At 41.0% G+C, this 57,219-nt stretch carries 69 protein-coding genes, 2 rRNA genes, 1 pseudogene and 2 other annotated features (1 of these 74 only partly in view); of the genes and pseudogenes, 68 read left to right on the top strand and 4 right to left on the bottom strand.

All coding sequences use genetic code 11. From position 1 onward, the window contains the following. From LZD48_RS11935 to LZD48_RS12260, 66 genes are all read left to right on the top strand, one after another. Window positions 1-107 (top strand): 23S ribosomal RNA (locus tag LZD48_RS11935); the annotation flags it as partial. 126 nt (window positions 108-233) lie between these two features. Beyond that, window positions 234-349 (top strand): 5S ribosomal RNA (gene rrf / locus LZD48_RS11940). A 136-nt stretch (window positions 350-485) separates the two neighbouring features. Beyond that, complete coding sequence (locus LZD48_RS11945) at window positions 486-1,187, top strand: MgtC/SapB family protein (RefSeq protein WP_235762974.1); 702 nt, start codon at window positions 486-488, stop codon at window positions 1,185-1,187. A gap of 255 nt (window positions 1,188-1,442) precedes the next feature. Next, window positions 1,443-1,907, top strand: a complete 465-nt coding sequence (locus LZD48_RS11950) for a CtsR family transcriptional regulator (protein ID WP_235762975.1) — start codon at window positions 1,443-1,445, stop codon at window positions 1,905-1,907. 31 nt (window positions 1,908-1,938) lie between these two features. Further along, a complete protein-coding gene (gene mcsA, locus LZD48_RS11955; protein WP_235762976.1) occupies window positions 1,939-2,484 on the top strand; it encodes a protein-arginine kinase activator protein McsA in 546 nt (181 codons plus the stop codon). Continuing rightward, a complete protein-coding gene (gene mcsB, locus LZD48_RS11960; RefSeq protein ID WP_235762977.1) occupies window positions 2,481-3,542 on the top strand; it encodes a protein-arginine kinase McsB in 1,062 nt (353 codons plus the stop codon). The genes mcsA and mcsB overlap by 4 nt, the downstream gene beginning before the upstream one ends. A gap of 12 nt (window positions 3,543-3,554) precedes the next feature. Next, entirely contained in the window at window positions 3,555-5,984 is a 2,430-nt protein-coding gene (gene clpC / locus LZD48_RS11965; RefSeq protein ID WP_235762978.1) for an ATP-dependent protease ATP-binding subunit ClpC, read from the top strand. 202 nt (window positions 5,985-6,186) lie between these two features. Continuing rightward, window positions 6,187-7,557 (top strand): DNA repair protein RadA, encoded by a 1,371-nt coding sequence (radA, locus tag LZD48_RS11970; protein ID WP_235763082.1) that lies wholly within the window; start codon window positions 6,187-6,189, stop codon window positions 7,555-7,557. A 96-nt stretch (window positions 7,558-7,653) separates the two neighbouring features. Then, the gene (locus LZD48_RS11975) at window positions 7,654-8,751 is read left to right on the top strand and encodes a PIN/TRAM domain-containing protein (protein WP_235762979.1); all 1,098 of its coding nucleotides are present in this window, start codon (window positions 7,654-7,656) and stop codon (window positions 8,749-8,751) included. Between the two features lie 110 nt (window positions 8,752-8,861). Beyond that, window positions 8,862-10,334, top strand: coding sequence for a glutamate--tRNA ligase (gene gltX / locus LZD48_RS11980; RefSeq protein WP_235762980.1), 1,473 nt, complete (start codon window positions 8,862-8,864; stop codon window positions 10,332-10,334). Between the two features lie 55 nt (window positions 10,335-10,389). Beyond that, window positions 10,390-10,606: a binding site (T-box leader), on the top strand. Window positions 10,607-10,700: 94 nt separating this feature from the next. After that, window positions 10,701-11,357, top strand: a complete 657-nt coding sequence (gene cysE, locus LZD48_RS11985) for a serine O-acetyltransferase (protein ID WP_235763083.1) — start codon at window positions 10,701-10,703, stop codon at window positions 11,355-11,357. Next, complete coding sequence (gene cysS / locus LZD48_RS11990; protein WP_235762981.1) at window positions 11,347-12,747, top strand: cysteine--tRNA ligase; 1,401 nt, start codon at window positions 11,347-11,349, stop codon at window positions 12,745-12,747. Before cysE ends, cysS begins: the two co-directional genes overlap by 11 nt. Window positions 12,748-12,749: 2 nt before the next feature. Then, window positions 12,750-13,172, top strand: a complete 423-nt coding sequence (locus LZD48_RS11995) for a Mini-ribonuclease 3 (RefSeq protein ID WP_235762982.1) — start codon at window positions 12,750-12,752, stop codon at window positions 13,170-13,172. Continuing rightward, a complete protein-coding gene (rlmB, locus tag LZD48_RS12000) occupies window positions 13,162-13,908 on the top strand; it encodes a 23S rRNA (guanosine(2251)-2'-O)-methyltransferase RlmB (protein WP_235762983.1) in 747 nt (248 codons plus the stop codon). The genes LZD48_RS11995 and rlmB overlap by 11 nt, the downstream gene beginning before the upstream one ends. Beyond that, complete coding sequence (locus LZD48_RS12005) at window positions 13,908-14,417, top strand: NYN domain-containing protein (protein WP_235762984.1); 510 nt, start codon at window positions 13,908-13,910, stop codon at window positions 14,415-14,417. The genes rlmB and LZD48_RS12005 overlap by 1 nt, the downstream gene beginning before the upstream one ends. A gap of 143 nt (window positions 14,418-14,560) precedes the next feature. Beyond that, window positions 14,561-15,190, top strand: coding sequence for an RNA polymerase sporulation sigma factor SigH (gene sigH, locus LZD48_RS12010; protein ID WP_235763084.1), 630 nt, complete (start codon window positions 14,561-14,563; stop codon window positions 15,188-15,190). Window positions 15,191-15,270: 80 nt separating this feature from the next. Further along, on the top strand, window positions 15,271-15,420 hold the full coding sequence (gene rpmG / locus LZD48_RS12015) for a 50S ribosomal protein L33 (protein ID WP_235762985.1): 150 nt from the start codon (window positions 15,271-15,273) through the stop codon (window positions 15,418-15,420). 31 nt (window positions 15,421-15,451) lie between these two features. Continuing rightward, window positions 15,452-15,619 (top strand): preprotein translocase subunit SecE, encoded by a 168-nt coding sequence (gene secE / locus LZD48_RS12020; protein ID WP_235762986.1) that lies wholly within the window; start codon window positions 15,452-15,454, stop codon window positions 15,617-15,619. A 147-nt stretch (window positions 15,620-15,766) separates the two neighbouring features. Then, a complete protein-coding gene (gene nusG / locus LZD48_RS12025) occupies window positions 15,767-16,300 on the top strand; it encodes a transcription termination/antitermination protein NusG (protein WP_235762987.1) in 534 nt (177 codons plus the stop codon). Window positions 16,301-16,483: 183 nt separating this feature from the next. Beyond that, window positions 16,484-16,909: a 50S ribosomal protein L11 gene (gene rplK / locus LZD48_RS12030; protein ID WP_235762988.1), complete on the top strand. Its 426-nt coding sequence runs from the start codon at window positions 16,484-16,486 to the stop codon at window positions 16,907-16,909. 395 nt (window positions 16,910-17,304) lie between these two features. After that, window positions 17,305-17,997 (top strand): 50S ribosomal protein L1, encoded by a 693-nt coding sequence (gene rplA, locus LZD48_RS12035; protein ID WP_235762989.1) that lies wholly within the window; start codon window positions 17,305-17,307, stop codon window positions 17,995-17,997. Between the two features lie 46 nt (window positions 17,998-18,043). After that, window positions 18,044-18,190: a sequence feature (ribosomal protein L10 leader region), on the top strand. Window positions 18,191-18,244: 54 nt separating this feature from the next. Next, on the top strand, window positions 18,245-18,748 hold the full coding sequence (gene rplJ, locus LZD48_RS12040; protein WP_235762990.1) for a 50S ribosomal protein L10: 504 nt from the start codon (window positions 18,245-18,247) through the stop codon (window positions 18,746-18,748). A gap of 45 nt (window positions 18,749-18,793) precedes the next feature. Beyond that, entirely contained in the window at window positions 18,794-19,159 is a 366-nt protein-coding gene (gene rplL, locus LZD48_RS12045) for a 50S ribosomal protein L7/L12 (protein WP_235762991.1), read from the top strand. 162 nt (window positions 19,160-19,321) lie between these two features. Further along, a complete protein-coding gene (locus tag LZD48_RS12050) occupies window positions 19,322-19,924 on the top strand; it encodes a class I SAM-dependent methyltransferase (protein ID WP_235762992.1) in 603 nt (200 codons plus the stop codon). 358 nt (window positions 19,925-20,282) lie between these two features. Beyond that, window positions 20,283-23,819 carry a DNA-directed RNA polymerase subunit beta gene (gene rpoB, locus LZD48_RS12055; protein WP_235762993.1) on the top strand — a complete coding sequence of 1,179 codons (3,537 nt, stop codon included), beginning with the start codon at window positions 20,283-20,285 and terminating at the stop codon, window positions 23,817-23,819. A 292-nt stretch (window positions 23,820-24,111) separates the two neighbouring features. Next, window positions 24,112-27,720 carry a DNA-directed RNA polymerase subunit beta' gene (rpoC, locus tag LZD48_RS12060; RefSeq protein WP_235762994.1) on the top strand — a complete coding sequence of 1,203 codons (3,609 nt, stop codon included), beginning with the start codon at window positions 24,112-24,114 and terminating at the stop codon, window positions 27,718-27,720. A gap of 319 nt (window positions 27,721-28,039) precedes the next feature. Then, window positions 28,040-28,456 carry a 30S ribosomal protein S12 gene (gene rpsL / locus LZD48_RS12065; RefSeq protein ID WP_156857276.1) on the top strand — a complete coding sequence of 139 codons (417 nt, stop codon included), beginning with the start codon at window positions 28,040-28,042 and terminating at the stop codon, window positions 28,454-28,456. 40 nt (window positions 28,457-28,496) lie between these two features. Beyond that, on the top strand, window positions 28,497-28,967 hold the full coding sequence (gene rpsG, locus LZD48_RS12070; RefSeq protein ID WP_235762995.1) for a 30S ribosomal protein S7: 471 nt from the start codon (window positions 28,497-28,499) through the stop codon (window positions 28,965-28,967). A 42-nt stretch (window positions 28,968-29,009) separates the two neighbouring features. Next, the gene (gene fusA / locus LZD48_RS12075) at window positions 29,010-31,088 is read left to right on the top strand and encodes an elongation factor G (RefSeq protein WP_235762996.1); all 2,079 of its coding nucleotides are present in this window, start codon (window positions 29,010-29,012) and stop codon (window positions 31,086-31,088) included. A gap of 120 nt (window positions 31,089-31,208) precedes the next feature. After that, complete coding sequence (gene tuf, locus LZD48_RS12080) at window positions 31,209-32,399, top strand: elongation factor Tu (protein ID WP_235762997.1); 1,191 nt, start codon at window positions 31,209-31,211, stop codon at window positions 32,397-32,399. A gap of 579 nt (window positions 32,400-32,978) precedes the next feature. Continuing rightward, window positions 32,979-33,287 carry a 30S ribosomal protein S10 gene (rpsJ, locus tag LZD48_RS12085; RefSeq protein ID WP_235762998.1) on the top strand — a complete coding sequence of 103 codons (309 nt, stop codon included), beginning with the start codon at window positions 32,979-32,981 and terminating at the stop codon, window positions 33,285-33,287. A gap of 28 nt (window positions 33,288-33,315) precedes the next feature. Further along, complete coding sequence (gene rplC, locus LZD48_RS12090; RefSeq protein WP_235762999.1) at window positions 33,316-33,948, top strand: 50S ribosomal protein L3; 633 nt, start codon at window positions 33,316-33,318, stop codon at window positions 33,946-33,948. Between the two features lie 25 nt (window positions 33,949-33,973). Continuing rightward, window positions 33,974-34,597, top strand: coding sequence for a 50S ribosomal protein L4 (rplD, locus tag LZD48_RS12095; protein WP_235763000.1), 624 nt, complete (start codon window positions 33,974-33,976; stop codon window positions 34,595-34,597). Then, complete coding sequence (gene rplW / locus LZD48_RS12100; RefSeq protein WP_235763001.1) at window positions 34,597-34,884, top strand: 50S ribosomal protein L23; 288 nt, start codon at window positions 34,597-34,599, stop codon at window positions 34,882-34,884. Before rplD ends, rplW begins: the two co-directional genes overlap by 1 nt. 29 nt (window positions 34,885-34,913) lie before the next feature. Continuing rightward, entirely contained in the window at window positions 34,914-35,744 is an 831-nt protein-coding gene (gene rplB / locus LZD48_RS12105) for a 50S ribosomal protein L2 (protein ID WP_235763002.1), read from the top strand. 56 nt (window positions 35,745-35,800) lie between these two features. Beyond that, entirely contained in the window at window positions 35,801-36,079 is a 279-nt protein-coding gene (rpsS, locus tag LZD48_RS12110) for a 30S ribosomal protein S19 (protein WP_156857267.1), read from the top strand. A gap of 21 nt (window positions 36,080-36,100) precedes the next feature. Continuing rightward, window positions 36,101-36,442 (top strand): 50S ribosomal protein L22, encoded by a 342-nt coding sequence (rplV, locus tag LZD48_RS12115; RefSeq protein ID WP_235763003.1) that lies wholly within the window; start codon window positions 36,101-36,103, stop codon window positions 36,440-36,442. Window positions 36,443-36,445: 3 nt separating this feature from the next. Beyond that, window positions 36,446-37,087 carry a 30S ribosomal protein S3 gene (gene rpsC / locus LZD48_RS12120; protein ID WP_235763004.1) on the top strand — a complete coding sequence of 214 codons (642 nt, stop codon included), beginning with the start codon at window positions 36,446-36,448 and terminating at the stop codon, window positions 37,085-37,087. A gap of 17 nt (window positions 37,088-37,104) precedes the next feature. Beyond that, window positions 37,105-37,539: a 50S ribosomal protein L16 gene (gene rplP / locus LZD48_RS12125; RefSeq protein ID WP_235763005.1), complete on the top strand. Its 435-nt coding sequence runs from the start codon at window positions 37,105-37,107 to the stop codon at window positions 37,537-37,539. Continuing rightward, a complete protein-coding gene (gene rpmC / locus LZD48_RS12130) occupies window positions 37,529-37,729 on the top strand; it encodes a 50S ribosomal protein L29 (RefSeq protein ID WP_156857263.1) in 201 nt (66 codons plus the stop codon). Before rplP ends, rpmC begins: the two co-directional genes overlap by 11 nt. A 25-nt stretch (window positions 37,730-37,754) precedes the next feature. After that, window positions 37,755-38,018, top strand: coding sequence for a 30S ribosomal protein S17 (rpsQ, locus tag LZD48_RS12135; protein WP_235763006.1), 264 nt, complete (start codon window positions 37,755-37,757; stop codon window positions 38,016-38,018). 43 nt (window positions 38,019-38,061) lie between these two features. After that, on the top strand, window positions 38,062-38,430 hold the full coding sequence (rplN, locus tag LZD48_RS12140; protein WP_156857261.1) for a 50S ribosomal protein L14: 369 nt from the start codon (window positions 38,062-38,064) through the stop codon (window positions 38,428-38,430). Window positions 38,431-38,464: 34 nt separating this feature from the next. Next, window positions 38,465-38,776, top strand: coding sequence for a 50S ribosomal protein L24 (rplX, locus tag LZD48_RS12145; protein ID WP_235763007.1), 312 nt, complete (start codon window positions 38,465-38,467; stop codon window positions 38,774-38,776). Window positions 38,777-38,803: 27 nt separating this feature from the next. Further along, window positions 38,804-39,343, top strand: a complete 540-nt coding sequence (gene rplE, locus LZD48_RS12150; RefSeq protein ID WP_235763008.1) for a 50S ribosomal protein L5 — start codon at window positions 38,804-38,806, stop codon at window positions 39,341-39,343. A 26-nt stretch (window positions 39,344-39,369) separates the two neighbouring features. Continuing rightward, window positions 39,370-39,555 carry a type Z 30S ribosomal protein S14 gene (locus tag LZD48_RS12155; RefSeq protein ID WP_156857258.1) on the top strand — a complete coding sequence of 62 codons (186 nt, stop codon included), beginning with the start codon at window positions 39,370-39,372 and terminating at the stop codon, window positions 39,553-39,555. A gap of 29 nt (window positions 39,556-39,584) precedes the next feature. Beyond that, window positions 39,585-39,983 carry a 30S ribosomal protein S8 gene (gene rpsH / locus LZD48_RS12160; protein WP_235763009.1) on the top strand — a complete coding sequence of 133 codons (399 nt, stop codon included), beginning with the start codon at window positions 39,585-39,587 and terminating at the stop codon, window positions 39,981-39,983. Between the two features lie 28 nt (window positions 39,984-40,011). After that, on the top strand, window positions 40,012-40,548 hold the full coding sequence (rplF, locus tag LZD48_RS12165) for a 50S ribosomal protein L6 (RefSeq protein ID WP_235763010.1): 537 nt from the start codon (window positions 40,012-40,014) through the stop codon (window positions 40,546-40,548). 30 nt (window positions 40,549-40,578) lie between these two features. After that, a complete protein-coding gene (gene rplR / locus LZD48_RS12170; protein ID WP_235763011.1) occupies window positions 40,579-40,941 on the top strand; it encodes a 50S ribosomal protein L18 in 363 nt (120 codons plus the stop codon). Between the two features lie 24 nt (window positions 40,942-40,965). Beyond that, window positions 40,966-41,469: a 30S ribosomal protein S5 gene (gene rpsE, locus LZD48_RS12175; RefSeq protein ID WP_235763012.1), complete on the top strand. Its 504-nt coding sequence runs from the start codon at window positions 40,966-40,968 to the stop codon at window positions 41,467-41,469. A gap of 13 nt (window positions 41,470-41,482) precedes the next feature. Next, entirely contained in the window at window positions 41,483-41,665 is a 183-nt protein-coding gene (gene rpmD / locus LZD48_RS12180; protein ID WP_156857253.1) for a 50S ribosomal protein L30, read from the top strand. Window positions 41,666-41,693: 28 nt separating this feature from the next. After that, window positions 41,694-42,134, top strand: a complete 441-nt coding sequence (gene rplO, locus LZD48_RS12185; protein WP_235763013.1) for a 50S ribosomal protein L15 — start codon at window positions 41,694-41,696, stop codon at window positions 42,132-42,134. After that, window positions 42,134-43,429 (top strand): preprotein translocase subunit SecY, encoded by a 1,296-nt coding sequence (gene secY / locus LZD48_RS12190; RefSeq protein WP_235763014.1) that lies wholly within the window; start codon window positions 42,134-42,136, stop codon window positions 43,427-43,429. The genes rplO and secY overlap by 1 nt, the downstream gene beginning before the upstream one ends. Before the next feature lie 36 nt (window positions 43,430-43,465). After that, entirely contained in the window at window positions 43,466-44,116 is a 651-nt protein-coding gene (locus tag LZD48_RS12195; RefSeq protein WP_235763015.1) for an adenylate kinase, read from the top strand. Window positions 44,117-44,451: 335 nt separating this feature from the next. Continuing rightward, on the top strand, window positions 44,452-44,670 hold the full coding sequence (gene infA / locus LZD48_RS12200) for a translation initiation factor IF-1 (protein ID WP_156857249.1): 219 nt from the start codon (window positions 44,452-44,454) through the stop codon (window positions 44,668-44,670). 28 nt (window positions 44,671-44,698) lie between these two features. Further along, a complete protein-coding gene (rpmJ, locus tag LZD48_RS12205) occupies window positions 44,699-44,812 on the top strand; it encodes a 50S ribosomal protein L36 (protein ID WP_010095733.1) in 114 nt (37 codons plus the stop codon). Window positions 44,813-44,830: 18 nt separating this feature from the next. Next, complete coding sequence (gene rpsM, locus LZD48_RS12210; protein ID WP_235763016.1) at window positions 44,831-45,196, top strand: 30S ribosomal protein S13; 366 nt, start codon at window positions 44,831-44,833, stop codon at window positions 45,194-45,196. Window positions 45,197-45,220: 24 nt separating this feature from the next. Next, the gene (rpsK, locus tag LZD48_RS12215; protein ID WP_235763017.1) at window positions 45,221-45,610 is read left to right on the top strand and encodes a 30S ribosomal protein S11; all 390 of its coding nucleotides are present in this window, start codon (window positions 45,221-45,223) and stop codon (window positions 45,608-45,610) included. 248 nt (window positions 45,611-45,858) lie between these two features. Then, window positions 45,859-46,803, top strand: coding sequence for a DNA-directed RNA polymerase subunit alpha (locus LZD48_RS12220; RefSeq protein WP_235763018.1), 945 nt, complete (start codon window positions 45,859-45,861; stop codon window positions 46,801-46,803). Window positions 46,804-46,843: 40 nt separating this feature from the next. Beyond that, window positions 46,844-47,197, top strand: coding sequence for a 50S ribosomal protein L17 (gene rplQ / locus LZD48_RS12225; protein WP_235763019.1), 354 nt, complete (start codon window positions 46,844-46,846; stop codon window positions 47,195-47,197). A 1,041-nt stretch (window positions 47,198-48,238) separates the two neighbouring features. Further along, window positions 48,239-49,078, top strand: a complete 840-nt coding sequence (locus LZD48_RS12230; RefSeq protein ID WP_235763020.1) for an energy-coupling factor ABC transporter ATP-binding protein — start codon at window positions 48,239-48,241, stop codon at window positions 49,076-49,078. Next, on the top strand, window positions 49,054-49,926 hold the full coding sequence (locus tag LZD48_RS12235) for an energy-coupling factor ABC transporter ATP-binding protein (RefSeq protein ID WP_235763021.1): 873 nt from the start codon (window positions 49,054-49,056) through the stop codon (window positions 49,924-49,926). Before LZD48_RS12230 ends, LZD48_RS12235 begins: the two co-directional genes overlap by 25 nt. Continuing rightward, entirely contained in the window at window positions 49,919-50,722 is an 804-nt protein-coding gene (locus tag LZD48_RS12240) for an energy-coupling factor transporter transmembrane component T family protein (RefSeq protein WP_235763022.1), read from the top strand. Before LZD48_RS12235 ends, LZD48_RS12240 begins: the two co-directional genes overlap by 8 nt. Window positions 50,723-50,732: 10 nt before the next feature. Then, complete coding sequence (gene truA, locus LZD48_RS12245; protein ID WP_235763023.1) at window positions 50,733-51,476, top strand: tRNA pseudouridine(38-40) synthase TruA; 744 nt, start codon at window positions 50,733-50,735, stop codon at window positions 51,474-51,476. A 192-nt stretch (window positions 51,477-51,668) separates the two neighbouring features. Then, entirely contained in the window at window positions 51,669-52,106 is a 438-nt protein-coding gene (gene rplM / locus LZD48_RS12250) for a 50S ribosomal protein L13 (RefSeq protein ID WP_235763024.1), read from the top strand. 18 nt (window positions 52,107-52,124) lie between these two features. Beyond that, the gene (gene rpsI, locus LZD48_RS12255) at window positions 52,125-52,517 is read left to right on the top strand and encodes a 30S ribosomal protein S9 (protein WP_235763025.1); all 393 of its coding nucleotides are present in this window, start codon (window positions 52,125-52,127) and stop codon (window positions 52,515-52,517) included. A gap of 261 nt (window positions 52,518-52,778) precedes the next feature. Continuing rightward, window positions 52,779-53,204 (top strand): YhfM domain-containing protein, encoded by a 426-nt coding sequence (locus tag LZD48_RS12260; protein ID WP_235763026.1) that lies wholly within the window; start codon window positions 52,779-52,781, stop codon window positions 53,202-53,204. 134 nt (window positions 53,205-53,338) lie between these two features. Here the strand turns inward: LZD48_RS12260 and LZD48_RS12265 are convergent, their stop codons facing one another. From LZD48_RS12265 to LZD48_RS12280, 4 genes and pseudogenes are all read right to left on the bottom strand, one after another. Further along, a complete protein-coding gene (locus LZD48_RS12265) occupies window positions 53,339-54,256 on the bottom strand; it encodes a class I SAM-dependent methyltransferase (protein ID WP_077706763.1) in 918 nt (305 codons plus the stop codon). A gap of 366 nt (window positions 54,257-54,622) precedes the next feature. After that, window positions 54,623-55,645, bottom strand: a complete 1,023-nt coding sequence (locus LZD48_RS12270) for a tyrosine-type recombinase/integrase (RefSeq protein ID WP_235763027.1) — start codon at window positions 55,643-55,645, stop codon at window positions 54,623-54,625. Between the two features lie 91 nt (window positions 55,646-55,736). After that, window positions 55,737-56,185, bottom strand: a pseudogene (locus LZD48_RS12275) (ImmA/IrrE family metallo-endopeptidase). A gap of 8 nt (window positions 56,186-56,193) precedes the next feature. Next, window positions 56,194-56,661: a helix-turn-helix domain-containing protein gene (locus LZD48_RS12280; RefSeq protein WP_235763028.1), complete on the bottom strand. Its 468-nt coding sequence runs from the start codon at window positions 56,659-56,661 to the stop codon at window positions 56,194-56,196. Between the two features lie 166 nt (window positions 56,662-56,827). On the opposite strand from LZD48_RS12280, the gene LZD48_RS12285 reads away from it, so the two are divergent. After that, window positions 56,828-57,064, top strand: a complete 237-nt coding sequence (locus LZD48_RS12285) for a helix-turn-helix transcriptional regulator (RefSeq protein WP_077356198.1) — start codon at window positions 56,828-56,830, stop codon at window positions 57,062-57,064. Between the two features lie 35 nt (window positions 57,065-57,099). Next, on the top strand, window positions 57,100-57,219 hold the 5' portion of the coding sequence (locus LZD48_RS12290; RefSeq protein WP_200411717.1) for a hypothetical protein. Its footprint extends 90 nt past the window's final position; the window shows 120 of its 210 coding nt (coding positions 1-120); it begins with the start codon at window positions 57,100-57,102; its stop codon lies beyond the right edge, outside the window.

A 57,219-nucleotide genomic window follows, 5' to 3' on the forward strand; every position in this document is an offset into this window, starting at 1 on the left:
CTTCGAGTGAGTAAGATCCCTCAGAGACGATGAGGTTGATAGGTTCGAGGTAGAAGCATGGTGACATGTGGAGCTGACGAATACTAATCGATCGAGGACTTAACTAACTTCTATATTTTGATGTCGTAACCTACTCTTATTTAGTTTTCAGGGTACAAGTTTAAAAAAGACTTGCATTTTCTGAAGAAAATGCATATAATATAACTTGTCTTTAAAAATTACATACTTTCATGTCTGGTAATGAAGGCGGAAAGGTCACACCTGTTCCCATACCGAACACAGCAGTTAAGCTTTCCAGCGCCGATGGTAGTTGAGACCTTGTCTCTGCGAGAGTAGGACGTTGCCAGGCATATTAAAAGACAGATTATCATAAAATGATAGTCTGTCTTTTTGTTTTGTTTATTTTTTAGTAACGTTTACGTATATTGTTTATTAGGGAACAGGGTTCCATATAAAGGATAATATATAGAAAAGAGGAAAAGAAAATGGAAGTACTTATAGAGGAAATTATGGGGGATCATTTCTATGTAATTGTAACGAGGCTGTTAGTTGCCTTATTATTATCTGGAATAATCGGATTTGAACGAGAGTGGAATAATCACTCCGCAGGTTTTCGGACACATATATTAGTAGGTGTCGGTGCTAGTCTGATGATGCTTTTATCGATATTTGGTTTTCTTGAGTTTCTCGAGCATTATGATAATGTACGGTTTGACCCGGCCCGCATTCCTTCTTATGTAATAAGCGGAATTGGATTTCTTGGCGCTGGAACAATTATTGTCTACGGGGGAACGATTCGCGGACTTACAACAGCTGCTTCTATATGGGCGGTAGCTGGTGTCGGGCTTGTGGTAGGTGCAGGAATGTATGGTCCTGCTATTGTTGCAACATTAATCATTTTAATTAGTTTAGTTGTATTGAATAATCTTGAAAAACTGCTCCCTTCGCAACGAAAATACACAAGGATTGAAATGGTTGTCGAGCAAAAAATAAAAGTACACAAGCTTGTTGAAATAGCAGAAATGTATGATGTGAATATTATTGCAGTGGAAGTGGAAAAAATGGAAAGAGATCTCAGAAAGATTTATTTCAAGATGAAAGGTATGGGAGGAAATCAGTTGCTTGTATTATTTGAAGAAATGTCTAAATTAGATGGTGTTAATAATATCAATCAACTGGAAAAGTGAGACATACAGTGCAAGGGGCAAGGTTAAAGGAGGAGTTATTCCACCTTTAACTTATGCTTATTATTTTAAATCTCTCTCTTTCCGTTTATTTCCTTGAAAAATGTCTAGAATAGAATATTGGATATTACTTTTCAACAGTTCTATTTTGGCGTATAATTAATTTATAGTCAAAGATAGTCAAAGTCAATGTCATTTCCTTTTGTTCCGGCATAGCAAGAAATGAGTGATATGTAAGGAGAGGGGGAATTCTTAACAATGAGCAATATTTCAGATATTATTGAAGCGTATCTAAAGAAAGTACTTCATTCCACAGGTAAAAATGCAATTGAAATTAAGCGGAGTGAAATTGCAGACCAGTTTGAATGTGTACCTTCACAGATTAATTATGTGATTAACACGAGATTTACGACAGAAAAAGGGTATATAGTGGAAAGTAAGCGTGGTGGTGGGGGATATATCCGGATCATTCGTGTAAAGCACGAAGATAAGGCAGAGTTGATTGATGGTATTATTAAAATGATTAATCCAAGTATTTCGCAGCAGGCAGCAGTTCATGTGCTGGAACGTTTACGGGATGAAGAAATCATTACGAATCGGGAAGAAAAACTGATTTATAGTGCGATTGAACGAACGACATTACCATTTCAGCTGCCAGAACGAGACGAGATTCGGGCACGTATTTTAACTGCGATGCTTCATACTTTGAAATACTATAATTAACCCTATTATGGGCAGGAGGAGGAAGATGCGTGTGGAATGTCAAGAGTGTCAAAAACGGCCAGCTACAGTTTATTTTAAACATGTAATAAATGGGGAGAAAAAAGAAGTTCGCGTGTGTGAAGTTTGTGCCCAAGAAAAAGGCTATATGCAATCTCAAGATCAGGGATCTTCTCTCCACGATTTACTTACAGGAATATTTAACTTTGATACGTATCCATTCGGAACTCAAGTGTCCGACAAAAAACAAATTAAAGAGCTTCAATGCCCGAATTGTAAATTGACTTTTTCGGCCTTTAAGGAAATCGGAAAATTTGGCTGCGCCACTTGTTATGAAACTTTTTCAGAACGTTTAAGTCCTATACTACGACGGGTTCATGCAGGGAATACAGCCCATGCTGGTAAAATACCAAAACGCACAGGTGGAAATATACAAAAAAAACGTCAATTAGAGGAATATCGTATCCAAATGAAGAAGTTAATAGAGGAAGAAGCTTTTGAAGAAGCCGCGATTCTCCGAGATAAAATAAAAGCATTGGAAACACAGGGATCAGCTAAGAGGGGGGAAAGCGAAGGATGACATTAGAGCATTTTCTAAACGAAGCGATAAGTCCTTGGATGCGAAAAGAGGGTACCGATAGCGATATTGTTTTAAGCAGCCGGATTCGTTTAGCTCGGAACTTCGCTAATGTTATGTATCCTATCCTAGGGAAAGAAGATGAATTAAAAAAGGTTCATGATTTCATGAAAGATACGTATAATAAAACGTCCTTTCAGGATTATACGGATTTCCACTTTATCTCGACAAAGAATTTATCAGAAATAGAGAATCAGATTTTAATTGAGAAGCATCTCGTCAGTCCTAGCCTAACCAGATATCCACAGTCAGCAGCACTTATTTCTAAAAATGAGCAGGTCTCCATTATGATCAATGAAGAAGATCATTTGAGGATCCAACTTTATTTCCCTGGATATCAACTTGCCGATGGTCTGAAACAAGCTTCACAGCTGGATGATTGGATAGAGGGGAAAGTTGACTATGCGTTCGATGAGAAGTTTGGATATCTCACGAGCTGTCCAACGAATGTGGGAACAGGAATGCGCGCGTCCGTGATGATGCACTTGCCGGCCCTGGTGATCACGAAGCAGATGAGCCGGATGATCCCTGCGATTAATCAGTTCGGGTTGGTCGTGCGTGGAATATACGGGGAAGGCAGTGAATCACTAGGTAATATTTTCCAGATTTCGAATCAGATCACCCTCGGGAAATCAGAGAAAGATATAGTCTTTGATTTAGCCAGTGTCGTGAAGCAGCTGATTGAGCAAGAACGGCTTGCCCGGAGCTATATTACCGAGCAACTAGGAATCAGTCTGGAGGATCGTATTTTCAGGTCTTATGGAACGATGAAGAATGCCCGAATCATTGAATCGAAGGAAGCCGCTAAATGCATTTCTAACGTGCGTTTAGGTATAGACTTAGGTATTATTGAAAATATATCTAAAAATATATTAAATGAATTAATGACTCTAACACAACCAGGATTCTTACAATATTATGCTAACAGACGCTTAACACCGCGAGAGCGCGATGTATTTCGTGCTTCGCTCATCAGAGAAAGACTTGAATTAGAGAAATAGGAGGGATGCCAGATGATGTTTGGAAGATTTACAGAAAGGGCGCAAAAGGTGCTTGCACTGTCACAAGAAGAGGCAGTACGTCTCGGACATAATAACATTGGAACAGAGCATATTTTGCTCGGGCTTGTTCGCGAAGGCGAGGGGATTGCGGCGAAGGCTCTGCAATCATTAGGAGTACAAGTTGAAAAAATTCAAGAAGAAGTGGAGAAATTAATTGGAGTAGGTAAACAGCCGATGCAATCGATTCACTACACTCCACGAGCAAAAAAAGTTGTGGAACTATCACAGGATGAAGCGCGCAAGCTTGGCCATTCCTATGTAGGGACGGAACATATTTTACTCGGCCTTATCCGGGAAGGAGAAGGCGTTGCAGCCCGGGTTCTTAATAACCTTGGAATAAGCCTAAATAAAGCCCGTCAGCAAGTTTTAAAACTATTAGGCAGTAATGAGTCTCAAGCAGGCAGAAGAGGGCGTGGCGGCCAGCAATCAAACGCGAGCACCCCGACGCTCGATTCCCTTGCAAGAGATTTAACGGTAAGTGCAAGGGAAGGTAAAATTGACCCGGTTATTGGTCGTTCCAAAGAAATTGAACGTGTCATACAAGTATTAAGTCGCCGGACGAAAAATAACCCTGTATTAATTGGGGAACCGGGTGTTGGTAAAACAGCAGTGGCAGAAGGACTTGCCCAGCAAATTATTGATAATGAAGTACCGGAAACCCTCCGTGATAAACGCGTGATGACGCTTGATATGGGGACGGTCGTTGCAGGGACGAAATATCGTGGAGAGTTTGAGGACCGTTTAAAAAAGGTCATGGAAGAAATTCGCCAAGCTGGGAATGTTATTCTATTTATTGATGAATTGCATACATTAATTGGTGCAGGGGGCGCAGAAGGTGCAATTGACGCATCGAATATTTTAAAGCCATCCCTTTCCCGCGGAGAAATCCAGTGTATTGGAGCGACGACGCTGGATGAGTACCGGAAATATATTGAAAAAGATGCAGCACTTGAACGTCGTTTCCAGCCGATTCAAGTGGATGAGCCATCTGTTGAAGAAACGATTCTTATTTTAAAAGGTTTGCGTGACCGCTATGAGGCCCATCATCGTGTAACCATTACCGATGAAGCGATTGAAGCGAGTGCGACACTATCGGATCGCTATATTACAGAACGATTCCTGCCGGATAAGGCAATCGACTTAATTGATGAGGCTGGTTCTAAAGTTCGTCTTCGTTCCTACACGATTCCGCCGAACTTAAAAGAACTGGAACAGAAATTAGCAGACGTCAGGAAAGAAAAGGACGCGGCTGTTCAAAGTCAGGAATTTGAAAAAGCAGCATCTTTACGTGATACAGAACAGCGATATCGTGAAGAACTCGAGAAAACGAAAAATGAATGGAAAGAGAAGCAAGGTCAAATGGACTCGGAAGTAACCATTGAAGATATTGCGAGTGTCGTATCGATTTGGACTGGTGTACCGGTAGCTAAGCTTACGAAAGATGAAACGCAGCGTCTTCTTAATATGGAAGAAATTCTCCATAATCGTGTAATCGGCCAAGAAGAAGCAGTGAAAGCTATATCGACTGCTATTCGTAGAGCCCGCTCAGGACTGAAAGATCCGAAGCGTCCAATTGGTTCGTTTATCTTCTTAGGCCCTACAGGGGTCGGTAAAACAGAGCTTGCAAGAGCCCTTGCTGAAGTGATGTTTGCAGATGAAGACGCGATGATTCGCGTTGATATGTCGGAGTACATGGAAAGACATTCTACAGCACGATTAGTCGGATCCCCTCCAGGGTACGTCGGCTATGAAGAAGGCGGCCAATTAACGGAAAAAGTCCGCAGAAAACCATATTCTGTTGTTCTTTTGGATGAAGTGGAAAAAGCCCACCCGGAAGTCTTTAACATCCTGCTTCAAGTGCTGGAAGATGGGCGTTTAACAGACTCCAAAGGTAGAACCGTTGATTTCCGTAATACAGTCATCATTATGACTTCAAACGTTGGTGCAAGTGAGTTGCGTCGTAATAAATTTGTCGGTTTCAATGTTGCAGACGAAAGCCAGCAACACGCCGATATGAAATCAAAAGTAATGGACGCACTTAAGAAAGCCTTCCGTCCAGAGTTCTTAAACCGGATTGATGAAACGATTGTTTTCCATTCTTTAGAGAAGAAGCATATGAAAGACATTGTTGTGCTTATGTTAGAAGAACTGAAAGAAAGATTGGAAGAACAAGAAATCGAACTATCACTGACAGATAAAGCAATCGAGAAAATTGCTAACGAAGGATTCGACCCGGAATATGGAGCAAGACCTCTAAGACGCTCCATTCAGCAAAATATCGAAAACATGTTATCTGAGGAATTACTGAAAGGAACGGTCGAAAAAGGCAAGTCCGTGAAAATCGGCCTAAACAACAAAGGTGAATTCATCATTTTAAAATAAAGCAGTAGCACCAGTCAGATAAAAGCTAGAAGAGTCACCTCTTCTAGCTTTTACTGCACTTAAGCTTAAAAGTAAAAGCTTGGAAAATATGCTTTCTATCCCAGTGTGTGGCATAATTTAGGAAAAAGTTGAGAAATTGAAACTACTATGTAACCTATGAAAAGTAATAATCGTATACAATAGAAGAAGGGATCGAATGAGTTTGGCTAAACGCAAGAATACATTTGTCTGCCAAGACTGTGGTTATGAATCTCCGAAATGGATGGGGAAATGCCCCGGCTGCGGAAACTGGAACACAATGGTCGAAGAAGTACAGGCTGGAGGCAGCGGCGGCAGGCATGTTACAACCGGTAAGCGGACGGTTAGTAAACCAGAACCGATTACCCAACTTGAATCACAAAAAGAACCACGAATTACAACTGAAATGCGAGAATTCAACCGTGTGCTCGGCGGTGGAATTGTTCCGGGCTCCCTCGTGTTAATCGGTGGGGACCCAGGGATAGGGAAATCGACGTTGTTATTGCAAATATCAGCCCAGATCGCTAAGAAAAAAATGCGTGTCCTTTATATCTCCGGGGAAGAATCAACGAGGCAAACGAAACTTCGGGCAGACCGTCTAGGTGTGCAAGAAGCAGAATTATACGTATTAAGTGAGACCAATTTATATGATATAGGTCAACAGATTGAAAAGTTGAAGCCAGAACTTGTTATTGTGGATTCGATTCAAACGATCTACCGGGAAGAAGTAACGAGTGCACCGGGAAGCGTATCCCAAGTACGGGAAAGCACTGGGGAACTCATGCGGATTGCGAAGACAAATCATATTTCTGTTTTTATCGTTGGACATGTAACGAAGGAAGGGGCAATCGCTGGGCCAAGACTTTTGGAACATATGGTAGATACAGTGTTGTATTTTGAAGGGGAACGACATCATACATACCGGATTTTACGCAGTGTGAAAAACCGTTTTGGTAGTACACATGAAATGGGAATTTTTGAGATGCGTGAAGAAGGTTTACGTGAAGTCGTGAACGCTTCGGAAATATTTCTGGAAGAGCGAAAAACTGGCACAGCAGGCTCTACAGTAGTTGCATCAATGGAAGGAACGCGGCCGATTCTAGTAGAAATTCAAGCACTCATTGCTCCGTCAAGCTTTGGAAACCCGCGTAGAATGGCTACTGGCATTGATTCGAATCGTGTTCCGCTGCTCATGGCTGTTTTGGAGAAGCGGGTTGGTTTCATGTTGCAGAATCAGGATGCTTATTTGAAAGTGGCTGGCGGAGTGAAGTTGGATGAGCCCGCAATTGATCTGGCAATTGCCATTAGCATTGCATCCAGCTTCCGGGACCAGCCGACAGAACCAAAGGATATTTTCATCGGTGAGGTTGGACTGACTGGAGAAATCAGAAGGGTCTCCCGGATTGAACAACGTGTACAGGAAGCAGCTAAGCTTGGTTTCGAGCGGGTAATTTGCCCGCAACATAATTTGGATGGTTGGACGATTCCGAAAGATATTCAAGTAGTTGGTGTTTCCACCATTCAAGAAGCATTAGAAATAGGACTTGCAAGATGAATTTAACGCTTTTAGTGAAAAAATGAGCTTATCTCTCCTATCCGTAGGGTTATAAAAGAAAAATAAAGGTAATAATAAGCATAAGGAGGTGAGAAAATGTTAAAAAAAGTTGTTCATATCTTTTTTATTGTCCTTGGTGGAACGATTGGTTACCTGTATATCCCCATGATTATTAATTTATTAAATATAGATATGAACTGGCTGACAAACCCATATCTTGGCATGACATTAGGTGCAATTATTTTATTTTTACTCTCTTCATTTTTTGTGGATCACGTCGTAAACTTTTTCAAATGGATAGAAGATACCCTTATTAAACTGCCGGCAATGGACTTATTATTTGGTAGCTTAGGAATGATTGTCGGACTTGTCATAGCCTATCTCGTTACGATGCCACTTCAGGATATCAATATCCAAGTATTCTCACAAGTACTGCCGATTTTTATTACGATAATTCTTGGCTATTTAGGTTTCCGTGTTGGCTTCAGGCGCCGGGAGGAATTTTCGAGTTTACTGCGGACAGGGAAAAAGGATAAACTGAAAGAAACTACTGATCAAGGTGATGCAGATTCAGAAGATGAAATGCCGAAACCGAAAATACTTGATACAAGTGTTATAATAGACGGTAGAATTGCTGATATTTGCAGTACAGGGTTTTTGGAAGGGACATTAGTAATCCCTCAATTTGTATTAGGAGAGCTGCAGCACATTGCGGATTCCTCGGATGCGTTGAAGCGTAATCGCGGGCGGCGCGGACTTGATGTGCTGAATCGTATTCAAAAAGAATTACCGATTACAGTAGAGATCTATGAAGGTGATTTTGAAGAGATCGCTGAAGTGGACAGCAAGCTGATTAAACTCGCTAAAGTGACGGATGGAATTGTGGTAACGAATGATTTCAACTTGAATAAAGTGTGTGATCTGCAGCGTGTTCCTGTGCTTAATATTAATGATCTTGCAAATGCAGTCAAACCGGTCGTCCTACCAGGAGAAGAACTGGTCGTCCAAGTAATCAAGGACGGGAAAGAACAGCGCCAGGGAATCGCCTATTTGGATGATGGAACAATGATTGTTGTCGAAGAAGGCCGTGACTATATCGGAAAAACAATTGAGGTCATTATTACAAGTGTCTTGCAGACTTCTGCAGGCAGAATGATCTTCGCCAAACCAAAAACACTTGAAAAAGCACTGTAAAAAAGGTATAACTTATTAAGGATAATGCTTGAAAAGTGATGACATCTATATTGTTATCACTTTTCAAGTGCGTTACGGTACATAATTTTCAAAAAGAGAGGGGAAACATCATGACGAATGAGGTTCGGGTACGTTATGCACCAAGTCCAACAGGTCATTTGCATATTGGTAACGCAAGAACAGCGCTGTTTAACTATCTGTACGCGAAACATTATAATGGAAAATTTATTATTCGGACGGAAGATACCGACGAAAAGAGAAATGTGGAAGGTGGCGAAGAGAGTCAGCTCCGCTATTTGAAATGGTTAGGTATCGAATGGGAAGAAGGCCCGGATGTGGGCGGAGAGTACGGACCATACCGCCAGACCGAGCGTCTTGATTTATATGGGAAATATGTGGACGAGCTCTTGGAGCGCGGACTTGCGTATAAATGCTATATGACAGAAGAAGAACTGGAACAAGAGCGGGAGGAGCAGCGCGCGAAAGGTCAGGTGCCGAAGTATTCTGGTGCCCACCGTAACCTGACGGAAGAGCAAATTGCGGCATTTGAAACAGAAGGCAGACTTCCAAGTATTCGTTTCCGTGTGCCTGACAATGAAACCTATACATTCCATGACCTTGTGCGTGGTGATATTACATTTGAATCCAGTGATTTTGGTGACTGGGTCATCGTGAAAAAGAACGGGATTCCAACCTATAACTTTGCAGTTGCAATAGATGATCATTTAATGAAAATCACGCATGTGCTTCGCGGAGAAGAGCATATTTCCAATACACCGAAACAAATGATGGTTTTTAATGCTTTTGATTGGGAAGTGCCGACATATGGCCATATGACACTTATTTTAAATGAGAACCGGAAGAAGTTGAGTAAGCGAGATGAACATATTTTACAATTCATCGAGCAATATCGCAATCTCGGTTACCTGCCAGAAGCGATGTTCAATTTCATTAGTTTACTTGGCTGGTCTCCTGTTGGAGAAGAAGAGATTTTCGATAAGGAAACGTTAATTGATATCTTTGATCCGGACAGATTATCGACTTCTCCAGCTATTTTCGACCAACAAAAGTTAAAGTGGATGAACGGTGAATACGTTAAGAATGTCGATCTTGAAAAAGTAATCGACCTTACCATGCCGCATTTAATTGCTGCTGGAAAACTGCCGGAAAACATGGGTGAAGATAAACGCAAGTGGGCGGAAAATGTAATTGCCCTTTATCAGGAACAATTGAGTTATGGTGAAGAAATTGTCGAACTGACCGAATTGTTCTTTACAGAAGAAATAAATTATAACGAAGATGCAATTAAAGTACTTGAAGAAGAACAGGTTCCAGAAGTTCTTCAAAGCTTTAGAGATAAGTTGAACACACTTGAATCTTTTACCGCTGACGAAATTAAAGCCCAAACGAAAGCTACACAGAAAGAAACCGGTCATAAAGGGAAAAAGCTATTTATGCCGATTCGTGTCGCAACAACTGGTCAAACCCATGGCCCGGAATTGCCGCAAGCAATCGCGCTGCTTGGCAAAGAAATCGTCATGATTCGTCTGGACAGAGTTCTTCGGGGAAAACATGTGAATTAATTGCAGAGCTTTCTAGTTCACAAATTCGGGAAACTGTAATATAGTAATAGTAAATATTTGAACGTTGAAGAGGAAGAGTAGGACTTTCTTCGTTTATCCAGAGAGAATCACCTTGGCTGCGAGTGATTTTAAATGAAACTTCCGAAGTGCCCCTCAGAGTCTATTATGGAAATATAGTACATAATAGCGGAACTCTACCGTTAACAAGAGTCCAAGTTGGAAGGAAGCAATTTCTTCAAACAGAGTGGAACCGCGCATCAAGCGTCTCTGTCCTCATGCAGAGACGCTTTTTTTATGTTGATTAACTCGATTTGTGAACTTGGGTTTAAGGAAGCCATTAAAATGAAAGGTGGTATGACGGTGGGTATATTTAAGCGGATGAAAGAGGATATGGAAGTTGTGTTTGACCAAGACCCCGCCGCGCGAACTTATTTTGAAGTTTTTCTAACCTATTCCGGTCTTCACGCCGTATGGTTTCACCGGATTGCCCATGCGTTTTATAACAGAAGATTGTTCTTCTTTGCACGTGCGATTTCGCAAATCAGCAGATTCCTGACAGGGATCGAAATCCATCCCGGGGCAAAAATCGGCAGACGCCTATTTATTGACCATGGAATGGGAGTCGTCATTGGCGAGACGTGTGAAATTGCCGATAACGTAACGATTTACCAAGGAGTCACGCTTGGAGGAACTGGTAAAGAAAAAGGAAAGCGTCATCCGACAGTAAAGAAAAATGCCCTCATATCCACAGGGGCAAAGGTTCTTGGTAATATTACGATTGGAGAGAACGCGAAAATCGGGGGCGGTTCCGTCGTTTTAAAAGACGTTCCTGATAACTCCACTGTAGTTGGAATCCCTGGCAAAGTGATCATCCAAGACGGAATACGCGTAAAAGACCTGGATCATCATAAGCTTCCGGATCCGGTTGCTGATCGGATCAATGAGATACAAAGCCAAATTGATATACTGCAAGCAGAAATTGAAAAGCTGAAGAAGGGGAGTCATTTCCAACATGTCGATTAAATTATTTAATACGTTAACGCGAGAGAAAGAAAATTTTAAACCAATAGAATCAGGGAAGCTGAAGATGTATGTATGCGGCCCAACCGTTTATAACTATATTCATATCGGGAATGCCCGACCTGCGATTGTATTTGATACGGTAAGACGCTATTTTGAATATAAAGGTTATGAAGTTGATTATGTCCTTAATTTTACTGATGTCGATGATAAGATTATTCAAGCGGCAGAAGAAAGTGGCGAAGATGTTCGGACACTTGCAGACCGGTTCATTGATGCATATTTAGCCGACGTGCAAGCTTTAGGTGTTAAAAGAGCAACCTACCACCCGCGCGTAACCGAAACAATGGATGAAATCATTGATTTTATCCAAGGCTTAGTTGATAAAGGTTACGCTTATGAAGTGGAAGGTGACGTCTATTTCAAACCACGTTCCTTTGAAGGGTACGGAAAGCTTTCACAGCAGTCGATTGATGAGCTGAGAGTAGGTGCAAGGATTCAGGTCGGAGAAAAGAAAGATGACCCACTTGATTTTGCGCTTTGGAAACGAGCGAAGGACGGAGAAGTTGCTTGGGACTCACCATGGGGCGATGGCAGACCCGGCTGGCACATCGAATGCTCGGCTATGGCGAAGAAGTACCTTGGTGAAACGATTGATATCCACGCAGGCGGTCAGGATTTGACGTTCCCGCACCATGAAAATGAAATAGCTCAATCGGAATCAATGAACGACCAGCCGTTTGCGAATTATTGGATGCATAATGGCTATATCAATATCGATAATGAAAAAATGTCGAAATCCCTCGGAAACTTTGTTTTGACAAAAGATTTAATCGATCAGCATGACCCTCAAGTTCTGCGTTTCTTTATGCTGAGTGTGCATTACCGCCATCCGATTAATTTCACAGAAGAATTACTGGATAGTGCAAAAATCAGTCTAGAACGAATTAAGACAGCTTATCATAATTTGGAGCATCGTAAACAAACAAGCATGAATCTCGTCGATAGCCAGGAGGAGTGGCTTGCTAAAATCAAGCAGTTCACCCTTGATTTTGAAAAGGAAATGGATGATGATTTTAATACGGCAAATGCGATTTCCGTATTGTTCGATCTTGCAAAAGAAGCGAATATCTACCTTGCCGAGGAACAAACTCATACATCCATACTGGAAGCATTCCAAGATACAATTGTTACGTTACTTGGAATACTTGGTATTGATTTGGAAGAAGAGCAGGAACTCTTGGATGAAGAGATCGAGGTGCTGATTGAAGAGCGAAATGAAGCAAGGAAAAATAAGGATTACCAACGTGCAGATGAAATACGAGATCTACTAAAAGATAAATCAATTATTTTAGAAGATACCGCGCAAGGAGTTCGCTGGAAAAGAGGCTAAGCATGGCACTTCAAGCAAAACAAATGAAAAGTTTAGCGCTTGCTTATATGGGTGATGCTGTTTATGAAGTATATGTCAGAGAACATTTACTCAAAACGGGTCAGGTCAAGCCAAATCAGCTACATCAAAAAGCTGTAAATTTTGTATCGGCAAAAGGCCAGGCCGCCGTACTGTTTCATTGGTTGGAAGCCGGACTGCTTTCCCCGGAAGAAGAGCGCATTGTCGCCCGGGGAAGAAATGCAAAGTCCGGCTCCATTCCTAAGAATAGCAGTGTTCAGACGTATCGCTATAGTACAGGCTTTGAAGCGTTATTAGGCTATCATTATATAGATGAAAATAAAGACCGGCTGTATGAACTAATGGAAGCTGCTGTAACATTCATTACAACAACAATGGAGGAAAGGAAGAACAACAATGAGCGATGAAATAATCATAGGGAAAAACCCCGTCATGGAGGCACTTTCCTCGGGGCGTTCGGTAAATAAAGTATTTGTTGCCGAGCAGTTGAATCCCAATACGGTAAAGAAATTAAAGCAGCTTGCAAAAGAGGCTGGAACAATCGTTCAGCACGTTCCGAAAGCGAAGCTTGATCATCTTTCCAATGGGAATCACCAAGGAATTGTTGCATATGTTGCATCTTATGCATATGGAAATTTGGAAGAACTTTTCGAACGAGCGGAACAAAGAGGGGAAGATCCTTTTTTTATTATTTTGGACGAGCTGGAAGATCCGCATAATCTAGGTTCTATTTTACGAACAGCAGACGCTACAGGTGTTCATGGGGTGATTATTCCGAAACGCCGCTCTGTTGGTCTCACAGCAACCGTCGCGAAAACGGCAGCAGGAGCTATTGAACATGTTCCGGTTGTTCGGGTAACGAATATTGCAGATACAATCGATGAATTAAAGGAAAGACAAGTTTGGGTCGTTGGTACAGAGGGTGAGGCAACAGAAGATTACCGTAGGCTGGATGGCACGATACCAATTGCAGTCGTCATTGGCAATGAAGGAAAAGGTATCTCACGACTCGTCCGGAAAAAGTGTGATTGGACGGTAAGTATCCCGATGTACGGCGAAGTTTCATCATTAAATGCTTCCGTTGCTTGCAGCTTATTGTTATATGAAGTTTATAGAAAGCGAAATCCGCTGGGTGAAAGCTGATGGATATATTATTAGTAGATGGTTACAACATCATTGGGGATTGGGAGGAATTGCAACGTCTGCGTGACGGGGATATGGCCGCGGCAAGGGATCTTCTCATTGAGCGTATGGCTGAGTACCAGGCATTTACGGGGATGAAGGTTATTATCGTTTTTGACGCCCACGAGGCGCCGGGTAAAGAGAGCAAGCTAAAACAGTTCAAGATAGAAGTTATCTATACGAAAGAAAATGAAACCGCTGATGAACGTATTGAACGGTTAATCAAAAAATTAAAAAACGTCAAGACACAAGTTTATGTAGCGACCAACGATTATACAGAGCAGCGCACGATTTTTGCTCAAGGGGCATTACGCATCTCCGCCCGTGAGCTGAAAGTCGATATTCGCGATATGGAGGAAGAAATTGATGAACGTTTGAAGGAACAGGAGAAAAAACAGCCTCAAACAAAAATCATCCTCGATCAAGATATTCTTGAGCGCTTTGAAAAAATGAGAAGAGGAGAAAATTGAGAAAATAGATTTTTTTCTCCTTTTTACGTTAAAATGCTTCAAGCTATATTGACGAAAGCACTTCTCCTGTATATAATAACGTTTACAGTTAGCTTATCATATGTGAACGGGGGTAATTCTTGGTGGAAGTCAAGCAACTAGACATGGAATATTCGGGCTTACATATGCTTGATGATGAAAAGCTTATTCATTTAGTTCATCAAGAAGATAAACATGCGCTAGATTTTCTAATCAACAAATACCGCAATTTTGTCCAAGGTAAAGCGCGGACATACTTCTTGATTGGAGCAGATCGTGAGGATATCGTTCAGGAAGGAATGATAGGTCTTTACAAAGCAATTCGTGACTATGACAAAGAGAAGCTTTCTTCTTTCAAAGCCTTTGCCGAATTATGTATTACGAGGCAAATAATTACCGCTATCAAAACAGCCACAAGGCAAAAACATACCCCGCTAAACTCCTATATTTCATTGGACAAGCCTATTTTTGACGAAGAATCAGATCGAACGCTAATCGATGTGATTGCAGGCTCAAGGTCCATAGATCCTGAAGAATTATTGGTGAATCAAGAGAAACTCGTAGACATGGAACTGAAGCTTTCAGAATTATTAAGCGGGTTCGAAAAGCAAGTACTTCACCTCTACCTCGATGGGTGTTCCTATCAAGAGATATCTACGAAGCTAGGACGACACCTCAAGTCGATTGATAATGCGCTGCAACGAGTAAAGAAAAAGCTCGAGCAACTGATTAAAGGAAATGAAATAAAGATTTAATAGAAAGATGCCGTTGACACAGAGCGAGGAAACGTGCTACATTATTAGTTGAAAAAATACCCTGTTAGTGGGATGATAAGATGAGTAGGAAGATAACTTTAGCATGTGCTATTTGTTCAAGTAGAAATTATTCAACAAATAAAAATGTATCCACAACATCTACCAGATTAGAAATGAAGAAATTTTGCAAGCACTGTGGGAAACATACATTACATCAAGAGACAAAGTAGCGCATGAGGTGGAGCTTGGGGGGTACAAAGAATGTTTAAGTTCTTGAAGAATGTTTCAAGGGAAATGAAAAAGGTGAGCTGGCCAACTGGCAAGGAACTAAGAAGTTATACGGTGATCGTATTAACGACTGTTGTTTTAATCGCCATCTTCTTTTTCATTGTCGACTTCGGAATTTCACAGCTTTTAGAACTTCTTTGAATAATAATCCGTTAACTATGCTATAATGAAAATAAATATACATTCAAAAGAAAACCCGCAATCAGCCGGGTTTTTCATATTGGGATAAAACAGGTGTACTCCGATTATACTATCTAAGGGAGGGAAAGGGCGTACTGTCCTGAATACATGGAGAAAAATTGGTATGTTGTGCATACGTACTCTGGTTATGAAAATAAAGTGAAAATCAACCTCGAAAAACGAGTAGAAACAATGGGGATGCAAGATAAAATTTTCCGCGTTGTTGTTCCGGAGGACGAAGAAACAGAAATTAAAAATGGGAAAAAGAAAGTAGTTAAAAAGAAATCTTTCCCTGGTTACGTTTTAACAGAAATGGTGATGACAGATGATTCCTGGTACGTTGTACGGAATACACCAGGCGTAACTGGATTCGTCGGTTCAAGTGGTCACGGAACAAAACCAACACCATTATTACCGGATGAAGTTGATGCTGTTCTGAAACGAATGGGAGTCCAAGCATCTGAAGTACAAGTTGATTTTGAATTGAAAGAGAATGTGAAGGTGAAAGAAGGACCATTCGCAGACTTTGAAGGAACGATTGAAAATATTGATCTGGATAAACAGAAGTTAAAAGTCCATGTCAATATGTTCGGTAGAGAAACACCTATCGAACTAGATTTTACTCAGGTGGAGAAACTATAGAACAGCTCAGGTTAATTGGTAGTATGATTGTTTATAGTATAAAATAAAATTCCCCCTTGCAATTTTACTTTATACATGGTAGAATTTCTATGTTATTTATGTGCTTCGCAGTTGAAGTACTTGAGTAAGAGTGGGAGGGGAAATCCCTAATACCACATCACGGACTTTAAGGAGGTGTGTCTCGTGGCTAATAAAGTAATCAAATTAGTGAAATTGCAAATCCCTGCTGGTAAAGCTACTCCAGCACCACCGGTTGGACCAGCACTTGGTCAAGCGGGTATTAACATTATGGGATTCTGTAAAGAGTTCAATGCACGTACACAAGAACAGGCAGGTTTAATTATCCCTGTAGAAATTACGGTATTTGAAGACCGTTCATTTACATTTGTTACGAAAACTCCACCAGCAGCTGTTCTGCTTAAGAAAGCGGCAGGAATTAACGCTGGATCTGGTGAGCCAAACAAAACAAAAGTGGCTACAGTTAAACGTGCTGAAGTAAAAGAAATCGCAGAAACAAAAATGCAAGACTTGAATGCAGCAGATGTTGAAGCTGCTATGCGTATGGTCGAAGGTACTGCCCGAAGCATGGGTATTACAATCGAAGACTAATTTCAAAACTTGGTTAGCTGTGGTCTCCCTCTGGAATCACAGCTATTTCACAAGAGAGTAAGCAACCGTTTAGGTGAGTGCAGACTCGCTCGCAGGAAGTGAGTGGTTCGACGTTGCCGCAGGACGTGGCGTACTTAGTCGAACACCCCCTCCCCGCTATCCGAAAAGCGAAAACAAAGCAGTCGGATAGCTGGAGGAGTGCAACGCACCCATAAACTTAAGCTTTCACCGTAGGAATTACGGGTAGTGCCTAGGATATATAAGAGAAACTGCTGTAAGCTAAGAAATGCATTTACAAGGTATGCTCTGTTTCTAGGAATCCTTTGACTTTTAGTCATGGGAGGTTCAAGCGTGGGAGGTATAACCGCTAACACCACAATAGAGGAGGAAATATAATGGCAAAAAGAGGTAAAAAGTATCAAGAAGCAGAAAAGCTGATTGATCGTTCAAAAACATACGAAATCAATGAAGCTGTTTCCCTTGCTAAACAAACTGCAAAAGCCAGTTTTGACGAAACAATGGAAGTAGCATTCCGTCTGGGAGTAGATCCGAAGAAAGCGGACCAACAAATCCGCGGAGCAATGGTTCTGCCGCACGGAACTGGTAAAACGCAACGCGTACTTGTTTTCGCGAAAGGTGAAAAAGCAAAAGAAGCAGAAGCTGCTGGAGCTGACTATGTAGGTGAGGCAGAATTCATCGAGAAAATCAACGGTGGTTGGTTTGATTTTGATGTGATTGTTGCAACTCCAGACATGATGGCTGAAGTAGGTAAGCTTGGTAGAGTGCTTGGACCTCGTGGTCTAATGCCTAACCCGAAAACTGGAACTGTAACATTTGAAGTGGAAAAAGCAGTTAACGATATTAAAGCTGGACAAGTAGAATATCGTGTTGATAAGCAGTCCAACGTTCATGTTCCATTCGGTAAAGCTTCTTTCGATGAAAACAAACTTGTTGAGAACCTAGAAGCAATCATTGATCAAATTGTTAAAGTGAAGCCTCAATCATCAAAAGGTAACTACTTGAAGAACGTTTCTGTTGCTTCAACAATGGGACCTGGCGTCAAGGTTGACGTTTCTGGGTACAAATAAACAAATCATTGACTTGAAATAAGTCATCTGATATACTGATTACGTTATAAAAGAATACATTATACCGTAGACAGCAGGTGCGACCCGTCGCTTAATTTCCCGCCGAGGTGTTTTATAAAAACGATCCAAGTACGCTTATTTGGAAAGTGGTATAAAGCTCTCATGTCTATCTGAGGGCTTTTTTTATAGACTTGATACGGAAAATGCTAATAGAACGGTATGGTATAAGTAATTAGGAGGTGGAACAATGTCTAATGTATTGGAACAAAAGAAGCAAATTGTACAAGAAATCGCAGATAAGTTCAAAGAAAGTCAAACGTCTGTTGTAGTCGACTACCGCGGACTTGACGTTGCGCAAGTTACTGAATTACGTAAACAACTACGTGAAGAAGGTATTGAGTTTCATGTTTACAAAAACACGATGACCCGTCGTGCTGTAGAAGCTGCAGAATTAGAAGGTCTAAACGATGTGCTTACCGGACCGAACGCTATTGCTTTCGGAAAAGATGACGTCGTAGCACCTGCTCGTGTCCTTAACAACTTCGCTAAGGAGAATGAAGAACTTGAAATTAAAGGTGGCGTCATCGAAGGGCAAGTAGTTTCTTTAGAACAGATTAAAGAGCTTGCTGACCTGCCGAACTACGAAGGTATGGTTTCTATGTTACTCAGCGTGCTGCAAGCACCAATCCGCAACCTTGCTTATGCAGTTAAGTCTGTTGCTGATAAAGAAGAGGAAGAACAAGGCGCATAATGCCAGAACGTATAAAAATTAAAATTAATTAGGAGGATTTAAATCATGACTAAAGAAGAAATGATTAGTGCGATTAAAGAAATGTCCGTTTTAGAATTAAACGACTTAGTAAAAGCTATTGAGGAAGAGTTTGGCGTAACAGCTGCTGCTCCAGTTGCAGTTGCAGGCGGAGCTGCTGGTGGCGGAGCTGCTGAAGAGCAAACAGAATTTGACGTTGTTCTTACAGGAGCAGGCGCTTCTAAAATTAAAGTTGTTAAAGCAGTTCGTGAAATCACTGGTCTTGGACTTAAAGATGCAAAAGACCTTGTGGATAACGCACCAAAAGCAATTAAAGAAGGCGTAGCGAAAGAAGAAGCTGAAGAAGTTAAAGGTAAGCTTGAAGAAGCTGGCGCTGAAGTAGAAGTTAAATAAGTTTATTTAAATAAAGAGCTCGTCGTTCATGTCGACGGGCTCTTGTTCATAACAATTTCTTATTCTTCATCTATCTATTCCATTACAATTACTTCTAAGGTTGCGACTTTTAAGGTCCCGCCTTACACACGATAAATGATAATCAGAAGCGTGGTGTTCCGAATGACCGAGCATTACTATTCAAAAAAGCCCCATACAGATAGTTCACCAAAAACCTGGAAAGCGGAATTACGGAATCAGACGTATACATTCACAAGTGACACGAATGTTTTCTCTAAAAATAGAATCGATTTTGGCTCGCGTTTGTTGATTGAGTGTTTTGCCGAACCATCCGTCCAAGGAGACTTTTTGGATCTTGGTTGTGGTTATGGACCGATTGGCATTTCTTTAGCGGGATCTTTTCCAAAGAGGGATGTAGTGCTTGCGGATGTAAATGAAAGAGCGATCCGATTAGCGGAGGAAAATGCCAAGGAAAATAGTTTGTCAAATGTGGCAGTTGTAAATAGCGACCGGTTTTCAGGGTTGAAAAAAAGAACTTTTGCTGCGATAATCACGAACCCGCCAATTCGAGCTGGCAAGGATATCGTGCATGGGATGTTTGAGGATGCGGAAAAAGCTTTAGTGAAGAATGGTGAGCTGTGGGTAGTCATCCAAAAGAAACAAGGTGCGCCATCTGCGCAGAAAAAGATCAACGAACTATTCGGAAATGTGACAGTCGTTGCTAGAGAAAAAGGTTATTATATTTTAAGAGCACGTAAAGTTTGACCTGATGGCCTTGTTGTGGTAACATACTATAATGCTAAGATTGGCTCCATTTGTCAAGTCGGAACGAGGATTATACGGGTATAAACGTATATTTTATCTATGGACGGGGACAATGGATGAAGTATTCTAGACAGCTTGATTAATATTTCTTCATATAGTTTACCAAAATTTAAACGAGTTGTACAACTGTATTTTATTTTCTTTAAAAAATACAGTTCTAAACGAAGAGGTAACCTTACGAAGATATGCGTATGCAATAAAACGAAATTGGTTTATGTTTCCATTATCGTTTTTATTTATGAAAAAATTTCCGTAGAAGAAAATCTGCGAAAACATAAGATTTTAAGGGGTGAAGCAGTTGACAGGACAACTAGTTCAATATGGCAAGCATCGCCAGCGTAGAAGCTATGCACGTATCAGTGAAGTGTTGGAGCTGCCAAATTTAATCGAAATTCAAACCGCTTCTTATGAATGGTTCATGGAGGAAGGGTTACGGGAAATGTTCAGAGATATTTCACCAATTGAAGATTTCACCGGAAACCTATCATTAGAGTTTGTAGATTATAGTTTAGGTGAGCCTAACTATCCTGTGGACGAATCAAAGGAAAGAGATGTGACCTATAATGCCCCGCTTCGAGTACGGGTTCGGTTATTAAACAACGAAACCGGTGAAGTGAAGGAACAAGAAGTATTTATGGGTGACTTCCCGTTGATGACTGATACAGGAACGTTCATTATTAACGGAGCTGAACGTGTAATCGTCTCGCAGCTTGTACGTTCCCCAAGTGTGTACTTCAGTGATAAATTTGATAAGAACGGTAGACGTGGTGTGCAAGCCACTGTTATTCCGAACCGTGGTGCATGGCTTGAGTTTGAGACGGATGCAAAAGACGTCGCTTTTGTACGAATTGACCGAACGCGGAAATTACCGATTACAGTGCTGTTACGAGCATTAGGATTTGGTACGGATCAGGAAATCATCGAATTGATCGGTGATAATGAGTATTTAAGAAACACCCTTGAAAAAGATAATACTGAAACAACTGAAAAAGCATTACTAGAAATTTACGAACGCCTTCGTCCAGGGGAGCCTCCGACAGTTGAAAACGCGAAAAGCCTTTTGGTCACACGCTTTTTCGATCCGAAGCGCTATGACTTGGCACACGTTGGTCGTTATAAAATGAATAAAAAACTAAACATCAAGAACCGTCTGTTCAATCAGGTATTAGCTGAAACAATAGCTGACCCGGAAACAGGAGAAGTTCTTGCGGAAAAAGGTGACCGTCTAGAACGTAAGTTATTAGACAAATTAATCCCGCTTCTTGAAAGAGAAGAAGAAAAACTGGGAGAAAAAACCTTCAGCCCGCATGACGGTGTGTTAGATGAGGATATTGTATTGCAATCGATTCGGATTGTTGACCCGACAGATCCAGAAGGTGAGCGGGAGTTAACGATCATTGGAAACGGCGGTGTAGACAGAGACATTAAAAATATTACACCAGCGGACATCCTGGCATCAATCAGTTATTTCTTTAATCAATTGCATAATGTTGGTGATGTGGACGATATCGACCATTTAGGGAATCGTCGTCTGCGTTCGGTTGGTGAGCTCCTTCAAAACCAATTCCGAATCGGTTTATCTCGTATGGAGCGTGTAGTGCGTGAGAGAATGTCCATTCAGGACACATCAAGTGTTACACCACAGCAACTGATCAATATTCGTCCTGTTATTGCATCGATTAAAGAGTTCTTTGGTAGTTCGCAGTTATCCCAGTTCATGGACCAAACGAACCCACTAGGAGAGCTTACACATAAGCGTCGTTTATCAGCGCTTGGTCCGGGAGGTCTGACCCGTGAACGAGCAGGATTCGAAGTTCGTGACGTACACTATTCCCACTACGGGCGTATGTGTCCAATTGAAACACCTGAAGGACCGAACATCGGCTTGATCAACTCCTTATCGAGTTATGCAAAAGTAAATAAATTCGGTTTTATTGAGTCCCCATATCGTCGTGTTGACCCAGAAACCGGTCAAGTAACGGAACAAATCGACTATTTAACGGCTGATGAGCAAGATAATTACATCGTTGCGCAAGCGAATGCTTCATTAGATGAGAATAACCGCTTCGTGAATGAAGAAGTAATTGCTCGTTTCCGTGAAGATAACATTGTCGTATCCAGGGATAAGATTGATTATATGGATGTGTCACCAAAGCAGGTTGTTTCTGCGGCGACAGCATGTATTCCATTTCTTGAGAATGATGACTCGAACCGCGCACTAATGGGAGCAAATATGCAGAAGCAGGCTGTTCCGTTACTTGTTCCTGAGTCTCCAATTGTAGGTACGGGTATGGAGTATGTGAATGGTAAAGATTCTGGTGCTGCTGTTATTTGTCGCCATAATGGAATTGTGGAGCGTGTTGAAGCAAAAGAAGTCGTCATTCGCCGTATTTCTGAAGTGGACGGTAAAGAAGTTGAAGGAGATACGGACACATACAGATTACAGAAGTTCCAACGTACAAACCAAGGAACATGTTATAACCAGCGTCCAATCGTTAAAGAAGGGGACCGCGTAACAAGAGGCGAAGTCCTTGCAGATGGTCCGTCAATGGAGCTTGGAGAACTTGCACTCGGTCGTAACGTGTTAGTCGGCTTCATGACTTGGGAAGGTTATAACTATGAAGATGCGATTATTATGAGTGAGCGTCTCGTCAAAGATGACGTATATACATCCATTCATATTGAAGAATTTGAACTGGAAGCTCGTGATACAAAACTTGGTCCGGAAGAAATTACAAGAGATATTCCAAACGTCGGAGAAGACGCACTGAAAAATCTTGATGAAGAAGGAATCATCCGGATTGGAGCGGAAGTGAAAGACGGAGATATTCTTGTCGGTAAAGTAACGCCTAAGGGAGTTACGGAGCTTTCTGCTGAAGAACGTCTGCTTCATGCGATTTTTGGAGAGAAAGCCCGTGAAGTAAGAGACACATCCCTGCGTGTGCCACATGGCGGTGGAGGAATCGTTCTTGACGTTCGCGTATTTAACCGTGAAGACGGAGATGAGCTTTCGCCAGGTGTGAATCAACTCGTTCGCGTCTATATCGTTCAGAAGCGTAAAATATCTGAAGGGGATAAAATGGCAGGACGGCACGGAAACAAAGGTGTTATCTCGAAGATTTTACCGGAAGAAGATATGCCGTTTATGCCAGATGGAACACCGATTGATATTATGCTGAACCCGCTTGGGGTACCATCGCGAATGAACATCGGACAAGTGTTCGAACTCCATCTTGGAATGGCGGCAAGACTGCTTGGACTTCACGTTGCATCTCCAGTATTTGACGGAGCAACGGAGGAAGATGTCTATGCGACATTGGAGGAGGCTGGGATGGCAAGAGATGCGAAAACCGTCCTTTACGATGGAAGAACAGGTGAGTCCTTTGATACCCGCGTATCTGTCGGAGTCATGTATATGCTGAAACTAGCACATATGGTTGATGACAAACTACACGCACGTTCCACTGGACCATATTCACTTGTTACCCAGCAGCCGCTTGGAGGTAAAGCACAATTTGGTGGTCAGCGTTTCGGTGAGATGGAAGTGTGGGCACTTGAAGCATACGGTGCAGCATACACCCTGCAAGAGATTTTAACTGTCAAATCCGATGACACGGTTGGCCGTGTGAAAACATACGAATCAATCGTGAAAGGTCATAATGTACCTGAACCGGGAGTTCCTGAATCATTCAAAGTATTGATTAAAGAGCTTCAGAGCTTAGGGCTTGACGTGAAAATGCTGAACAGCCAAGAAGATGAAATCGATATGCGTGAGCTAGAGGATGAAGAGGTTCAAGCAGCTTCCAAACTCAATTTAGATATCGAAGAAAATTAATAACCAAAAGCGTAAGCGCCCGGTTAGCAACGTACAAACTGGAGCACTCTGGAATGAGATAAAGGAAACACGGCGAACGTAGAGAGCCGATGTTGACTTATCGATTGGAAGAGTGTGAAGTTTGATAGTTGCTGGGCGCTAGAGCTGGACGTGGCTGTTCAAGGATTTAGTTACGTACAGCAATTAAATTTTATAACTTTCTACAATTAAACAGGAGTGAGAATTGGTAATGGGCTATCAATTCTCCTTCTCTTATATAAATACAGCACACTAAATAAGGGAGGATTGCCCCTTGCTAGATGTAAATACGTTTGAATATATGAAAATTGGTTTAGCTTCCCCTGAGAAAATCCGTTCATGGTCTTTCGGAGAAGTAAAGAAACCAGAAACAATTAATTATCGAACGCTCAAACCAGAAAAAGATGGCCTGTTCTGTGAAAGAATTTTCGGTCCCCAAAAGGACTGGGAATGTCACTGCGGGAAATACAAGCGCGTTAGATATAAAGGCGTTGTTTGTGACCGTTGTGGAGTGGAAGTGACAAAAGCAAAAGTACGCCGTGAAAGAATGGGACATATTGAACTTGCTGCACCGGTATCCCATATTTGGTATTTCAAAGGAATTCCAAGCCGGATGGGATTAGTGCTTGATATGTCACCACGAGCATTAGAAGAAGTCATCTACTTTGCTGCATATATTGTCACAGATTCGGGCAACACACCACTTGAGAAGAAACAACTATTATCCGAGAAAGAATACCGTGCGTATTACGATAAATACGGAAAATCCTTCCGAGCTGAAATGGGTGCTGAAGCGATTCGTAAGCTTCTTCAGGATATTGATCTGGAAAAAGAAGTAAAAGCATTACGTGAAGAGTTGAAGACTGCTCAAGGTCAGCGCAGAACAAGAGCAATCAAACGGCTTGAAGTCATGGAAGCATTTCGTAATTCCGGGAATGAACCGGATTGGATGGTTTTAGATGTCCTGCCGGTTATTCCTCCTGAAATCCGCCCAATGGTACAGCTTGATGGTGGCCGCTTTGCAACATCGGACCTGAATGATCTGTACCGCCGAGTAATTAACAGAAACAACCGCCTGAAAAGATTGCTGGATCTTGGAGCACCAGGCATTATTGTGCAAAACGAAAAACGTATGCTTCAAGAAGCGGTAGATGCTTTAATTGATAACGGACGTAGAGGTCGTCCAGTTACTGGTCCAGGAAACAGACCGTTAAAATCCCTCTCTCATATGTTGAAAGGGAAGCAAGGTCGTTTCCGTCAAAACTTGCTCGGAAAACGGGTAGATTACTCTGGCCGTTCGGTTATCGTAGTTGGACCGAGTTTAAAAATGTACCAGTGTGGACTTCCAAGAGAAATGGCACTTGAACTCTTCAAGCCATTCATTATGAAAGAATTGGTTGATAGAGGGCTTGCGCACAATATTAAATCTGCAAAACGTAAAATTGAACGGGTTCATCCGGATGTATGGGATGTACTGGAAGATGTTATTAAAGAACATCCAGTGCTTTTAAACCGTGCACCTACTCTGCACCGTTTAGGGATTCAAGCCTTCGAGCCAACGCTCGTAGATGGCCGGGCCATTCACTTGCACCCGCTCGTATGTACAGCTTATAACGCTGACTTTGACGGTGACCAAATGGCAGTTCACGTGCCGTTATCAGCAGAAGCTCAAGCGGAAGCTCGTCTTCTCATGCTTGCAGCCCAAAATATTCTTAACCCTAAAGATGGTAAACCGGTTGTTACTCCTTCACAGGATATGGTTTTAGGAAACTATTATTTAACATTGGAACGTGAAGATGCAATCGGTGAGGGAAGTATTTTCAAAGACGCGAATGAAGCACTCATGTCTTACTATAATGGAAATGTCCATTTGCATACGAGGGTTGCAGTTCAAGCAGGAAGCTTAAACAATAAGACATTTACAGAAGAGCAGAATAACCAGCTATTACTTACAACAGTTGGTAAACTGATCTTTAATGAAATACTACCAGACTCATTCCCGTATATTAATGAGCCGACAAGGACGAACTTGGAGCAGCAAACGCCAGATAAGTTCTTTGTAGAAGCGGGAACAGATGTAACAGAGCTAATTAAAAACAGTGAAATTGTTAAGCCGTTTAAGAAAGGCTTTCTTGGCGATATTATTGCAGAAGTCTTTAAACGCTTTAAGATTATTGAAACATCCAAAATGCTTGACCGCATGAAAGATTTAGGATTCAAGTATTCAACGAAGGCTGGTATGACGGTGGGTATCTCAGATATTGTCGTCTTGCCGGGTAAAGAAAAAATCTTAGATGAAGCACAAGAAAAAGTCGATAAAGTGCTTAAGCAATTCCGTCGTGGTCTTGTGACGGAAGAAGAACGTTACGATCGTGTTATTGCAATCTGGACACAGGCGAAGGACTACATCCAGGAGAAACTGATGGAATCCCTCGACAACCGGAACCCAATTTACATGATGAGTGACTCTGGAGCACGGGGTAACGCATCGAACTTTACACAGCTTGCTGGAATGCGTGGACTCATGGCCGACCCATCTGGTAAGATTATCGAGCTCCCGATCAAATCCAGCTTCCGTGAAGGATTAACGGTTCTTGAATACTTTATTTCTACACACGGTGCCCGTAAAGGACTTGCGGATACGGCGCTTAAGACGGCCGACTCTGGTTACTTGACGAGACGTCTAGTGGACGTTGCGCAAGATGTTATTATCCGTGAAGAAGATTGTGGAACAGACCGTGGCCTTGTCGTAACTTCCTTAGAAGATGGCTCAGAAGTAATTGAACCATTATTTGACCGCCTAGTAGGCCGCACAGCATTCAATGATGTAGTTCATCCGGAAAATGGAACAATCATCGCAGGGCATAACGAAATGATCAACGAAGACCAGGCGAAAGAGATCATCAATGCTGGTATTAAAGAAGTTACCATTCGTACTGCGTTTACATGTAATACGAAGCATGGTGTTTGTCAGAAGTGTTATGGACGTAACCTTGCAACAGGTTCAGATGTGGAGGTTGGAGAAGCGGTAGGTATTATTGCAGCCCAGTCCATTGGGGAACCAGGTACACAGTTAACAATGCGTACATTCCACACTGGCGGTGTTGCAGGAGATGATATCACCCAAGGTTTACCGCGTATTCAAGAGCTATTTGAAGCTCGTAATCCGAAAGGGGAAGCCGCGATTACAGAGATCGGCGGTACGGTCCAGGAAATTAAAGAAACAAAAGACAAATATGAAATTGTTATCCAAGGTACGGTTGAGCAGCGCTCTTACCCTGTACCATATAATGCAAGAATGAAAGTTGCAGAAGGTGACCAAGTAGAAGTAGGTCAAGAATTGACAGAAGGATCGGTTGACCCGAAAGAACTGCTGCGCGTAAAAGGCGTCGAAGGTGTTCAAGATTATCTATTGCGTGAAGTACAACGGGTATACCGAATGCAAGGTGTTGAAATCGGCGATAAACACGTTGAAGTAATGGTGCGTCAAATGCTCCGTAAAGTCCGTGTAGTTAATGCTGGAGATACGGACGCTTTACCAGGATCTTTATTAGAGTTACATCAGTTCAGGGAAATCAATGAACCATTTCTTCTAAACAATGGAAATCCTGCGATTGGAAAACCGGTCTTGTTAGGAATTACGAAAGCATCTCTTGAGACAGATTCCTTCCTATCTGCGGCATCCTTCCAAGAAACAACAAGAGTTCTTACAGATGCTGCAATCAAAGGGAAACGTGATGAGCTCCTTGGTCTGAAGGAGAACGTCATTATCGGGAAACTTGTCCCAGCAGGTACTGGAATGCAACAATACCGTACGATTGAAGCGGGGTTAGACCAGCCTGCAACAGAAGGTAACGAAGAAACGGAAGAGACCGTACAATAAATACAAATGAAGTCAAGACAATCAAGTGAAAAATAGGAAGCACCTGAAAATTAACAAGAAAAATATTGACATTGAAAACCGTCAATGTTACTATATTCAAGGTGCTTCCGATTCCACTTGTTACTTTTAAGGATGAAGGAAGTAAACGTTAAAGAAGTTGGTGTTTCGACTATAGCAATAAAGAAGAGTTTTGGTGGGTTTTCCGCCAATCATTCTTTTTTACCTTAGAATGAACCACCTGGATGTGTGGTGTTACATCTCACTTCTAAATAGCTTGTTATAATCATCCATAAATGAAGAGGAAGGAGGAAACGATAGAATGCCTACAATTAACCAATTAATCCGTAAAGGTCGCGTGAGCAAGCCTAAAAAGTATGACTCTCCTGCACTTAACGTAGGATACAACAGCTTTAAAAAGCAGTTCACAAAACTAAATTCTCCACAAAAACGTGGTGTATGTACTCGTGTTGGTACACTAACTCCTAAAAAACCGAACTCAGCATTACGTAAATATGCGCGTGTTCGTTTATCTAATAACATGGAAGTTACTGCATACATCCCTGGAATTGGCCACAACTTACAAGAGCACAGCGTTGTTTTACTTCGCGGTGGACGTGTAAAAGACTTACCTGGGGTACGTTATCACGTTGTACGTGGTGCACTTGATACTGCAGGTGTAGAAGGACGTATGCAAGGACGCTCCAAGTATGGTGCGAAAAAGCCAAAAGAAAATTAATTGAAACTGAAATCAGATAGAGAAGAAAGGAGGTAGACATATGCCACGTAAAGGACCAGTACCTAAGCGCGATGTCTTACCAGATCCACTTTATAGTTCAAAATTAGTTACTCGCCTTATCAACCAGATTATGGTTGATGGGAAGAGAGGTAAGGCACAAAAGATTCTTTATAAAGCATTCAACCTTGTTCAAGAGCGTACAGGACAAGATCCAATGGAAGTTTTTGAACAGGCGATGAAGAATGTAATGCCTGTACTTGAAGTGCGTGCACGCCGTGTTGGGGGATCTAACTATCAAGTACCGATTGAAGTTCGCCCAGAACGTCGTCAAGCTTTAGGTTTACGTTATCTTGTAAATTACTCCCGTCTGCGCGGTGAGAAAACAATGGAAGATAGACTTGCTAATGAAATAATCGATGCTTCTAATAACACGGGCGCAGCAGTTAGACGCCGTGAAGAAATGCACAAGATGGCAGAAGCGAACAAAGCATTCGCTCACTATCGTTGGTAAGATTAAACTAATAAAAGCACTTAATAGGAAGGAGAAGAATACATGGCTAGAGAGTTCTCCTTGGAAAAGACGCGAAATATTGGGATTATGGCACATATTGATGCTGGTAAAACCACTACAACCGAGCGTATTCTTTTCTATACAGGACGTATTCACAAACTTGGTGAAACGCACGAAGGTGCGTCACAAATGGACTGGATGGAGCAGGAACAGGAACGTGGAATTACAATCACATCCGCTGCTACAACAGCTCAATGGAAAAACCATCGAATCAATATTATTGATACTCCAGGGCACGTGGACTTCACAGTTGAAGTTGAGCGTTCGCTAAGAGTTCTTGATGGTGCAGTTACAGTTCTTGATGCTCAATCTGGAGTTGAACCACAAACAGAACAAGTGTGGCGCCAAGCTACAACATATGGCGTACCAAGAATGGTATTCATTAACAAGATGGATAAAACTGGCGCTGATTTCTTATATGCTACTAAAACGTTGAGAGACCGTTTAGGTGCAAATGCGCATCCAGTTCAAATGCCAATTGGAGCAGAGGACGATTTTAACGGAATCATTGACCTAATCACAATGGAAGCTCACTTCTACAAAGACGATTTAGGTACAGTTGATGAAGCATCTGAAATCCCTGCTGAGCTAAAAGACCAAGCAGAAGAACTTCGTGCAGAGTTAATCGAAGCAGTTGCGGAAACAGACGAAGATCTAATGATGAAATATCTTGAAGGTGAAGAGATCACAGAAGGTGAATTGAAAAAAGCAATTCGTCAAGCTACTCTATCTGTAGATTTCTACCCTGTATTCTGTGGTTCTGCCTTCAAAAACAAAGGTGTACAATTACTTCTAGATGGTGTGCTTGACTACCTTCCAGCTCCAACAGACGTTGCTGCAATCGAAGGTATCGTCCCAGGATCAGAAGAAGAAGTTACACGTGAATCAGATGACAATGCGCCATTCGCAGCATTGGCATTTAAAGTAATGACGGATCCGTTCGTAGGTAAATTGACATTCTTCCGTGTTTACTCCGGAACGCTAAAATCCGGTTCCTACGTGAAAAACACAGTGAAAGACAAACGCGAACGTGTTGGTCGTATCCTTCAGATGCACGCTAACTCCCGTGAAGAAATTTCTATTGCTTACGCTGGAGAAATCGCTGCAGCAGTCGGACTAAAAGACACTGCAACTGGAGATACACTTTGCGATGAAAAAAATCCTGTTATCTTAGAGTCTATGGAATTCCCTGAGCCGGTAATCTCGGTTGCAATCGAGCCGAAGACGAAAGCAGACCAAGATAAGATGGGTACAGCGCTAGCGAAACTTGCTGAAGAAGACCCGACATTCAAGACGGAAACAAATACGGAAACTGGTCAAACAATCATCTCGGGTATGGGTGAACTTCACCTAGACGTTATTGTTGACCGCTTGAAGCGTGAGTTTAAGGTAGAAGCTAACGTAGGTGCTCCGCAAGTTGCCTACCGTGAAACATTCCGTGCAGCTGCGGAAGTGGAAGGTAAATTCATTCGTCAATCTGGTGGCCGTGGACAATACGGACACGTTTGGGTTAAGTTTGAACCGAATGAAGAAGGCGCTGGATTTGAATTCGAAGACGCAATTGTTGGTGGGGTTGTTCCTCGTGAGTATATCCCATCTGTTGAGCAAGGTATCGAAGAAGCACTTGAAACTGGTGTATTAGCTGGATATCCGTTAATCGATGTGAAGGCAACACTATATGATGGTAGCTATCACGATGTCGACTCTAACGAAATGGCGTTTAAGATTGCAGCATCTATGGCATTAAGAGCAGCGAAGAACAAATGTAGTCCAGTTCTGCTTGAACCTATGATGTATGTTGAAATTGTTATCCCAGAAGAATACATGGGAGATATCATGGGTGACGTTACTTCTCGTCGTGGACGTATTGAAGGAATGGAAGCTCGCGGTAACGCACAGCTTGTTAAATCCTACGTACCACTCTCTGAAATGTTCGGTTACGCAACCGCTCTGCGTTCTAACACGCAAGGCCGCGGTACGTATACCATGACATTCGATCATTACGAAGAAGTACCGAAGAGCATCTCAGAAGAAATTATCGAGAAAAACGCTGGACAATAATTGATTTTTTTACGGAACTAACGTATAACAATTAGTGAGGACAAAGAATAAATTCTATTTTTATTCTTAAGTTAATAAACAATAAAATTACTTTTATTTAATTAAAGGAGGAACTATAAAATGGCTAAAGAAAAATTCGACCGCTCCAAACAACACGTTAACGTTGGAACTCTTGGACACGTTGACCATGGTAAAACTACTCTAACTGCTGCAATTACAACAGTAATGGCAAAAGTAAATGGTGATGGTGACGCAAGAGGTTACGACCAAATTGACAACGCACCAGAAGAAAGAGAACGTGGTATTACAATCGCTACTTCTCACGTAGAGTACGAAACTGAAACTCGTCACTACGCACACGTTGACTGCCCAGGACACGCAGACTACGTTAAGAACATGATCACAGGTGCTGCGCAAATGGACGGTGCTATTCTAGTAGTATCTGCCGCTGATGGCCCAATGCCACAAACTCGTGAGCACATTCTACTTTCTCGTAACGTTGGAGTACCAGCATTCGTAGTATTCCTAAACAAAGTTGACATGGTTGACGATGAAGAGTTACTTGAATTAGTAGAAATGGAAGTTCGTGATCTATTAACTGAATACGACTTCCCAGGTGACGATGTACCAGTTATCGCTGGTTCTGCTCTTAAAGCACTTGAAGGTGTTGCAGAGTACGAAGAAAAAATCGTTGAACTGATGAACGCAGTTGACGAATATGTTCCAACTCCAGAACGTGACACTGACAAACCATTCATGATGCCTGTAGAGGACGTATTCTCTATTACAGGTCGTGGTACAGTTGCTACTGGACGTGTTGAGCGTGGAGAAGTTAAAGTCGGAGATGAAGTTGAAATCATCGGTCTTAACGAAGCTCCTGGTAAAACAACTGTTACAGGTGTTGAAATGTTCCGTAAGCTTCTTGACTATGCAGAAGCAGGAGACAACATCGGTGCATTGCTTCGTGGGGTAGCTCGTGAAGACATTAGCCGTGGTCAGGTTCTTGCTAAGCCAGGATCAATCACACCACACACAAACTTCAAAGCTGAAGTTTATGTTCTATCAAAAGAAGAAGGTGGACGTCATACTCCATTCTTCGGTAACTACCGTCCACAGTTCTACTTCCGTACGACGGACGTAACTGGCGTTGTTCAACTACCAGAAGGCGTTGAAATGGTAATGCCTGGTGACAACGTGGAAATGACTGTAGAACTTATTTCACCAATCGCGATCGAAGACGGAACTCGTTTCTCTATCCGTGAAGGTGGACGTACAGTAGGTTCTGGTGTAGTTACTGAAATCACTAAATAAGTCTAAACCTATACAAAAAACAGGCAGCTAATCTCAGTTGCCTGTTTTTTTGTTAGGTAAATCAGTAAAATTTATTCCTTTTCAGTGTCCGCAGTCCCGATACCTCTCGCTTTCTGCAGGCGTCCGGCAAGCCTCGGCGCATAGGACGTGCTAATGTAGACGTTGCCACAGGACGTGGCGTTCTTAGTCTGCCTCGCGCTATCACGCTGCGAAGCCTGGAGAGAAGTGACTATCCAATTCTTCGAACCGTTCATATTTTTTCTGAAAAGGACCGTTATTATCAACTATATGTTCGTGATCTTAAAAAATATGCATTTTCCTCGTAAAAAGTTGCAAAAAACCTTCATAAAGTCTTGCATTCGAGCGAAAACATGCGTATAATATGTAGATGTGCAATCGAATCGTAAATGATAAAAAAGGTTGCTTTGGCAGACGTTTATATGTATAATGTGAATGTTGGCCAAAAAACGGCGATGAAGTGAAAGGTTGTTGGCACACCCGGCCGCTTTGCCATGGCGCTGTGCTCGAGAAATTTTCACGGAGAATGTCTATATTAATATGGGCGAAGGAGGGAAAATAATGGCAAAAGAGAAAATCAGAATTCGTTTGAAAGCTTATGATCACCGTGTCTTAGATCAATCAGCAGTAAAAATCGTTGAAACGGCAAAACGTTCTGGAGCAAACGTATCCGGACCGATTCCATTACCAACAGAGAAAAACGTATTTACTGTATTACGTGCGGTGCATAAATACAAAGATGCTCGTGAGCAATTTGAAATGCGCACACATAAGCGTTTAATCGACATTGTGAATCCAACACCAAAAACAGTAGACTCATTGATGAGACTAGATCTGCCATCTGGTGTTGATATTGAAATTAAATTATAAATATAAGTTTTTATAGGAGGTGTAACGGATGACGAAAGGAATCTTAGGTCGTAAAATCGGCATGACTCAGTTATTCTCTGAAGCTGGTGAACTAATCCCTGTAACAGTGATTCAAGCTGAGCCAAACGTCGTATTACAAAAAAGAACGGAAGAGAATGACGGGTATACTGCCATTCAGTTAGGTTTTGCAGATAAGAAAGAAACACGTGCGAGTAAAGCGGAAAAAGGTCATGCTGAAAAAGCGAGTACCAATCCTAAGCGCTACGTTCGTGAAATCCGTACTGCTAATATCGATGACTATGAAGTAGGTCAAGAAATTAGCGTTGGTACTTTTGAAGCTGGAGAAAAAATTGATGTAACAGGAACTTCTAAAGGTAAAGGATTCCAAGGTAACATTAAGCGCCACAACCAAGCTCGTGGTCTAATGAGTCACGGTTCCCGCTACCATAGAGGCCCAGGTGCAATGGCAATGGCAGCAGACCCATCAAGAGTATTCAAAGGAAAAAAGTTGCCAGGACAAATGGGTCACGAACAAGTGACAATTCAAAACCTTGAAGTAGTAAGTGTTGATGAAGAAAGAAACCTGCTACTTGTTAAAGGAAATGTTCCAGGTGCGAAAAAATCTTACGTTAAAATAACAAGTTCAATAAAAGGAAATTAATTATTAGAAGAAGGGAGGATTTGTCATGCCAAAAGTTACATTGTTTAAACAAGACGGAAGTAATGCAGGAGAAGTAGAATTAAACGAAGCGGTTTTCGGCATCGAACCTAACGAACACGTGTTACACGAAGCAGTTGTAATGCAACGTGCGGCAGTTCGTCAGGGGACACACGCTGTTAAAAACCGTTCAGCAGTACGTGGCGGTGGTCGTAAACCGTGGCGTCAAAAAGGAACTGGGCGTGCGCGTCAAGGATCCATTCGTTCACCACAGTGGGTTGGCGGTGGCGTAGTATTCGGACCTACCCCACGCAGCTACAGCTACAAGCTGCCAAAGAAAGTTCGTCGTTTAGCTCTTAGATCCGCTTTAGCTTCTAAAGTAAAAGAAGAAGGCATCTTTGTTTTAGAGTCACTAGCAATCGACACACCAAAAACAAAAGAAGTCATTAATTTACTAGATGCATTAAAAGTAGATGACAAAGCATTAATTGTGACTGCTGATAAAGAAGAAACAATCGTACGTTCAGCAAACAACCTTCAAACAGTTAAAGTACTTGCTGTAGAAGAATTGAACGTTCTCGATTTAATAACGTATGACAAGTTAGTTATTACGAAGGAAGCGGTCGAAAAAGCAGGGGAGGTGCTTGCATAATGAGAGATCCACGTGATATTATAAAGCGCCCTGTCATTACAGAACACAGTGCTGATTTAATGGTAGATAAGAAATATACGTTTGAAGTAGATCCTAAAGCGAACAAAACAGAAATCAAAGACGCAGTGGAACTTATCTTCGGCGTTAAAGTAGTAAATGTAAACACGCTCAACCTTAAAGGTAAACTTAAGAGAATGGGCCAATATAGCGGGTACCGTTCTGATCGAAAAAAAGCTATCGTAGAGCTTTCGGAAGACAGTAAAGAACTGGACTTCTTTGAAGGCTAAAAATCATTTATGTGAAGGAGGGAAAAAAGATGGCGATTAAGAAGTTTAAACCAACTTCAAATGGTAGACGTAACATGTCTGTATCTTCATTTACAGAAATCACTACGGATACCCCAGAAAGAACCTTGTTAGCTCCACTCAATAAACGAGCTGGACGTAACCACCAAGGTAGAATTACTGTTCGTCATCAAGGTGGCGGTCACAAGCGTCAATACCGTCTCATCGATTTCAAACGAAACAAAGATGGAATACCAGGACGCGTTGCTACAGTTGAGTACGATCCGAACCGCACAGCAAACATTGCATTAGTTCATTATGCAGATGGAGAGAAACGTTATATTTTAGCTCCTAAAGGAATTCAAGTAGGTCAAGTAGTTGAATCAGGTGCTGAAGCTGATATCAAAACAGGTAATGCACTACCACTTGAAAACATTCCAGTAGGAACCATTATTCATAACGTAGAATTAAAACCAGGTCGTGGCGGTCAATTAGCTCGTTCAGCCGGTGCAGAAGCGCAAATTCTAGGACGTGAAGGGAAATATACACTCGTTCGTTTAGCATCAGGTGAAGTTCGTTTAGTGCTAAGCACTTGCCGTGCAACAATCGGCCAAGTTGGAAACATTGAACACGAACTAATCCGTGTTGGTAAAGCAGGACGTTCTCGTTGGTTAGGCAAGCGCCCGGCAGTTCGCGGATCTGTTATGAATCCGAACGATCACCCGCACGGTGGGGGAGAAGGACGTTCACCAATCGGTATGCCATCACCATTATCACCATGGGGCAAACCAACTCTCGGTTACAAGACACGCAAACGCAACAAGCCGTCTAATAAATATATCGTTCGTAAACGTAAAAAATAAATGAATAGGACGGGAGACGAATAACCCGTCTCTAAACTCTGGAAGGAGGTTTATCCATGGGTCGTAGTTTGAAAAAAGGACCTTTCGCAGATGACCATCTATTGAAAAAGGTGGATGAAATGAACGAGAGTGACAAGAAGCAACTGATTAGAACTTGGTCTCGCCGTTCTACAATCTTCCCATCTTTTGTTGGTCATACAATCGCAGTATATGATGGGCGTAAACATGTTCCGGTCTATATAACAGAAGATATGGTTGGACATAAATTAGGTGAATTCGCGCCAACTCGTTCATTTAGAGGACACTCTGGTGACGATAAGAAAACAAATCGCTAATTTGAGAGGAGGCTACTTCGCATGCAAGCAAAAGCTGTTGCAAAAACGGTTCGTATCGCTCCTCGTAAGGTACGTTTAGTCGTTGATTTAATTCGAGGAAAAGATGTCGGTGAAGCTATCGCAATCTTAAAGAACACACACCGCAGTGCTTCCCCAGTCGTAGAGAAAGTGCTGAACTCTGCAGTCGCAAACGCAGAACACAACTACGAGATGGACACAGACAATCTAGTCGTTTCTGAAGCATATGTAAATGAAGGTGTTACATTGAAACGTTTCCGTCCACGTGCTCAAGGACGTGCAAGTCAAATTAATAAACGCACAAGCCACATTACAGTTGTGGTAACTGAAAAGAAGGAGGGGTAGTTAGTGGGTCAAAAAGTAAATCCAACGGGTCTTCGCGTAGGGATCATTAAAGACTGGGAGTCAAGATGGTACGCTGATAAAGACTATGCAGACTTACTACATGAGGATATTAAAATCAGAGAATTCCTTGATAACCGCTTAAAGATTGCTGCTGTTTCTTCTGTCGAGATTGAACGCGCAGCAAACCGAGTGAACATTACGATTCATACTGGTAAACCAGGAATGGTAATTGGTAAAGGCGGTTCAGAAGTTGAAGCTCTACGTAAAGAGTTAAATAAATTAACTGGTAAGAGAGTTCACATCAATATTGTGGAAATTAAAAAGGTTGACCTCGATGCGCAACTAGTTGCAGATAGCATCGCACGTCAATTAGAAAACCGTATTTCATTCCGTCGTGCGCAGAAACAAGCTATCCAACGTACAATGCGTGCAGGTGCACAAGGAATCAGAACACAAGTATCTGGACGTCTTGGCGGTGCAGACATCGCTCGTGCAGAACATTACAGTGAAGGAACAGTACCACTACACACATTACGTGCTGATATCGATTATGCTCATGCTGAAGCTGATACAACGTACGGTAAGCTCGGCGTTAAAGTGTGGATCTATCGTGGGGAAGTCCTTCCAACTAAAAAAGAAAACTAAGGAAGGGGGCACTTTGTATGTTAATGCCTAAACGTGTAAAATATCGTAAACAACACCGTGGTAAAATGAGAGGCCAAGCAAAAGGCGGTACTGCAGTATCATTCGGAGATTACGGCCTACAAGCTACAGAAGCTAGCTGGATTACAAGTCGTCAGATTGAAGCTGCCCGTATTGCAATGACTCGTTACATGAAACGTGGCGGTAAAGTATGGATCAAAATATTCCCGGATAAACCTTATACATCTAAACCATTAGAAGTACGTATGGGTTCCGGTAAAGGTGCTCCAGAAGGCTGGGTAGCAGTAGTAAAACCAGGGAAAATTTTGTTTGAAATCGCAGGAGTGAATGAAGAAGTAGCACGTGAAGCCCTACGACTTGCATCTCACAAATTACCGATTAAAACGAAATTTGTAAAACGTGAAGAAATTGGTGGTGAAAGCAATGAAGGCTAAAGAAATAAGAGAACTAACCACTGCCGAAATTGATGAAAAGGTAAAATCACTAAAAGAAGAATTATTTAATTTACGCTTCCAGCTTGCTACAGGTCAGTTGGAAAACACTGCACGTATTCGTGAAGTTCGTAAATCAATTGCTCGTTTAAAAACCGTTGCACGTCAACGTGAATTAACCGCAAATAACTGACTTGAAGAAGGAGGTTTAATCAAGTATGTCTGAACGTAATAATCGTAAAGTATACACGGGCCGCGTGGTGTCTGACAAAATGGACAAAACAATTACTGTACTAGTTGAAACATATAAAGTTCACAAGTTATACGGTAAACGTGTTAAGTACTCCAAAAAGTTCAAAACACATGATGAGAACAACCAAGCAAAAACTGGTGACATCGTGCGCATTATGGAGACACGTCCACTCTCAGCTACAAAACGTTTCCGCCTAGTGGAAATCGTAGAAGAAGCGATCATTATCTAATTTAAGTTGATTCGGAACAGATCCGAAGGGAGGTAACAGTGTTATGATACAACAAGAAAGTCGATTAAAAGTTGCAGATAACTCTGGTGCTCGTGAACTACAGACAATTAAAGTTTTAGGCGGATCAGGCCGTAAGACTGCTAATATTGGCGATGTTGTAGTTTGCTCAGTGAAAAAAGCAACACCAGGAGGCGTTGTCAAGAAAGGTGACGTCGTGAAAGCAGTTATCGTTCGCTCTAAATCTGGTGCGCGTCGTATAGATGGTTCATATATTCGTTTTGATGAAAATGCTGCAGTAATTGTCCGTGATGACCAAAGCCCAAGAGGTACTCGTATCTTCGGTCCGGTTGCACGTGAATTACGTGATGCTAAATTCATGAAAATCGTATCTCTTGCTCCAGAAGTATTATAAGTGAATCTTTCGTTACTAAGGAGGTGCGTCAAGCATGCATGTAAAAAAAGGTGATAAAGTAAAAGTATTAGCCGGGAAAGACCGCGGCAAAGAAGGTACAATCCTTGAAGTGTATCCGAAGAAAGACCGTGTACTTGTCGAAGGAGTCAACATGGTACAGAAACACGCGAAACCTTCTCAAGAAAACCCACAAGGCGGTATTCTAAATCAAGAAGCTGCGATTCACGTGTCCAATGTATTACCAATTGACCCTAAATCCGGTGAACCAACTCGTGTTGGCTACGAAGTTCGTGACGGAAAGAAAGTAAGAATTGCGAAGAAATCCGGAGAAGCGTTAGATAAATAAGTTTCTAGTTGAAAGGAGGGCGCCATGATGAACCAATTAAAAGAAAAGTTTCAAGATGAAGTTACTACATCTTTAATGAATAAATTTAACTATAAATCTGTTATGCAAGTACCGAAAGTCGAAAAGATCGTAATCAACATGGGTGTTGGTGATGCGGTACAAAACTCAAAAGCATTGGATAGTGCTGTTGAAGAATTATCATTAATCTCTGGTCAAAAACCACTTATTACTCGTGCGAAGAAATCAATTGCAGGTTTCCGTTTACGTGAAGGAATGCCAATCGGCGCAAAGGTAACCCTTCGTGGTGAGCGTATGTATGAGTTTCTACAAAAGCTAATTGCGGTTTCACTCCCACGTGTACGTGACTTCCGCGGTATTTCTAAAAATGCATTTGACGGACGTGGAAATTACACACTAGGTGTGAAAGAGCAACTTATTTTCCCGGAGATTAACTACGATAAGGTAAGTAAAGTGCGCGGACTGGATATCGTTATCGTAACTACAGCTGATACAGACGAAGAAGCTCGTGAACTTTTATCTGAGTTAGGCATGCCTTTCCAAAAATAAGTTCCAAGCAATAAGGAGGGAAAATAGTGGCTAAAAAATCAATGATCGCAAAACAAAAACGTAAACAGAAGTATAAAGTACAAGAATATACACGCTGTGAGCGTTGTGGCCGTCCACATTCTGTAATTCGTAAATTTAAACTTTGCCGTATTTGTTTCCGTGAACTTGCCTATAAAGGTCAAATTCCTGGTGTCAAAAAAGCAAGCTGGTAAACCCCAATTTGGGAAGGAGGTAATGATGTATGGTAATGACAGACCCAATCGCAGATATGCTTACTCGCATTCGAAATGCGGTTACAGTAAAACATGAAAAATTGGAGCTTCCTGCTTCAAAAATTAAAAAAGAAATTGCTGACATCCTGAAACGTGAAGGTTTCGTTAAGGATTATGAATATATCGAAGACAACAAACAAGGTGTACTGCGTATTTTCCTGAAATATGGTGCAAACCAAGAGAAAGTAATTACAGGAATTAAACGTATCAGTAAACCAGGATTACGTGTCTATGCAAAAGCTGATGAAGTACCACGAGTGTTGAACGGATTAGGTATTGCAATCGTGTCTACTTCACAAGGTGTACTATCTGACAAAGAAGCTCGCAGCCAACAAGTCGGTGGCGAAGTGCTTGCATACGTCTGGTAATATTTTTTAACCCAAGGAGGTGCAGAAAATGTCTCGTATAGGATTAAAACCCATTGAAATCCCAGAAGGGGTAGAAGTGAAGCTTGAAGGTAATAAGGTTTCTGTTAAAGGACCTAAGGGCGAGCTTTCTAAAGAAATTCATCAAGATATCGCAATTAAAATGGAAGATAACGTCATAACATTAGAGCGTTCAAGTGATCTAAAAGAATATCGCTCCCTACACGGAACGAGCCGTACAATGATTGCAAACATGGTCGAAGGTGTTACAAAAGGTTTCGAAAAATCACTTGAAATTACGGGTGTTGGTTACCGTGCACAAAAGCAGGGCAACAAACTAGTAGTTAACGCAGGATATTCTCATCCGGTAGAAATTGATGCTATCGATGGAATTGAAATTGACGTTCCCAAAAACACTGAATTAACCGTAAAAGGTATCGATAAAGAATTAGTTGGTGCAGTTGCAGCGAATATCCGCGCAATCCGCCCGCCGGAGCCTTATAAAGGTAAAGGAATTCGTTATGTTGGCGAATATGTGCGCCGTAAAGAAGGTAAAACTGCTAAGTAAGATTAGTTAGGTGAGAAAGGAGTGACCTTGATGATCACAAAACCAGCTAGAAATGAAATGCGAAAAAAGAGACATGCACGTGTACGCAGAGACGTATTCGGAACTGCTGAACGTCCACGTCTAAACGTATTCCGTTCTAATAAAAATATCTACGCACAATTAATCGATGATGAAAATCGTGTTACGGTTTCGAGCGCATCTACTGCTGATAAAGAATTGAACATCACGCAAGGCAGTAATGTTGAAGCTGCGAAACAAGTAGGAGAGGCTATCGCAAAACGCGCAATTGAAAAAGGCTTCAAATCAGTAGTATTCGACCGTGGAGGCTACTTGTATCATGGACGCGTTAAAGCATTAGCAGAGGCTGCAAGAGAAGCAGGTCTCGAATTTTAATCGACAAAGGAGGTTACCATTTTAATGAATAATCAAATCGATGCGAACAAATTAGATTTAGAAGAACGTGTTGTATCCATCAACCGCGTTTCTAAAGTTGTTAAAGGTGGACGCCGCATGCGTTTTGCTGCATTGGTTGTAGTCGGCGACAAGAACGGCCATGTCGGTTTCGGTACTGGTAAAGCGCAAGAAGTACCAGAAGCAATCAAAAAAGCAGTAGACAATGCGAAGAAGAACTTAATTCGTGTACCATTTGTAGGAACTACGATTCCACATGATATTATTGGACGTTTTGGTTCTGGTAACGTAATGATGAAACCAGCTACTGAAGGTACTGGAGTTATCTCCGGTGGACCAGTTCGTGCGGTCTTAGAACTTGCAGGTGTAGGCGATATTCTTACAAAATCACACGGAGCAAGCACTCCAATTAATGTGATTCGTGCAACGATCAATGGGTTAGAAAATCTGAAAACAGCAGAAGAAGTAGCGAAACTACGTGGAAAGTCTGTTGAAGAACTGTTAGGATAAGGAGGGAAACAATATGTCTAACAAATTAGAAATCACCCTCAAACGCAGTGTTATTGGCGGAACTGAAGTACAACGCAGAACTGTTGAAGCACTCGGCTTAAAGAAAATCCGTCAAACAGTGGTACTTGAAGACACACCAGTAACCCGTGGTATGATTAATAGAGTATCCCACTTATTAGACGTTAATGAAGCGTAAGAAATACTAAAGATAAGGAGGTGCTCCGATGAAACTTCATGAACTAAAAGCAAACGAAGGTACTCGTAAAGAAAGAAACCGTGTTGGCCGCGGAATGTCTTCAGGAAACGGAAAAACTTCCGGCCGCGGACAGAAAGGGCAAAAAGCTCGTACCGGCGGTGGCACACGTCCAGGATTTGAGGGTGGACAAACACCTTTATTCCAACGTTTACCTAAACGTGGCTTTACAAATATCAACCGTAAAGATTATACAATTGTAAACTTAGATAAGTTAAATCAATTTGAAGAAGGCACTGAAGTTACACCTGAGCTATTACTTGAAGAAGGTGTCGTAAGCAAATTAAATGCAGGTATTAAAGTACTTGGTAATGGCACGATTGAGAAAAAGCTCACAGTAAAAGCTCATAAGTTTTCTCAAGTTGCAAAAGAAGCGATTGAGACTGCGGGCGGTAAAACTGAGGTGATCTAATGTTTCGCACAATCTCCAACTTTTGGCGTGTTGCTGACATTAGACGGAAAATACTTTTCACGCTTGCGATGCTCATTGTTTTCCGTCTAGGCACATTTATTCCTGTACCATTCACAGATCGAGCAGCACTTGAATTCATGTCAGATCAGCAAAACGTATTCGGATTTCTGAATACATTCGGTGGAGGGGCATTACAGAACTTCTCTATATTCGCAATGGGGATTATGCCTTACATCACGGCATCTATCATTATGCAGCTTCTGCAAATGGATGTTGTACCGAAGTTTACAGAGTGGAAGAAACAAGGAGAAATGGGCCGTAAGAAAATTGCTCAAGTCACACGCTATGGTACAGTTGGGCTTGCATTCATTCAAGCTATCGTCATGTCAATTGGTTTCAATGCTATGGCAGGCGGCTTACTAATCCAAGACCCAGATTTTGTGAAATTCCTGATAATTGCCCTGACATTAACAGCGGGAACAGCATTCTTGATGTGGGTAGGTGAACAGATTACTGCCCACGGAGTAGGAAATGGAATTTCCATCCTAATCTTCGCAGGAATTGTTGCAGCTGTACCAAACGGGGTTAACCAACTATTCAGCCAGTATTTCGTAAATGCCGGGGATGACTTATTCATCAACATTATTATCGTATCTATCATTGTACTTGTCATCATCGCAGTAACTGTTGGTGTCATTTACGTCAATCAGGCACTGAGAAAAATCCCAGTACAATACGCAAAACGACTCGTTAACCGTTCACCGGTTGGAGGTCAGTCTACTCATCTACCGATTAAAGTGAATGCTGCCGGGGTAATTCCGGTCATCTTTGCAGTTGCTTTCATGGTAGCACCAACGACAGTCGCTGGTTTTTATGAAGGGAATTCTTTTGCAAGTACGATTATGATGATTTTTGATTATACGCAACCGATCGGAATGGTTATCTATACAGCGCTAATTATTGCGTTCACCTACTTCTATACATTTGTTCAGGTGAACCCAGAGCAGATGGCAGAGAATCTGCAGAAACAAGGTGGATATATTCCGGGCATCCGTCCAGGACATAATACGGAAAATTATTTATCCCGCGTAATGAAGCGTCTGACATTTGTAGGAGCGCTTTTCCTAGCTGCTGTTTCCATCCTGCCTATTATATTAGGAAGTATTGCGAACTTGCCACAATCCGTACAAATCGGCGGAACGAGCTTACTAATCGTTGTAGGGGTCGCATTGACAACAATGAAGCAGCTTGAAGGCCAACTAGTGAAACGTCACTACAAAGGATTTATTAAGTAATATCCTGCCGACATTGAAGAAGCGAGGGGAAACTAATTGAATTTGATTTTAATGGGTCTACCTGGTGCTGGTAAAGGTACACAGGCAGAGAAAATAAATGAAAAATATAACATCCCTCATATTTCTACAGGGGATATGTTCCGAGCAGCAATTAAAGAAGGTACAGACCTGGGGAAAAAAGCAAAAGAATTTATGGATCAAGGTGCACTTGTTCCAGATGAAGTAACGACTGGAATTGTGAGAGAACGTCTAATGAAAGACGACTGTAAAGATGGATTTCTTTTAGACGGCTTTCCAAGAACGATTGCCCAGGCAGAAAGTTTGGAAGAGATACTCTCCGAATTAAATGAATCGATCGATTTCGTATTACATGTAGATGTTCCAGCAGAAAACTTAGTGGAGCGTTTATCTGGCAGGCGAATTTGTCCAACTTGTGGAACAGCTTATCACGTGAAATTCAACCCTCCGAAAGAGGAAGGAATTTGTGATAAAGATGGTTCAGCATTAATCCAGCGTGATGATGATAAACCAGAAACGGTGAAAAATCGTTTAGCTGTAAACCTCGAACAAATGCAACCATTACTCGATTTCTACGAGAATAAAGGATATCTCGCTCGAGTAAATGGAGATCAAGACATTGAGATTGTTTTCCAGGGAATTCGGGAAATACTGGATAACAAAGCGTAACATGGAATGACCAGATTAGGTGCAATTCTGGCTTTCTGACGTTATAATGAAGGGCGTAGTAACTTACAGATAGCTATAACTTTAAAGCTCATCTGAAAGCTTAAACGTAACGTACACAGATCCCACTTTTGTGGATGATTGGTACATCTTATTAGCGGATGGAGTAAATCGAAGCAAATGTAGCTCAAGGCTATTATGGCATAGAGCTCAAAGCTTTTCTCCAGATATCCCAATAGCCTTCTAGAAACTGATCATGTCACAATTGGGAAATTGCGATTTACCATCCTAACAATTACTTGGGCTTGTGACTGATTTAAAGGAAGGAGATCAAACGAATGGCAAAAGATGATGTTATTGAAGTAGAAGGTACTGTAACGGAAACACTGCCGAACGCAATGTTTCATGTCGAACTCGAGAACGGTCATACCGTTTTAGCGCATGTGTCCGGTAAGATTCGTATGCACTATATCCGAATTTTACCAGGTGACAAGGTTACAGTTGAACTTTCTCCGTATGATTTAACAAGAGGTCGAATTACGTACCGTTATAAATAATGCTCCGATATTAAAGGAGGTAATAAGGATGAAAGTAAGAGCATCTGTAAAACCGATTTGCGAAAAATGTAAAGTAATTAAGCGAAAAGGTAAAGTAATGGTGATTTGCGAAAATCCAAAACATAAACAAAAACAAGGCTAAAATAGGAGGTGCATGATCTTGGCACGTATTTCAGGTATTGATATTCCACGTGATAAACGAGTCGTTATCTCATTAACGTACATCTACGGAGTCGGCAAAACGACTGCAAAGCAAATTCTTAAAGAAGCAAACGTTTCTGAAGATACTCGTGTACGCGATCTAACGGAAGATGAACTCGGACGTATCCGCCGGGCAGTTGAGTCTGTTACGATTGAAGGGGACCTACGTCGTGAAGTATCCCTCAACATTAAGCGTCTGATCGAAATCGGATCTTACAGAGGTGTACGTCACCGTCGCGGTTTACCAGTTCGTGGTCAAAAAACAAAGAACAACTCTCGTACGCGTAAAGGCCCACGTAAAACAATGGCTAACAAGAAACAGTAATAATTGAAAGGAGGCACATTTTAGATGGCTCGTAATACAAACACACGCAAACGTCGTGTCAGAAAGCAAGTAGAAGTTGGGATTGCACATATCCGTTCTACATTCAACAACACAATTGTAACGATTACGGATGAAAAAGGTAATGCCGTATCTTGGAGCTCAGCAGGTGCATTAGGTTTCAAAGGATCTCGTAAATCCACTCCTTTTGCAGCTCAAATGGCAGCTGAAACTGCAGCTAAAACAGCAGTTGAAAATGGTATGAAAAGTCTTGAAGTAACTGTTAAAGGACCCGGAGCAGGACGTGAAGCAGCAATTCGTTCCCTTCAGGCAGCAGGCTTAGAAGTAACGGCAATTGTTGACGTAACACCGGTTCCTCATAATGGTTGTCGCCCACCAAAACGTCGTCGTGTATAATTCACTGTAGTTCGGTTATTTAAGGGCTGATTCGTTAGCTTTTTGGATAACATCGTATAGATTTTGTCAACCTGTCTATACTGGGTTATAATGGTAAAATTATACTCTGCAACGTTTATTAACGATAGATAGTTTGTACAAAGGAAAGACAGGTAGTGCAAGAATGCACGGGCTGCCTACTTGAGGAATTTCGGTTAGACTCGCCTGTCTAACCGGGGTTTTGACGTTTTTAAGGAGGGTTTTATTGAATGATTGAAATTGAGAAACCAAAGATTGAAACGGTTGAAATTAGTGATGATGCTACATTTGGAAAATTCGTAGTTGAACCTCTTGAGCGTGGATATGGTGCCACTCTTGGAAACTCCTTGCGTCGTATTTTACTGTCCTCACTTCCGGGTGCTGCTATTACTTCAGTTCAGATTGATGGAGCATTGCATGAATTTTCCACGGTTGATGGCGTGGTTGAGGATGTAACAACGATCATTTTGAATCTAAAAAAGCTCGCACTTAAAATCTACTCTGATGAACCAAAAACATTAGAATTAGATATCCAGGGTAAAGCTACTGTGACTGCTGCAGATTTGACTTATGACAGTGACGTTGAAGTAATGAACCCAGATCTTCACATTGCAACGGTTAACGGCAAAGGTCGCTTGTACATGAAAATGACTGCTGAACGCGGTCGCGGCTATCGCCCGGCTGAGGAAAATAAACATGAAGAACAACCAATTGGAGTCATTCCAGTCGATTCGATTTTCACACCAGTGGAACGTGTAACTTACCAAGTTGAAAATACACGTGTTGGGCAAGTTGTTGATTATGATAAGTTGACATTTGAAGTTTCAACAGACGGAAGCATCCGCCCTGAAGAAGCTATTTCTTTAGGTGCAAAGGTGATTTCCGAACATCTGAACATCTTTATCGGGTTGACAGACGAAGCTCAAAACGTCGAAATCATGGTTGAAAAAGAGGAAGACCAAAAAGAAAAAGTAATGGAAATGACGATTGAAGAACTTGATCTTTCTGTAAGATCATATAACTGCTTGAAGCGTGCAGGCATCAATACTGTTCAGGAACTTACAACGAAGACCGAAGAGGACATGATGAAAGTACGTAACTTAGGTCGTAAATCTTTAGATGAGGTAAAACAAAAACTATCTGATCTTGATTTAGGTTTACGAAATGATGATTAAAGCAGTCACCTTTAGATTTTGGGAAAAGGAGGGATAGTCCATGACTAGAAAGTTAGGACGTACCACAGATCATCGTATGGCACTACTTCGTAACCTTGCATCTGATTTAATTATTCATGAACGCCTGGAAGTTACAGAAGCAAAAGCGAAAGAGCTTAGATCTGTAGTCGATAAAATGATTACACTCGGAAAGCGTGGCGATCTTCATGCACGTCGCCAAGCAGCAGCTTTTCTTTATAATAAAGAAACAGAAGATGATAACTCGGTAATTCAAAAGCTTTTCGATGATGTCGCAAAACGCTATGAAGACAGACAAGGCGGCTATACGCGCGTACTTAAACTAGGTGAGCGCCAAGGTGATGGAGCGCCCATGGCAATCATTGAATTAGTTTAATCAAAAAACGGCAAGGGCAGGACGAAATCTCTCCAAAGAGGTGAATCCAAGCCCTTTTTTGTTTTATATGCAACCTCAGCAAGAATTTCTAGTCAGTGAAGTATGTATCGTTTTCATTCAGCGTAAGTGATTTGCACGTTCTCATGGTTCGCTCTCTAATCGCCGTTCAGTTGCCCGGTGGACGGATGCGCATCCTTGGGCACTGCTAGAGCTCCTCGGGCTTCCGCCCTGCGGGGTCTCCAGGCTCGTGCTGTTCCCGCAGGAGTCACCGTCCACCGGGCAACTGAACTGGTAAGATGGTTATTTTAAATAGAAATTACTCTGTCACGATAAGTAGTATACTTCTCCAGAACATTAAACAAGGATTCAAATTCGGCCTTTCCTGGTAGCAGTCCAGACACCTCGAGACTCCTGCGGGAGGATAGGCCTGGCGAGATTCCGCAGCGCGTTAGCGCGAGGAGGCTTGCCGGCCGCTCAGCAGGTGCGAGGGGTGTCTGGACTGCGGACTTCCAGTAGAAAGTTTCGGAGTTACGCACACTTACGTTGAATGAAAGCATTCAATAGTTTTTAATTGTTTATAAGCTATTGCTGCTGTTTCTGGCTGCTAAGTTTTTAAAGATAGGGTTCGTGATCAATGCCCGAATGAAGCTAGTTTCTTATTGCTAGGGTGTTGAGGAGGCTCCTCAACGACCGACTGGATTTTGTTTTTGTAGTATCGGTCGTTGAAGAGGCATTTCAACTCCCAAATGGCTGTTGTTTTATGTGTTTAGGCCGTTATAGACCTTTTTCAGTTCCCGAATTATCTCTGTTTCATATGTTTGGGTAGCTGATAGAACTGCTTGAGATTTATGTGAACTAGACTATTCATAAAATAAAACTAAATTAAGTTAAATCAGGATTATAATTAGTAGAGAAGAGTGGAGTACCTTTCTTCGTGCAAATCTTTGACAGGAGATTTAGATGCTGATTCTCTATCTGGATTGAGATATACTATTACATAGATATAGAAAGGTCCGTAATTGGAGCGGAGGAGGCGATTAGATGAGAAGAGAGTTAATTGAGTTTCGGAATGTTTCGTTTCGCTATGACGAGCAATCACCCTGGGTGCTGAAAGACTTGTCATTTACCATATATGAAGGTGAATTTGTTGCGATTATCGGACATAATGGCTCAGGTAAGTCAACCATCGCAAAGCTAGTAAATGGCTTATTATTTCCCCAAGAAGGGGAGATTTTAATAAATGGCATTATCGTGAATGAAGAGACAATTTGGGATATCCGCAGGGAAGTTGGAATGGTATTCCAGAATCCAGATAACCAATTTGTTGGTGCAACCGTGCAGGACGATGTGGCCTTCGGAATGGAGAACCGTGGTATTCCTCGAGAAGAAATGGTTAAACGAATTGAAGAAACGCTACAAGCTGTTCAGATGTCGGATTATCGTCTAACGGAGCCACATCGACTTTCCGGTGGCCAGAAGCAGCGGGTAGCAATCGCGAGCGTATTAGCTATTTCGCCGAAAGTACTCATACTAGATGAGGCGACTGCTATGCTCGATCCAAAAGGAAGAAAAGAAATTATGGGGACTGTTTCGGAACTGAGTGAACAGCGCGGATTATCGCTCATTACGATTACCCATGATCTTGCAGAAGTCGTTCAAGCAGAACGGGTCATCGTGATGAATCAGGGTGAAATATGGGAGGAAGCTACTCCAAGAGAGATTTTTTCAAAGCGTAATGAACTGAGAGATATTGGTCTGGACGTCCCATTTGTCGCGATCTTGGCAGAGGGGTTAAAACAGGTCGATCTAAAGCTTACTAAAGAACCATTAAATCAAGAAGAACTACTGGAGGAACTATGGATATTACATTCAAAAACGTAACGTATATTTATCAGCGTAATTCACCCTTTGAGCATAAAGCGGTCGATGGCTTATCGTTCCATATTCCATCTGGTTCATTCGTGGCAATTATTGGCCATACTGGTTCGGGTAAATCGACCTTAATCCAACATTTGAATGGGCTTACTGCTCCAAGTGAAGGCGAAGTTCATATCGGTGACTTCAAGCTGACAAATGAAGAGAAACCGAAAAATATGAAAGAACTAAGAAGTCGTGTCGGTGTGGTGTTCCAGTACCCGGAGCACCAGCTGTTTGAAGAAACAATCGCAAAAGATATTGCTTTCGGTCCAGAAAACTTCGGCGTCGATCAAAAGGAAATAGAAAGACGGACGAAGGAAGTTATCCGTCAGGTGCATTTACCGGAAGAATTGTTAGACCGCTCCCCATTTGATTTGAGTGGTGGTCAGAAACGACGGGTTGCAATAGCTGGCGTATTGGCGATTCAGCCGGAAGTCCTCGTACTCGATGAACCGACTGCAGGACTTGATCCTCGTGGACAGAAGGAAATCATGGATATGTTCTATGAATTGCATCAGCAAGAAGGACTGACGACTATTCTTGTAACCCATAGCATGGAAGATGCATTGAAATATGCGGATCATATCCTGATTTTAAATAAAGGGAAGAAGTTTATGGAAGGAACGGCTGTTGACGTGTTCAGTCAAAGAGAGGCATTGCAAAGTGTGCAGCTCGATGTTCCAGAAGTCGTCGAATTCCTGATTAAGTTCGAGAAAAAAATCGGCAAACAAATTCCATTCCATAATCAATCGATGAAAGAACTTGCAGAAGAAATTCGGCAAGTTGTAAAAGGAGTGGATGAACATGAATAACTCCTTAATCATCGGTCAATATGTACCGGGTAATTCACTGATTCACCGCCTTGATCCTCGGACAAAAATAACAATTATCTTTTTCTTTGTCTTTATCGTTTTTTTCGCAAATAATGTACTAAGCTACGGGATTTTAGTTGCGTTTGCATTAACGGCAATGCTTACGAGTAAGGTTCCAGTTCGTTTTATCATGAAGGGTCTGACACCTGTTTGGTTTTTGATTATATTCACCTTTATTCTTCATTTGTTTGTTACAAAAGAGGGGACAGTAGTTTTTGAATTAGGGATCTTCAAGTTTTATTCTGGAGGAATTATTCAAGGATTTGCTATTTCAATCCGTTTCTTCCTTTTAATACTTGTCACTTCCCTTCTGACATTAACGACGACGCCGATCGAGATAACAGACGGAATTGAGGATATGCTGCACCCATTGAAGCGATTTAAATTCCCTGTACACGAACTTGCACTGATGATGTCGATTTCTTTACGCTTTATCCCGACGCTTATGCAGGAAACGGATAAAATTTCGAAAGCACAAGCCTCTCGTGGAGTTGATTTCCGCACGGGACCTTTAAAAGAACGTGTGAAGGCGGTTGTTCCGCTCCTAGTCCCTTTATTTATCAGTGCATTTAAGCGGGCGGAGGAGTTGGCAATGGCGATGGAGGCTCGCGGCTATCAAGGTGGAGATAATCGTACGAAACTCCGTGAATTGAAGGTTACCAAGCTTGATATCATGGGCTACCTTATTTTTATCCTTGTTGTAGCGATTCTATTTTTAACAAGAACTTACGGGTGAGTGTGATAAAATGCCACGAATAAAATGTACGTTAGCTTATGATGGATCTGGATTTTCTGGTTTCCAAATCCAGCCGGATAAGCGGACTGTAGCAGGAGAACTGGAAAAGTGTTTACAGAAAATGCATAAGGGCAAAGTGGTTCGCGTGCATGGTTCCGGCCGAACGGATACAGGGGTGCACGCGAAAGGACAAGTAATCCATTTTGATACGCCGCTTCATCTTCCAGCAGAAAATTGGAAAAAAGCCTTAAATGCACTACTCCCCGGGGACATCCATCTATCAAATACGGAAATCGTCACAGAAGCCTTCCATGCGCGTTTCAGTGCCATAGCTAAGGAATACCATTACATCGTGGAAACATCGCCGGAAAGGGATGTATTCAGCCGAAAGTATGCCTATTACTTCCCGCATGCACTCAACATAGGAAAAATCAAGGAAGCATGTGACTATGTCAAGGGAAAACATGACTTTACTACATTTTCTTCGGTGAAAACAAGCGTTAAAGGGAGTAAAGTGAGGACATTGTATACGGTGACGTGTGAAGAAGATGAGTCTGGTCTTCGCTTCATATTTTATGGTGATGGCTTTCTTTATAATATGGTCCGCATCCTTGCTGGATTTCTTCTGGATGTTGGCCAAGGCAAATGGGAGCCAGAGGACATCCCTGTTTTATTTGCTGCAAAGGACCGCAGTAAAGTAGGTAAAACGATCGGCCCGGAAGGTTTATATTTAATGCGAGTCATCTATGAATGAAATAATATTAATTTAGGTATTAATTTAAAAGAAAAATGAAGAGAAACCTTGACAAACCTACCCATTGTGTTATATTATGATTTATGGCATTTTATTTCTAAACCATGATTAGCCCCGGAATCTAATTATGTTTTAAGAAACTTAAAATACAAAAAATGAAACGGATTTTATATATATGGAGGGAAATCTAACATGCGCACAACATTCATGGCAAATGAAGCGAACATTGAACGCAAATGGCTTGTTGTTGATGCAGAAGGCCAGCGTCTAGGTCGTCTTGCGAGTGAAGTTGCTACAATCCTTCGTGGAAAGAACAAACCAACTTACACTCCGCATGCAGACACAGGAGACTATGTCATCGTCATCAACGCAGAGAAAATCGAATTAACTGGGAACAAAGAGAACGACAAAATGTATTATCGTCACTCCAACCATCCAGGTGGACTCAAAGAGCGAAATGCAGCAGATTTACGTGCAAAGCATCCTGAACGCATGATTGAGCTTGCGGTAAAAGGCATGCTTCCTAAAGGTGCATTAGGCAGTAAGATGTATAAGAAATTACACGTTGTTGCAGGTCCAGAGCATAAATATCAAGCACAAAAACCAGAAGTATACGAGCTTCGTGGGTAATTAAAGGAGGTAAATTCATTGGCACAAGTACAATACTACGGCACAGGACGTCGTAAAAAATCAACTGCACGTGTACGTTTAGTACCAGGTTCAGGTAACATTACAATCAATGGTCGTGAAGCAAGAGAATATTTCCCATATGAAACACAACTTCTTATTCTAAACCAGCCATTAGTTGCGACAGAAACTGATGGAACATATGACGTTTTAGTTAATGTTCACGGTGGTGGATTCACTGGTCAAGCTGGTGCAATTCGTCATGGAGTAGCTCGTGCGCTTTTACAAGCTGATCCAGAATATCGTGCTACATTAAAACGCGAAGGCTACTTAACTCGTGACCCAAGAATGAAAGAACGTAAGAAATACGGTCTTAAATCTGCACGTCGCGCGCCACAATTCTCAAAACGTTAATAAATCAACATTTGCAAATCCCTCAACCACGTGTGGTTGGGGGATTTTACTGTATATGCGGTGCTTGAAAAACAGGGGAAAATTCACACGTAGCATACACGTAACATACAAGTAGCAGACAAATAATTTAGAGAAAAAGAAGCTGTGATTTTGAAATTAAGTTTGATACAATTACATTAATAAGATGGATTGGGATAGTGCAACAAACGGGCCATTTTGTAGCATAAAATTAGCTGGTAAATTTGATTAGGGGAGATATTTTTGAAGAAAATTACTTTATCACTTACTTTGTTTTTTTGTGCTTTACTTTTATTTGCTTGCCAATCTCAAGAAAAGGAAATGACTATGTTAGATGATATTTCATCGATTTCCATTTCCAAATCTAGTGGCTATGGTGGAATAAACGAAAATTATATTGCAACAATTGATAAAGACTCAACCATATCAAGGTTTGAAGAGTCTTTGGAAAATGCAGAAGCTAGGGAACAGAAGGTTAATGTCGATACTGAAAAGCCTGATTATGATATTTTAATTCGCTATGAAAATGGGGAAACCCACGGATTACATCTTGTGCTTGGTAATGCAGGAGAAAAAAGTAGAGTAATGTATGTTGGTCACGAAAACAACGGTTTTGATATATCACCTGAAGGTACAGAGGTATTAAAAGATGTCTTGGATAATCAATAAATGTGTACTGCAATCGGGCGCAGTTGTTGAATAAGCATTGCGCCGTTAAAGGGCCAGATTGTGTAATAATTAATAATAAGCCTACCCCTCAATCAAATAGAGGATTAAGGGGTAAGCTGATATTAAACAAATAATTATTTTTTTACAGCATGGATGTAATGAATCGTTTCAAAGGCTTTTAAATAATCCGAACGATCGCTAAAGAATTTATTATTTATAACATCGGGTGATAAATGTTCGTAAATAAGTAATCCTGCATCTTCTAACAATATTTCTATTTCGTCATAAGTAAAACATGATTTCATTGGTTCGCCACTAGCGGATGCCATTTGCACCATATTCTGAACTCGGTTAGACAATCCTTTTTCTTCAAATAGTTTATCATCTGCATAATCAAAAACGATGGAACTTCCCAATGGAATCTCTGCAAATAATTCTTTAATTAAATTTGAAATTTCTTCTTTTGTTAAGTAATAGGAAACACCTAAGAGACTATAAAAGGTTTTTTTGTTTGGTTGAAAACCCTCATCAATAAGGTTTTGTAGGATAATATCTTTGGTGAAATCCATTGGAACAAAGTGAAAATTATAAGGAATTTGATAATTAGATTTGGCTAGCCTATTCCTTTTAAAATCTTGTGTAGACGGATAATCAACTTCAAATATTTCCAACTTAGGGTCTAATTCTGGGTTCCGAAAACAAAATGTATCCAATCCAGCTCCTAGAATGACATATTGTTCAGCTCCTAGTACTATCTCATGGAATAATACTTTTTCACAATAGGCAGCACGTGCTAATGGAGTTGGTGAGAGTTGAACTTGTGTAATCCATTTTAATATTTCATCGGGTTGATCTTGAAATTTTATAGCAATTTCATGATTAAAAAATTGAATTCCTTGAATCATGTTTTTACGAATATCTTCAAATTCCTTTTGGGTAATTAAATCTTTTGCAATATAATCATCAAAAATCTTTGGTGTGTCATATTTACTATGGTATGCTCGACCAAAAGCTGAAATTAAGGAAGTTAAACTGGATTCATTTTTCTCCATACATTGATTCCCCCATATAATAAAAATAAGATTCCCCTGGCCAGGAGAATCTTATTATATACGAAAATATAATAACTGTAAATTATAGCACAATTAAATTATTTTGTCAATAATATTGACTAGTATTTAAATGTTATCTCATGAAAAAATCAAAAAATACAATACAACAATCGGGCGCGTTTGTTTAACACCAAAAGGAGGAAAATGGTCAAACCTTTTTCTAAAAAATGTATATCATTTCACAAAGAGAGAATCCATTTTGATCAATCCTTTTTTCAAAATGGATTCGTCTTGATTAGGGTATTATCCAGGCTTGTCATGTCTTTCTGATCAAACTTTGTTTCAAAGCTACAAAAAGCAGCTTTCTTATAGCCTGTCAATTGCCATAAGAAGCTGCTTGATATCTTTATGCGTATAAACTTTATCAGTGATATCTTTAGCTGCGTGACCCATGATCCGTTTGATTGATAATTTATTTGCATCAGCATTATCCATAAGGGTTGCGAAGGTATGTCTGCAATCGTGTGGTCTATGATTCAATTCTAGTTGTTGCATAATCTTCTTGAATTTCTCATGATAATAAACATAATAACTCAGTTTGTTTCCCTCAAAGTTTGTAATCAGATATTCATTATTGGGATCCATACGATTTTCAATTAATTTATGGACTTTTTTATGAATAGGTATGACCCTATTCGTCCCAGCTTCCGTTTTGAAGCCACCCCGAAAATACCTTTCATCCAATTGAATATTTTTATTTTTCACTTCCACAAGTTCCCCAGGACGCAATCCACTGTAAATCATAATTAAAATCGAATCTATATCATCGAAGCGGTCGATGTTTTCCCAAAGAATATTAATCTCATCCAAAGTAAATGGTTTTCTGGAATTCTTTGTATCATTTTTTGGAAGCTCGACAAATCTAGCATAATCTTTATGTGTTAAATCGTTTTCTAAAGCATGTTTATACATTTGATTAAATAATACTTTTATTTTTTTCTTTGTACCCCATGATTTATCACAGTTATCAATCACAGATTGCAGGTGAGCTTTCCTGACTTCATTAAATTTTATATCGTGTAAAGGTTCTGATCTTCTAAAAGCCATTTCATAGCCAAGTTGATTTGATTTTGAAATTTTAGGGAAACGTTCTTTTATTAAGCGTTCATATACTTCTTTAAATGTGAGCTTGCCAGCTGATAAATCATATGGGTTATTATTGTAATCAGCTAATGCTACCATTGCCTCTTTTCTACTTTTATAATATCCTAGATACTCCCGTCTTTGTTTTCCTTCGTCATTCCATCCAGTAGTGACTATGACCGCGAATGGTTTTCTTCGTTTACCGGATAATTTGCATACGGAGCCGTATCCATTTGGATTTTTCAATTTCCTTACCACCTTTCATATCAGCAGGATAGACATGTGAGAATATATGTTCTATATATGTGTTAAAAAAAAGAATGCAATATTTGCATACCTACTTTATATGATCAATTTTTTTCAGATTGCACATTTCTTCTGGAACGCCATACGTTTGAGCTACTTCATTTATGGTAACGCTTGTATCTTTAAATTCATAAATACATTTATCTGGAATAAGCAATTCAACTGCAAATGTATTAGCCTCTACCTCATTTTTATTAGTAGAGAAAAAGGTGTTATTTTTTAAAAAAGGTGCATTTTCACTTTTATGCAATAACGAATGGCCTAATTCATGAGCGCAGACAAACCTTTGCAATGTCTCATCTATATTATCATTAATATGGATAGATTGAATCCTTTTGTAGCACGTGTAGTATCCCAAAGATCCCCCAGAGATTCAAAAATAATGATGATGCCTTTACGCTCTGCTATTTCAAAAGGGCAATTTGTTCCATATTTATCAATAAGTTTTATTGCTGTATTCCTAGGCATTAAATGCGCCATAGAATACCTTATTTTTTATATTTGTTGGGGGTAAACTTTTGTTTTGCCATTCGTTTAGCCATGCGAAGTGAATTTTCCAATGAAGCAATTAGTAGTTCTCTATCTTCCTTATCCATTTCATCTATCGCCCTTCCATCGAATTGTGAGTATGCATCATCATTAGATAAGTTATTTATCATTTTTTCTAGATCCTTAGCTATATCACGCTCTTCCTTATCTGACAGCTCAGGAAGATCTTCCTCTTGCTTGGTGTTGTTTGGTTTGTAATAACCAGCCACCCTCATTATTTCATCATAAGGAATGGATAGTGCTTCCGCAAGTTTTTGGATATTCTCAGCTTTGGGAATGCCTCTTTTTCCATTTTCGATTCTGGACAATTGAGCAGCACTAATACCTGAATACAAAGAAAGTTGATTGATGGTGTAACCTTTTTCATCCCTTTTTGCTTTTAGATACTCTCCAAATTGATTGGTCATAGTTTTCTCTCCTAAACACTGATACCCTTCTACACTTATATTACTAAAAATAATTACCAAAAGGAAATTTATTTAAGGAAAATATAAAAAAGTATTGCCAAATGGTAATTGTTAATGTTAAGGTATTACCATAAGGTAATTACCAAAAGGTAAAAGGAGGGTTCATTTGAAAGATGTAAATGTCATTTTAATTAATTTAGACTTTTTGAAGGCGTATTTGAAAGACAAGGATATTTCTCAAAGTCAATTTGCGGATAAGGTAGGAGTTACGCAAACTACTGTTAACCGAATTATGAATGGCAAGAGAAATCCGGGAGGTAAGTTTATTGCAGGTGTTCTGCGGAGCTTTAACGATTTAAGTTTCGATGAAGTATTTTACTATGACAAAAGTATTGTCAACTGAATAAAAGATAAAACAATTCGTTTGGAGGGATTGATTTGGAAACAAGTATTGATGAGAAAGAAAGCATGAATATCAAAGTTTCTGAGGCAGCAAAGATCTTGGGGAAATCTGAACAATTTGTGCGAATTGGATTACAACGGGATATTTTACCAATT

Source organism: Oceanobacillus alkalisoli (assembly GCF_021556485.1).
Lineage (GTDB): Bacteria > Bacillota > Bacilli > Bacillales > Amphibacillaceae > Oceanobacillus > Oceanobacillus alkalisoli.

Coding starts and splice junctions, on each gene's coding strand:
- LZD48_RS11945 (WP_235762974.1), top strand. CDS start 486: ATGGAAGTACTTATAGAGGAAATTATGGGGGATCATTTCTATGTAATT.
- LZD48_RS11950 (WP_235762975.1), top strand. CDS start 1,443: ATGAGCAATATTTCAGATATTATTGAAGCGTATCTAAAGAAAGTACTT.
- mcsB (WP_235762977.1), top strand. CDS start 2,481: ATGACATTAGAGCATTTTCTAAACGAAGCGATAAGTCCTTGGATGCGA.
- clpC (WP_235762978.1), top strand. CDS start 3,555: ATGATGTTTGGAAGATTTACAGAAAGGGCGCAAAAGGTGCTTGCACTG.
- LZD48_RS11975 (WP_235762979.1), top strand. CDS start 7,654: ATGTTAAAAAAAGTTGTTCATATCTTTTTTATTGTCCTTGGTGGAACG.
- gltX (WP_235762980.1), top strand. CDS start 8,862: ATGACGAATGAGGTTCGGGTACGTTATGCACCAAGTCCAACAGGTCAT.
- cysS (WP_235762981.1), top strand. CDS start 11,347: ATGTCGATTAAATTATTTAATACGTTAACGCGAGAGAAAGAAAATTTT.
- LZD48_RS11995 (WP_235762982.1), top strand. CDS start 12,750: ATGGCACTTCAAGCAAAACAAATGAAAAGTTTAGCGCTTGCTTATATG.
- rlmB (WP_235762983.1), top strand. CDS start 13,162: ATGAGCGATGAAATAATCATAGGGAAAAACCCCGTCATGGAGGCACTT.
- LZD48_RS12005 (WP_235762984.1), top strand. CDS start 13,908: ATGGATATATTATTAGTAGATGGTTACAACATCATTGGGGATTGGGAG.
- sigH (WP_235763084.1), top strand. CDS start 14,561: ATGGAATATTCGGGCTTACATATGCTTGATGATGAAAAGCTTATTCAT.
- rpmG (WP_235762985.1), top strand. CDS start 15,271: ATGAGTAGGAAGATAACTTTAGCATGTGCTATTTGTTCAAGTAGAAAT.
- secE (WP_235762986.1), top strand. CDS start 15,452: ATGTTTAAGTTCTTGAAGAATGTTTCAAGGGAAATGAAAAAGGTGAGC.
- nusG (WP_235762987.1), top strand. CDS start 15,767: ATGGAGAAAAATTGGTATGTTGTGCATACGTACTCTGGTTATGAAAAT.
- rplA (WP_235762989.1), top strand. CDS start 17,305: ATGGCAAAAAGAGGTAAAAAGTATCAAGAAGCAGAAAAGCTGATTGAT.
- rplJ (WP_235762990.1), top strand. CDS start 18,245: ATGTCTAATGTATTGGAACAAAAGAAGCAAATTGTACAAGAAATCGCA.
- rplL (WP_235762991.1), top strand. CDS start 18,794: ATGACTAAAGAAGAAATGATTAGTGCGATTAAAGAAATGTCCGTTTTA.
- LZD48_RS12050 (WP_235762992.1), top strand. CDS start 19,322: ATGACCGAGCATTACTATTCAAAAAAGCCCCATACAGATAGTTCACCA.
- rpsL (WP_156857276.1), top strand. CDS start 28,040: ATGCCTACAATTAACCAATTAATCCGTAAAGGTCGCGTGAGCAAGCCT.
- rpsG (WP_235762995.1), top strand. CDS start 28,497: ATGCCACGTAAAGGACCAGTACCTAAGCGCGATGTCTTACCAGATCCA.
- fusA (WP_235762996.1), top strand. CDS start 29,010: ATGGCTAGAGAGTTCTCCTTGGAAAAGACGCGAAATATTGGGATTATG.
- tuf (WP_235762997.1), top strand. CDS start 31,209: ATGGCTAAAGAAAAATTCGACCGCTCCAAACAACACGTTAACGTTGGA.
- rpsJ (WP_235762998.1), top strand. CDS start 32,979: ATGGCAAAAGAGAAAATCAGAATTCGTTTGAAAGCTTATGATCACCGT.
- rplC (WP_235762999.1), top strand. CDS start 33,316: ATGACGAAAGGAATCTTAGGTCGTAAAATCGGCATGACTCAGTTATTC.
- rplD (WP_235763000.1), top strand. CDS start 33,974: ATGCCAAAAGTTACATTGTTTAAACAAGACGGAAGTAATGCAGGAGAA.
- rplW (WP_235763001.1), top strand. CDS start 34,597: ATGAGAGATCCACGTGATATTATAAAGCGCCCTGTCATTACAGAACAC.
- rplB (WP_235763002.1), top strand. CDS start 34,914: ATGGCGATTAAGAAGTTTAAACCAACTTCAAATGGTAGACGTAACATG.
- rpsS (WP_156857267.1), top strand. CDS start 35,801: ATGGGTCGTAGTTTGAAAAAAGGACCTTTCGCAGATGACCATCTATTG.
- rplV (WP_235763003.1), top strand. CDS start 36,101: ATGCAAGCAAAAGCTGTTGCAAAAACGGTTCGTATCGCTCCTCGTAAG.
- rplP (WP_235763005.1), top strand. CDS start 37,105: ATGTTAATGCCTAAACGTGTAAAATATCGTAAACAACACCGTGGTAAA.
- rpmC (WP_156857263.1), top strand. CDS start 37,529: ATGAAGGCTAAAGAAATAAGAGAACTAACCACTGCCGAAATTGATGAA.
- rpsQ (WP_235763006.1), top strand. CDS start 37,755: ATGTCTGAACGTAATAATCGTAAAGTATACACGGGCCGCGTGGTGTCT.
- rplN (WP_156857261.1), top strand. CDS start 38,062: ATGATACAACAAGAAAGTCGATTAAAAGTTGCAGATAACTCTGGTGCT.
- rplX (WP_235763007.1), top strand. CDS start 38,465: ATGCATGTAAAAAAAGGTGATAAAGTAAAAGTATTAGCCGGGAAAGAC.
- rplE (WP_235763008.1), top strand. CDS start 38,804: ATGAACCAATTAAAAGAAAAGTTTCAAGATGAAGTTACTACATCTTTA.
- rpsH (WP_235763009.1), top strand. CDS start 39,585: ATGGTAATGACAGACCCAATCGCAGATATGCTTACTCGCATTCGAAAT.
- rplF (WP_235763010.1), top strand. CDS start 40,012: ATGTCTCGTATAGGATTAAAACCCATTGAAATCCCAGAAGGGGTAGAA.
- rplR (WP_235763011.1), top strand. CDS start 40,579: ATGATCACAAAACCAGCTAGAAATGAAATGCGAAAAAAGAGACATGCA.
- rpsE (WP_235763012.1), top strand. CDS start 40,966: ATGAATAATCAAATCGATGCGAACAAATTAGATTTAGAAGAACGTGTT.
- rpmD (WP_156857253.1), top strand. CDS start 41,483: ATGTCTAACAAATTAGAAATCACCCTCAAACGCAGTGTTATTGGCGGA.
- rplO (WP_235763013.1), top strand. CDS start 41,694: ATGAAACTTCATGAACTAAAAGCAAACGAAGGTACTCGTAAAGAAAGA.
- secY (WP_235763014.1), top strand. CDS start 42,134: ATGTTTCGCACAATCTCCAACTTTTGGCGTGTTGCTGACATTAGACGG.
- infA (WP_156857249.1), top strand. CDS start 44,452: ATGGCAAAAGATGATGTTATTGAAGTAGAAGGTACTGTAACGGAAACA.
- rpmJ (WP_010095733.1), top strand. CDS start 44,699: ATGAAAGTAAGAGCATCTGTAAAACCGATTTGCGAAAAATGTAAAGTA.
- rpsK (WP_235763017.1), top strand. CDS start 45,221: ATGGCTCGTAATACAAACACACGCAAACGTCGTGTCAGAAAGCAAGTA.
- LZD48_RS12220 (WP_235763018.1), top strand. CDS start 45,859: ATGATTGAAATTGAGAAACCAAAGATTGAAACGGTTGAAATTAGTGAT.
- rplQ (WP_235763019.1), top strand. CDS start 46,844: ATGACTAGAAAGTTAGGACGTACCACAGATCATCGTATGGCACTACTT.
- LZD48_RS12230 (WP_235763020.1), top strand. CDS start 48,239: ATGAGAAGAGAGTTAATTGAGTTTCGGAATGTTTCGTTTCGCTATGAC.
- LZD48_RS12235 (WP_235763021.1), top strand. CDS start 49,054: ATGGATATTACATTCAAAAACGTAACGTATATTTATCAGCGTAATTCA.
- LZD48_RS12240 (WP_235763022.1), top strand. CDS start 49,919: ATGAATAACTCCTTAATCATCGGTCAATATGTACCGGGTAATTCACTG.
- truA (WP_235763023.1), top strand. CDS start 50,733: ATGCCACGAATAAAATGTACGTTAGCTTATGATGGATCTGGATTTTCT.
- rplM (WP_235763024.1), top strand. CDS start 51,669: ATGCGCACAACATTCATGGCAAATGAAGCGAACATTGAACGCAAATGG.
- LZD48_RS12265 (WP_077706763.1), bottom strand. CDS start 54,256: ATGGAGAAAAATGAATCCAGTTTAACTTCCTTAATTTCAGCTTTTGGT.
- LZD48_RS12280 (WP_235763028.1), bottom strand. CDS start 56,661: ATGACCAATCAATTTGGAGAGTATCTAAAAGCAAAAAGGGATGAAAAA.